We start from the raw sequence: 56946 nt of genomic DNA on the forward strand, positions 1-56946 counted from the left end.
GGTCGCGCGCGGGGCCACGGCCGCGGTCGCCCACGGCGAGGTCCTCGTGCTGGGCGAGTTCCGGCTGATCGCGACGGCGTTCTGACCGGCGACGCGCGGCCCGCCCGCATTCGAACCGGGCATCTCCGACGGTGTACCCTTGTTCCGTGCGCGCGCCTCGACTTCTCCTTCGGTGCCGCGGCGGGGCCTCGATCTAGGCCATCCCCGCCGCGGAGTCTGTCGACGGCTGCCCCCCACAGAACCGAGGAAGACATCGCATGAACGACGCCACCGAGCGCACCGAGAGCGCCGGCCACGAGCAGACCGGCCCCCGCACCCTGGCCGAGAAGGTCTGGGACGCCCATCTCGTCAAGAAGGGCGAAGACGGCACTCCCGACCTCATCTACATCGACCTGCACCTCGTGCACGAGGTGACCAGCCCGCAGGCGTTCGACGGTCTGCGCATGGCAGGCCGGCCGGTGCGCCGCCCCGACCTCACCATCGCGACCGAGGACCACAACACGCCCACGTGGGACATCGACAAGCCGATCGCCGACCTCACGAGCCGCACCCAGATCGAGACGCTGCGCCGTAACTGCGCCGAGTTCGGCATCAGGCTGCACTCGCTGGGCGACAAGGAGCAGGGCATCGTGCACGTCGTCGGGCCTCAGCTCGGGCTCACGATGCCGGGCATCACCGTCGTCTGCGGCGACTCGCACACCTCGACGCATGGCGCGTTCGGGGCGATGGCGTTCGGCATCGGCACCAGCGAGGTCGAGCACGTCATGGCGACGCAGACTCTGCCGCTGAAGCCGTTCAAGACCATGGCCATCAACGTCGAGGGCACGCTGCGGCCCGGTGTCACGGCGAAGGACATCATCCTCGCGGTGATCGCGAAGATCGGCACCGGCGGGGGCCAAGGGTACGTGCTCGAGTACCGCGGCAGCGCCATCCGTGCGCTGTCGATGGACGGACGCATGACGATCTGCAACATGTCGATCGAAGCCGGCGCCCGCGCCGGCATGGTGGCGCCCGACCAGACGACCTACGACTACCTCCGCGGTCGCCCGCACGCGCCTGAGGGTGACGACTGGGAGGCCGCGGTCGCGTACTGGGACACGCTCGCGACCGATGAGGACGCGACGTTCGATGCCGAGGTGTTCATCGACGCCGACGAGCTCGAGCCCTTCGTGACCTGGGGGACGAACCCCGGCCAGGGCGTGTCCCTCAGCGAGCGCGTCCCCGACCCGGCGTCGATCGTCGACCAGCATGAGCGCGCCGCCGCCGAGCGCGCGCTCGAGTACATGGACCTCGAGGCGGGCACGCCGCTGAAGGACATCCGTGTCGACGCCGTCTTCATGGGGTCGTGCACGAACAGCCGCATCGAAGACCTCCGCGCGTTCGCCTCCATCATCGAGGGCCGCACGAAGGCCGAGGGCGTTCGCGTCATGGTCGTCCCCGGCTCCGCGCGGGTCCGGCTCGAAGCCGAAGCCGAGGGCCTCGACAAGGTGTTCACCGACTTCGGTGCCGAGTGGCGGTTCGCCGGGTGCTCGATGTGCCTCGGCATGAACCCCGATCAGCTCGCCCCGGGCGAACGGTGTGCGTCTACCTCGAACCGGAACTTCGAGGGCCGGCAGGGCAAGGGCGGGCGCACGCATCTCGTGTCACCGCTCGTCGCAGCCGCGACCGCGATCCGCGGCACGCTGTCCAGCCCGTGGGACCTCGAGCATCGCCCCCGGCACGTGCAGGAGCCGACGCTCGAAGCGGCCGGCGCGACCGCGGAAGGGAACTGACCTCATGGAGAAGCTCACGACCGTGACCGGCGTCGCCGTGCCGCTGCGGCGTTCGAACGTCGACACCGACCAGATCATCCCGGCGGTGTTCCTGAAGCGTGTGACGAAGACCGGATTCGAGGACGCGCTCTTCCACGGCTGGCGTCAGGATCCCGAGTTCATCCTCAACCAGCCGGAGTTCGAGGGCGCGAACGTCCTCATCGCCGGTCCCGACTTCGGCACCGGCTCCAGTCGCGAGCATGCCGTGTGGGCGCTCCGCGACTACGGCTTCCAGGTCGTCGTGAGCTCGCGTTTCGGCGACATCTTCCGCGGGAACGCGGGCAAGCAGGGCCTGCTGGCCGCGCTCGTCGCGTACGAGGACATCGAGCGGCTCTGGGAGGTCGTCGAAGCCGAGCCGGGAATAGCCGTGACGGTCGACCTGGTTGAGCGTACGGTGAGCGCAGGCTCCCTGAAGGTTTCGTTCGACATCGACGATTACACTCGGTGGCGCCTGCTCGAAGGGCTGGACGACATCGCCCTCACCCTTCGAGACGAAGACGCCATAGCCGAGTTCGAGACACATCGAGAGGCGTGGCGGCCCAAGACCCTCCCGATCCGGGAGCTTGCAGAAACTGGGAACTGAGTGAACACCCTCGTGAACGACGCGAAGCAGCACGGAACGGCAGTCGGACTGTCGGTCGACCGCATCACCATCAACGGCGGAAAGCCGCTTCGCGGAAGGATCGAGCTGAAGGGCGCCAAGAACCTCGTCACCAAGGCGATGGTCGCGGCGATCCTCGGCGACACCCCCAGCGTCCTGAAGGACGTGCCGAACATCAGCGACGTGCGCATCGTCCGCGGGCTGCTCGAGGTGCACGGCGTGACCGTGACCGAGGGCGGCACCGGCGAGCTCGTGCTCGATCCCTCCGGCGTGGCCACGGCGCACATGGCCGACATCGACGCGCACGCGGGCTCGAGCCGCATCCCGATCCTCTTCTGCGGGCCGCTGCTGCACCGGCTCGGCGAAGCATTCATCCCCGACCTCGGCGGCTGCCGCATCGGCGACCGGCCGATCGACTACCACCTCGAGGTGCTCCGCAACTTCGGCGCGATCGTCGAGAAGCTGCCGAGCGGCATCCGCATGTCGGCCCCGAGCGGACTGCACGGCGCGAAGGTGTCGCTCCCGTACCCGAGCGTCGGCGCGACCGAGCAGGTGCTGCTGACCGCGGTGCTCGCCGACGGCATCACCGAGCTCTCCGGCGCGGCGATCGAGCCCGAGATCATGGATCTCATCAACATCCTCCAGAAGATGGGCGCCATCATCACGGTCGACACCGACCGGGTCATCCGCATCGAGGGCGTGACGCAGCTGAGCGGGTACACGCACCGCGCACTCTTCGACCGCAACGAGGCCGCCAGCTGGGCGGCCGCCGCGCTCGCGACCGAGGGCGACATCTTCGTCGGCGGCGCCCGTCAGGCCGAGATGCTCACGTTCCTCAATGTGTTCCGCAAGGTCGGCGGCGCGTTCGAGATCGAAGACGACGGCATCCGGTTCTTCCACCCCGGAGGCGAACTCAAGCCGGTCATCATCGAGACCGACGTGCACCCCGGCTTCATGACCGACTGGCAGCAGCCGCTCGTGATCGCGCTCACCAAGGCGAAGGGCGTGTCGATCGTCCACGAGACGGTGTACGAGCAGCGCTTCGGGTTCGTGGACGCGCTCGTCGAGATGGGTGCGTCGATCGACGTGCACAAGGAATGCCTGGGCGGCCGGCCCTGCCGGTTCGGGCAGCGCAACTTCCAGCACTCCGCGGTGATCTCCGGGCCGTCGAAGCTGACCGGTGCCGACATCGAGGTCCCCGACCTGCGCGGCGGGTTCAGCCACCTCATCGCGGCGTTGACCGCCGAGGGCCGGTCCACGGTCTCCAACGTCGGCATCATCGCGCGCGGCTACGAGAACTTCATCACGAAGCTCGAGCTGCTCGGTGCGGACTTCGAGCTCGAAGGCCGGTGAGCTCGCGCGATACTGGGGGAGTGCCACGCTCACCCCAGCAGCCGCCGCCGCAGCATCCTCCGCGGAGGGCCCGGCGTGAAACGCGACGTCCGTCGTTCTTCTGGGTGCTCGCCGCACTCATCCTGCCGCTCTTCAACCTCGCGGTGAAGTTCAGGTTCCACGGCCGCGAGCTCCCGCAGACCGGCGCGTTCGTGCTGTCGCCGAACCACTTCAGCGAGATCGACCCGGTCGTCATGGGCGCCGCGGCGTGGAAGCTCGGCCGGGCGCCGCGATTCCTCGCGAAGGAGTCGCTCTTCAAGATCCCGGTGGTGCGCTGGTTCCTCCGCACGTCAGGACAGATCCCGGTCGCTCGTGCGGGCAGCCGCAGCCACGCGGCGCTCCGTGCGGCCGAGGAACTGGTCGAGAAGGGCCGCATGGTCATCGTGTACCCCGAGGGTTCGCTCACGCGCGACCCCGACCTGTGGCCGATGCGCGGGAAGACCGGTGCCGTGCGCATCGCGCTCGAGCAGGACATCCCGCTCGTGCCGGCGGCGCACTGGGGCACCCAGGCGCTCATGCCTCGCTACGGCAAGAAGATCCACCCGTTCCCGCGCAAGACGATCGACGTCATCGTCGGCGAGCCGATCGACCTCTCCGCGTATCGGGGCAAGGCGCTCGAGCCCGCGCTGCTGGCTGCGGCGACGAACGACCTCATGCAGGCCATCACGAAGCTCGTCGGCGAGCTTCGCGACGAGACGCCGCCCGCCACGAGGTGGGACCCGGCTGCGCACGGGCAGAAGGAGACCGGCCGCCTGGACGACCCCGGGCACCGTGGCGCCACCGGCCGCGTCGACGACGCGGAGGCGTCGTGAAGACGAAGGCCCAGCCCCGGCGCGGGGCCGGCAAACGGGTCGCGGTCCTCGGCGCGGGAAGCTGGGGCACGACGTTCGCGAAGATCCTCGCCGACGGCGGCGCCGATGTCGTCGTGTGGGCGAGGCGCCCCGAGCTCGCGCGTGAGATCCAAGAGGCCAAGCGCAACAGCGACTACCTGCCGGGCGTGAACCTCCCGATCGGCCTCCGCGCGACGAGCCGGCTCGACCTCGCGCTCGCCGGCGCCGAGCAGGTGTACGTCTCGGTGCCGAGCCAGTCGCTCCGTGAGAATCTCGCCGGCATCGCGCCGTACCTCTCGTCCGAGGCATCCGTCGTCTCACTCATGAAGGGCGTCGAGAAGTCGACGGGGCTGCGCATGAGCGAGGTCATCGCCGATGTGCTGCCCATCGACCCGCTGCAGATCGCGGTGATCTCGGGGCCGAACCTCGCGCTCGAGATCGCCAAGGAGCAGCCGACCGCCGCGGTCGTCTCGTCGGCGAGCCTCGAGACCGCCCAGGCCGTCGCCTTCATCGCCCGCAACCGGTACTTCCACTCGTTCGTGAACACCGACGTGATCGGCACCGAGTTCGGCGGGGTGCTGAAGAACCTGATCGCGGTCGCGATCGGCATCGTCGACGGCGCCGGGTACGGCGAGAACACGAAGGCCTCGATCATCACCCGCGGGCTCGTCGAGATGACCGATTTCGCGGTCGCCTACGGCGCGCACCCCGAGACGCTGTCGGGCCTCGCCGGGCTCGGCGACCTCATCGCCACGAGCCAGTCGCCGCTGTCGCGGAACAACACGGCCGGGCGCCTGCTCGGCCAGGGGTACCGGCTCAACGACGTCGTCAACCAGATGCAGCAGACGACCGAGGGGCTCGCCTCGGTCGGCCCGGTGCTCGAGCTCGCGCGGGCGAAGGGCGTCTCGATGCCGATCGTCGAGCAGGTGCGCCAGGTCCTCGCCGGCACGCTCGCTCCGCGGGACGTCGCGCCGCACCTCACGACCGACGACGAGCCCCAGGGCGAAAGGACGAGACATGGACAAGCTCAGGGTGGCTCTGCTCTTCGGCGGGCGTTCGAGCGAGCACGCGATCAGCTGCGCGACGGCCGGCGGGGTGCTGGGCGCGATCGACCGTGATCGGTTCGAGGTGATCCCGGTCGGGATCACCCGAGATGGCGCGTTCGTGCTCGAGAGCGACGATCCGGCGCGCTTCGCCCTCGACCCGGCACACCTGCCGGAGGTCGTCGACAACGGCACGCGCGTGCGCTGGCCCGAGTCCGCCGGGACGCGCGAGCTGACCGTGACGACGACAGCCATCGGGGCGGATGGTCCGGGCACGCGCTCGCTCGGTGACGTCGACGTGGTCTTCCCGATCCTGCACGGCCGATTCGGCGAGGACGGCACCGTGCAGGGACTTCTCGAGCTCGTGGGCCTGCCGTACGTCGGCAACGGGGTGCTGGCCTCCGCGGCCGGCATGGACAAGCACTTCACCAAGACCGTGCTCGAGGCGGCCGGGATCGCGGTCGCGCCGTGGGTGACGGTCACCCGTGCGGCGTGGGGGCGTGACCGCGAGCTCTCGGAGCGTCGCGTGCGCGCGCTCGGCCTGCCGGCGTTCGTGAAGCCGGCTCGGGCCGGCTCGTCGGTCGGGGTGAGCAAGGTGTCGGACTGGAGCGAGCTCGACGCGGCCCTCGACGTCGCGTTCGCCGAGGACCGCACGGTGCTGATCGAGGCCGCCATGTCGGGTCGCGAGATCGAGTGCGGCGTGCTCGAGGACCGCGACGGAGGTGCGCCGCGCGTGAGCGTGGCGGGCGAGATCGTCGTGACCGGGCGGGAGTTCTACGACTTCGAGGCGAAGTACCTCGACGCGCCCGGCATCGACCTCGTGTGCCCGGCTGAGCTCGGCGACGGCGAGCGCTTCGAGCTCGAACGTGTGGCCGCCCGGGCGTTCGAGGCGCTCGGCTGCGAGGGGCTGGCGCGCGTCGACGTGTTCCTCACCGACGAGGGGTTCGTCGTCAACGAGGTGAACACCATGCCCGGCTTCACGCCGATCTCGATGTTCCCCACGTGCTGGCTGAACTCGGGCCTGAGCTATCCGGAGCTGATCACCGAGCTGATCGAGACGGGGTTCGCGCGCGGCGCTCGCTAGCCGTGCGCGGTCGGCTCGCCGCGCGGCCTGCGCGCGAACCCGCGCTCACGAAGACCGGCTCGTTTCCTTGCTCAGGAAGGTCGGGTGCTCTGCCGGCGTGTCGCGGCGCGGCGCGCCGCGGGACGCGTCGTTTTTCCTGAGCAAGGAATGGGGCGCTGCGCTGACGGTATCCGTCGCCGCGCTGCTCGCGTGCCGCAGCTCGCATCGGCTCCGTTTCCTTGCTCAGGAAGGTCGGGCGGTCTGCCGGCGTGTCGCGGTGCGGCGCGCCGCGGGACGCGTCGTTGTTCCTGAGCAAGGAATGGGGCGCTGGCGGGCGGATGCTTCGGGTGGGCGGATGCTTCGGGCGGGCGGATGCTCCGGGCGGGCGGATGCTTCGGGCGAGGGGATGCTCCGGGCGGGCGGATGCTTCGGGCGGGCGGATGCTTCGGGCGAGGGGATGCTCCGGGCGCCGGCGTCGGACTACTGCGCGTCCTCGATCGTGGTGCACGCGCGCTCGGCCGGGATCGCGCTCACTGCGCGTGACAGGTCGGTGATTGCCGTGGTGCCCGACACGACGTCGTTGTCGACGACGACCTCGACGGCGGGCGTGCGCCCATAGGTGGTGAACCGGTAGCGCGGCGGGTCGGACTCGTCGATGACCCAGTCGACGCCGTCGACCGACACGCAGCGGTCTTCGGTCGGCCCGGGCGGCGTGACGCCGCACCGCAGCAGCACGGTGGCGGGAGTGCCCCACGCGCCCGTGCCCTGGGCATTGGTCTCGCGCTGCTCCTGCTCGGCGACCACGTCGGGGAGCCGCACGACCACATCGGCGCAGCCCACGTCGCTCGCGTCCTCGGCCGCGTCGAACGGCACGGCCTGGGTGCAGCCGCCGAGCACCGCGGCCAGCAGGGCGCCCGCGGCGAATACCCCGATGGTTCGCGCGCGTCGCGCGTGCGCGCGGGGCGCAGGGGAGGAGGGGGAAGGCATCGCGTTCAGGCTACCGTGAAGGGCATGGAGCAGGCTGAGCGGGGCGCGCACACGACCGACGGTGCGGAGGACGACACGCTCGCCACCCGGGGCGAGAGCGCGGCGCTTTCCCGCATCATCCCGCGGCTGACGCCCTCCGGCGTCGCGCTCGTCGGACCCGGCGACGACGCCGCCGTGCTCGCCGCCGCCGACGGCCGGTACGTCGTCACGACCGACCTCATGGTGCACGGGCCGGACTTCCGGCTCGCATGGTCGACCCCCTACGAGCTCGGCTGGAAGGCCGCCGCGACCAATCTCACCGACGTCGCTGCGATGGGCGCCCGCCCGACCGCGCTCGTCGTGGCCATCGCGGCGCCGCCCCACACCGGCGTCGGTGTGCTCGAGGGCATCGCCGACGGACTGCGTGAGGCGCTCGCCGAGCTCGCCCCGGGCGCGGGTGTCGTCGGCGGCGACCTCTCGGTCTCGTCGGTGCTCACGATCGCCGTGACCGCCTTCGGCGATCTCGAGGGTCGGCCGCCCGTGCTCCGGTCAGGTGCCCGGCCGGGCGACGTCATCGCGCACGCGGGCGCGCGCGGCGATGCGGCCCGCGGGCTCGCGGTGCTGTTCGAGCACGCGACGGATGCGTCGGGCGAGCCCGACGCGACCGCGACCGCGCGGGTTCGTGCGGAGCATCCGGATCTCGTCGCGGCCCAGCTCGCCCCCGTCCCGCCGGTGTCTGCGGGTGTGGTCGCGGCGATCGCGGGCGCGACCGCCATGCTCGACGTCTCCGACGGACTCGCACGCGACGCGCTGCGGATCGCTCGCGCGAGCGGGGTCGACCTCGACTTCGCATCCGAGCGTCTCGGACCCGATCCGCGGATCGCGCTCGCGGGAGCGGAGGATCACGGGCTCCTCGCGACGTTCCCGGACGGTGCCGCGATCCCTGCGCCGTTCGAGCCCGTGGGCCGCGTGCTCGCCGGCGACGGGGTCGTGCGCATCGACGGCGAGGTGGCCGGCGCGGGCGGCTGGGACCCCTATGCGGGCTGGGACGGCCGCGCGGGCTGATGCCCGGCGCGGGTCACCGCTCGGTCGTGCGCGCCCACCAGAGCGCGGTCTCGCCGTAGTCGCGGCGACGGTCGCGTTCGACAGCGTCGGGCCAGCTCGGCTCGGGCGATCGCGAGCTGCGCTCGACGAGCACGGTCGCGCCCGGTTCGAGGCGGGGGACGACCAGTTCGAGCACGCGCGTGAGCTCGCCCTCGGTGAGGTCGTAGGGCGGGTCGATGAACACGACGTCGGCCGTGAACACGGCCGTCTCGAGGTACGCGGCCACGGCCTGCGCGGCCACCCGGATGCGCGGTGTGACGCCCGTCGCGGCGCTCTTCGCCGCGCGCTCGATCGCCTGCGCGTTGCGCCGGCACACCTCGGCGGCGGGCTTCGCACGTTCGACCAGCACGACCTCGCTCGCACCGCGGCTGGCCGCCTCGAGCCCGAGTGCGCCGGAGCCTGCGTACAGGTCGAGCACAGCCGCACCGGTGAGCTCGTCGCGCGCCTCGAGCGCGGAGAAGATGGCCTCGCGCACGCGGTCGCTCGTCGGGCGGGTCCCACTGCGCGGCACGTGCAGGGTGAGCGAGCCGGCGAATCCGGCGATGATACGCGTCATGTCGTCGGCAGCCTACCGTCTGGCGCGCAGCTGTCATGATGGAAGGGTGGATGACTCGACCGACGCCGCGCCCGCCGAACCGGCCCGCCACCGGGTGCGCGAGGAGCAGTACGCCATCGACCGGCTCTGGGACTTCTCGGATCCGGCCCTGAGCGAGGCGCGGTTCCGCGAGGCCGCCGACGACGTCGAGCGCACGGCGCACATCCGAGCCGCTATGGCGACCCAGCTGGCGCGCGCGATCGGCATCCAGGGTCGCGTCGACGACGCGTTCGCCGTGCTGGACGCCGTCGAGGACGGCGCCCGCCGCGCGGCGGACGGCGAGCTCGCCGACGTCGAGCTCGAGGACGCCGAGCTCGCCGAGGTCCGCGCGCGCGTCGCGCTCGAACGTGGACGCATCCTCGTCTCCGCCGAACGCGGGCGCGAGGCCGTGGCCAGCCTCACGCGCGCGGTGCGCGAGGCCGCGCACGCCAAGAGCGCGTTCCTCGCGCTCGACGCCCTGCACATGCTCGCGCTCACCGACGTCGGTCACGAGCGGGAATGGGCCGAGCAGGGTCTCGAACTGCTCGCCGCCGACCGCGATCCACGAGAGCTCCGCTGGGGCGTCGCGCTGCACAACAACCTCGGCTGGACCCTGCTCGACCTCGGTGACGCCGGCGCCGCGCTCACCCAGTTCGAGCTCGCCGTGGAGGCCGCCGACCAGTACGGCACCGCCGAGCAGCAGCACGTGACGCGCTGGTCGGTCGGCCGCGCGCTGCGCGCAGTCGGCCGCACCGATGAGGCGCTCAGCCTCCAGCGCGAGCTGGCTCGCGCCCGCCCGGATGACCCGTACGTCGCCGCCGAGATCGAGGCGTTGACGGAGGGCGAGCCTACGATCGAGGCATGACGAGCGAGGCGACCGACCCGGGCACGTTCACGCTCGACACCCGGCTGTCGGGCGCGCTCGGCGGCCGGACCGCGCAGGCGTTCCAGCGAGCCTTCGGCTACACGACCGTCGGCGACCTGCTCGCGCACTACCCGCGCAGATACGCCGAGCGCGGTGAGCTCACGGTGCTCGAGACACTCCCGCTCGGTGAGAACGTCACGATCGTCGCCGACGTGCTCGAGGCCCGAACGCGCGAGATGCGCCAGCGACGCGGCTCCATCTTCGAGGCGATCATCTCCGACGGCACCGGCAAGCTGACCCTCACGTTCTTCAACCAGCGGTGGCGCGAGGCCGAGCTGCGCCCGGGCCGCCGGGGTGTGTTCGCCGGCAAGGTCAGCGACTACCGTGGCGGCCGGCAGCTCGCGCACCCGGCCTACGAGCTGTTCGACGACGAGGGGCCCGAGATCGACGCGGCGACCAAACGCTGGATCGAGGCGCCGCTGCCGATCTACCCGGCCACCTCGACGCTCACCAGCTGGCAGATCGCGAAGTCGATCGTGCTGCTGCTCGACGGCCTCGGCCCGCTCGACGACCCGGTACCGGCGGAGCTTCGGCGCGAGCGCTCACTCCTGACCTACCGTGACGCGCTGCAGCGGGTGCACCGGCCCGAGCACCACCGCGACGTCAAAGCGGCGGAGCGCACGCTGCGCTTCATGGAGGCGTTCGTGCTGCAGGCCGCGCTGCTCGCCAGGCGGGCCGAACTGCTCACCCGCCGAGCGACGCCGCGGCACCCCGCGCCGGGCGGGCTCCTGTCGCGGTTCGACGCGACGCTGCCGTTCAGGCTCACGGGCGATCAGGTGATCGTCGGCGACGAGGTCGCCGGCGACCTCGCCAAGCCCTGGCCCATGCACCGGCTGGTCCAGGGCGAGGTCGGCTCGGGCAAGACGCTGGTCGCCCTGCGGGCGATGCTCGCCGTCGCCGACTCCGGCGGTCAATCGGCGCTGCTCGCACCGACCGAGGTGCTCGCCGCGCAGCATCTCCGCTCGATCTCGAAGATGCTCGGGCCCGATCTGTCGGCGCAGGTGATGCCGACGCTCGTGACCGGTCAGCTGCCGGCGGCCGAGCGGCGAAAGGCGCTGCTGCGGGCCGCAGCGGGCCAGGCCCGCATCGTGGTCGGTACGCACGCGTTGCTCGGCGAGAAGGTGTCGTTCGCCGATCTCGGGCTCGTCGTGGTCGACGAGCAGCATCGGTTCGGCGTCGAACAGCGTGAGGCACTTCGGCTGAAGGGTGAGCAGCCGCACGTGCTCGTCCTCACGGCGACGCCGATCCCGCGGACCGTGGCCATGACGGTGTTCGGCGACCTCGACGTGTCGACCATCCACGAGCTGCCGGCCGGCCGTGCCGGCATCGAGAGCCACGTGGTCCCGCTCGCGGTCCGTCCCGGCTGGCGGCCGCGCGTCTGGAGCCGCCTGGTCGAAGAGCTCGAGCTCGGGCGGCAGGCCTTCGTCGTGTGCCCGGCGATCGACCCGCGCGTCCTCGAAGACGACGGCGACGCGCCCGAGAGCGACGACGACGCGGCTCCGCCGCGGCCCGGTGCCTCCGTCGTCGAGGTGCTCGCCGAGCTGCGTGCCCACCCCGGACTGGCCGGCCACCGCGTCGAGCCGTTGCACGGCCGGATGACGGCCGACGAGAAGGACGCGACCATGCGGGCGTTCGCCGCGGGTGAGATCGACGTGCTCGTCGCGACGACCGTCATCGAGGTCGGCGTCGACGTGCCGAACGCGAGCGCCATGGTCGTCATCGACGCCGACCGGTTCGGCGTCTCGCAGCTGCACCAGCTCCGCGGCCGGGTCGGCCGGGGCAGCGTCCCGGGGCTCTGCCTGCTGGTGACGCACGCCGACGTCGGATCGGTCGCGCTCGAACGTCTCGAGGCGGTGGCCGCCACGCTCGACGGGTTCGAGCTCGCCCAGGTCGATCTCGAGCTGCGGCGCGAGGGCGACGTGCTCGGTGCCACGCAATCGGGCGGGCGGTCTTCGCTGAAGCTCCTGCGCGTGGCACGCGACGGCGACATCATCGCCGAGGCGCGGGCGTCGGCCTCCGCGCTCATCGACGACGGTGTCGGGCTGCGCGGTCACCCCGCGCTCGCGGCCGCCGTCCGCCGGCGGCTCGACGACGACGCGAGCGAGTTCCTGAGCAAAGGGTGATCCTGAGCAACGGCTGAAACTTCTCCCGTCCGGTTGGACGACGGAACACGGGCACTACGCTGGGATTCATGCAGCGGATCGCCGTCGTCCCCGGCTCGTTCGACCCCGTCACCCGGGGGCACCTCGATGTGATCGAGCGGGCCGCCGCGCTGTACGACGAGCTGCACGTCGTGGTCGTGCACAATCCCGGCAAGCAGGCCCTGTTGCCCATCGCGCAGCGCGTGGCGCTCATCGAGCAGGCGATCGCCGACGCAGACATCGCCGGTGAGATCGTCGTCGCCTCGTGGAGCATGGGGCTGCTCGTGGACTACTGCACCGACGTCGGCGCATCGGTGCTGATCAAGGGCATCCGCTCGCAGGTCGACGTGGCGTACGAGACGCCGATGGCGATCGTGAACCGGCACCTCGCGGGTGTCGAGACGGTGTTCCTGCTGCCCGATCCGGCGAACGCGCACGTGTCGAGCTCCCTGGTGCGTCAGGTCGCGGCGCTCGGCGGCGACGTGGCACCGTACGTTCCGCGTGCCGTGGCGGACTACCTCGCGGGGGCGATGACCCCGTGAGCGAGGTCGCCGCAGCCGTCTCCACCGACGCCGATGCACCGGTCATGAGCATCGACGGCGTGGGCGCCGGCGCGGCGCGCATCGTGCAGAACGTCGAGACCGTGATCAGCGGCAAGCGCGAGGCGATCACCGCGGCGCTCACCGTCGTGCTCGCCGAGGGGCACCTCCTCATCGAGGACGTGCCGGGCGTCGGCAAGACCATGCTCGCGAAGGCGCTGGCTCGCTCGGTCGACTGCTCGGTCAGTCGCATCCAGTTCACTCCCGATCTGCTGCCGAGCGACGTCACCGGCGTCTCGGTCTTCGATCAGGCGTCGCGGCGGTTCGAGTTCAAGCCGGGGCCCGTCTTCGCCAATGTGGTCATCGGCGATGAGATCAACCGCGCCAGCCCGAAGACGCAATCTGCCCTCCTCGAATGCATGGAGGAGCGACAGGTGACGGCCGACGGGCGCACCTACGCCCTCGAGCATCCCTTCACCGTGGTCGCCACGCAGAACCCGATCGAGATGGAGGGCACGTACCCGTTGCCCGAGGCGCAGCGCGACCGCTTCATGGCACGCATCTCGATGGGGTACCCGGCCGCCGCCGACGAGCTGTCGATGCTCTCGACGCGCGAGACGTCGAGCCCGCTCGACCGGGTGCAGGCCGTCGTGGATCTCGCCGAGTTCCGCGACATGATCCGTGCCGTGCATCACGTCTACACGTCGCCGCCCGTGAAGGAGTACGCCGTCGACCTGGCCCGCGCCAGCCGCGCCGATCGGCAGCTGCGGCTCGGGGCGAGCCCACGTGCGACGCTGCAGCTGGTGCGTGCCGCGAAAGCGCACGCGGCGATGCACGGCCGGGACTTCGTGCTCCCCGACGACATCGACGCGCTCGCGGTGCCCGTCTTCGGCCACCGGCTCGTGCCGACCAGCCGCGCGCTCGGCGCGCACGACCGCGACAGTGGCCCGCTCGTCGACGCGATCGTGCGGCGCATCGTCAGCGACACCCCGGTGCCGGTCGGCGCCATCAGACGGGAGTGAACGGATGCCTCGGGCCCGCGCGTCGCGAGCCGCGGCACTGCCGCGGCTGACCCGGCGCGGCGGGACCCTGCTGATCGGCGGGTTCGTGCTCTTCGGCATCACGCTCTGGTTCGATCTGCGCGACGTCATGCTGCTCGCGTTCGTGGGCATCGTGCTGCCGCTCGTGGCGCTCGTCTACGTGACGTTCGTCGTCCCGCGACTCGCGGTGCGACGCAGCTTCGTCCCCGCCGTGGTCGAGGCCGGAAACTCGGCACGCGTGGTGCTCGCCGTGCAGAACCGGGCCCGGCGCGCCTTCGACGGCGCCAGATGGTACGACACCGCACCGCCGGGCCTCCTCGGGCCACCCGAGTCCGTGCTCCCGGCGCTCGGGGCCTGGGAACGTACGCTGCCGAGCGGCGACGACACGGCGCGGCTCGAGTACCGCATGCGGACGAGCGAGCGCGGCGTGTACGACATCGGGCCGTTGCGGGTGACCACAACCGATCCGTTCGGGCTCGCTCGGGTGAGCCGCGATGCCGGCACCGCGCACGAGCTCGTCGTGACGCCGCCCGTGACCGCGCTCGACCCGGCGATCGGTACCGCGGCCGCGGTGGACGGCGTGTTGCACGGCCTGCAGCGGCGCACGCACCCGAACGCGGACGAGTTCATCGCCCGTGAGTACCGGCACGGCGACCCGCTCCGGCGTGTGCACTGGCCCGCGACGGCCCGCCGGGGCGAGCTCATGGTGCGCGAGGAGGAGCAGCGCGGTGATCCCGAGGCCCGGCTGATCCTCGACACGACGCTTGCGGCACGGGCCGACCGTGGCGTGGTCCGCAGCGGAGACGATCACCGGCATTTCGGGTTCGAGCTCGCCGTCGAGATCGCGGCCTCCGTCGGGGTGCACCTCATCGAGCGCGGATTCCGGCTCCGGGCCGACCGGCTCGACGACCCCGTGCACGGCGCACTCTCCGAGGCGTCGGCCGAGGGCTACCGGCTGCCCGCCGGCGACCGGCAGCTGCTCGAGGACCTTGCTCGCCTCCCGAATCCGGCGGCGGGCCGACGGCATGCGCGCGACGAGGGAGCGCCGTCGACGGTCGTCGTCTCCGAGGCGCGCATGCCGGGCTATGCGGTGCTCGTGGACCCCGATGCGACCGACGCACAGCACCTGGTGGCACTTCGACCGGCACTCTCCCCGGCGATCGCGTTCGTGGTGCCGGGCGTCGATCCGCGCGTCGTCGAGGCGCTCGAGGAGGCCGACTGGCAGGTCGTCTCGGTCCGGCGTGTCGCCGACCTGCCCGATGTCTGGGTCGACACGGGCACGAGGCGACGCGCCACGGCGCACCGGTCCGGAAGGCGGGCCGGCGATGCATCCTGAGCTCGCGCCCCTCACCCGAGGTCAGCGCACGGCGCTGGCCGGAGCGACCGCCCTGCTCATGATCGCCGCGGTCGCGGCGCTCGGCCCACTCATCGACGGTTCGGCCTGGGGCTGGATGTGCGCGTTCATGATCGTGGGGGTGATCGGGGCGAGCCTCGGGCTCAGGGTGCTGCGGACGCCGGGATTCCTCGTCCCGATCCTGGGCATCGGCGTGCTGATCGGCCTGCTCACGCTGCTGTTCGGCGGCGGCACGAGCTTCGCGCTCATCGTGCCGACGGGCGCCACGTTCGAGTACTTCGGCGCGCTCGCGGCGGGGGCCGAGCAGACGATCCAGCAGCAATCGGTTCCGGCGATCCCCGTGCCCGCGCTGCAGTTCGCGCTCGCGATCGGGGCCGGCGTGCTCGCGCTGCTCGCCGACTTCTCCGTGCAGTCGGCGCGCCTGCCGGCGCTCGCGGCGGTGCCGGCGTTCGTCCCGGTCCTGATTCCGGGGTTCATCATCGCGGACGGGGCCGAACCCATCGTGCTCATCTGCACGGCCGCGGCCTTCCTGCTGCTGCTCCGTCTCGACGTGCGCTTCCGGCGCCGCGGCGAGCTCGCCCGGCTCGCGTCGGGCGGTGAGGACTCGGTCGTGACCGACGGGCCGCGCCGCGTGCCGCTCGCCTCGACGATCGGCGCGACGCTCGGCGTCGCCACCGTCGGGTTGCTCGTGGCCGGCGTGCTGACCGCGGCGACGCCGAGTGTGTCGTCCAGCCTGCTCGTGGGCTCGCAGAACACGGGAGCGCTGTTCTCGCGCGGGGTGAGCCCGTTCATCGACCTCGGCCGGGATCTCCGGCGTCCCGGCGCGGTCCCGGCCTTCTCGTACGTCGCGCGCGACGGCGACCGCCCGTACTTCACGCTGCTGACCCTCGACCTGTTCGAGGGCGAGGTGTGGGGCGTGACCGACCGCAGCCTCGACGCGGAGAACACGGTCGACCGAATGCCCCGACCGGTGGGCCTCGACCCGGACATCGTGACCACGGAGCATCCGATCGACGTCACGATCGACGAGCTGCGGACCACCTGGCTGCCGGTGCCGTACCCGGCCGCGTCGGTCGAGCGCCTCAACGGGTCGTGGTTCTGGGATCGTGAGTCGCTCACCGTTCGCAGCGCCGACGCCAACACCGCCGGCCAGCGATACCGGGTCAATCGGCTGGTCGCCTCGCCGACCCCCGAGCAGCTGCGTGCGGCCGAGCGGCCCGATCGCGACGCCTTCGCCTCCTATCTCGCGTTGCCCGACGAGCGCCCGCAGATCATCACGGACACCGCGGCGGCGGTCGCCGGCTCAGCGGCGTCGCCCTACGACGCGGCCGTGGCCATCCAGGAGTACCTGCGCGGACCGCGGTTCCAGTACTCGGTCGACGCCCCGGTCGAAGAGGGGTACGACGGCGGCGGCTACGACGTCATCGCGAGCTTCCTCGACCTGCGTGAGGGCTACTGCGTGCACTTCGCCTCGACGATGGCGGTGCTCGCGCGGGAATCGGGCATTCCGTCGCGGATCTCGATCGGGTACATCGCCGGTTCGGCGACCGATCGCCGGGTCGACAATGTGGCCGTGGTCGAGGTCGACAGCCACGACCTGCACGCCTGGCCGGAGCTGTACTTCGAGGGCGTCGGCTGGGTGCCGTTCGAGCCGACGCCGGGTCGCGGCACCGTGCCCTCCTACACGCGTCCGCAGGCGGGCCAGGTCCCGACGACGCCGGTGACTCCCGGCCGGCTTCCGGTCGAGAGTGCTCGTCCCGACGTCGACCCGGACCGCGGAGTGACCGAAGCCGGGTCGCAGACCGCGGAACCCGCCGGTCAGGTGTGGGTGCGCGTCGGCGGGCTCGCGCTCGTCGCGGGCGCGATCGTGCTGCTCCCCGCCGGCCTGCGACTCGCGCAAGGGCTCACCCGCAGACGCCGGATGCGGCACGGGGCGGCGCCGGCGCAGGCGGCCTGGGACGAGGTACGGGCGAGTGCGCGCGATCTCGGCGCCGGTGGCGCGGAGACCGAGACGGCGCGCGCGTTCACGGCGCGGATCGCGAGTCGCCCGGCGTTCGACGGCGATGCGGGTGCCGCGCTGGCCGAGCTGCGGAACGCGATCGAGCGTGAACGGTACGGCCCGCCGGGCGACCCCCGGCCGGGTACCGTGCGGCTGCCGGCCGAGGAGTTGGTCACGGCGGTGGCCACGGTGCGCTCGGCGCTCCGCGCCGATGCGGGCGCTGCGACGCGGGTGCGCGCGGTGCTGCTGCCGGCCTCGCTGCTCCCGGGTGTGCGGCTGCCGGGCCGCAACACGCCGGCCGGCGCGTAGAATCGACGATCGTGGTCAATAAGGAACAGCCTTTCCGCGTGCACGTGCGCGACCTCGTGAACCGTCCGGGAGAGATGCGCGAGCAGCGGCTCACCATCGCCGTACCCGACGCGATGGGTGAGGGGCTCGTGTCGGTGCGTGCCGGCAGCGAGCTCGATCTCGACGTGCGCCTCGAGTCTGTGCATGAGGGCGTCCTCGTGACCGCGGAGGTCGATGCGACGGCCGAGGGCGAGTGCGGTCGGTGCCTCATCGACATCGCTCTCCCGGTCGAAGTCGAGTTCCAGGAGCTTTTCGCGTATCATTCTGGGGAAGCTTTCGAGTATGAGGTTCAAGACGACCACGTGGATCTTGAATCGCTCATCCGAGATGCGGTGGTGCTGGCACTACCCTTCCAGCCGGTGTGCCGGCCTGATTGCCCCGGTCTCGACCCTGTGACCGGTCAACGTCTGGCCGATCATCCGGAACTCGTCGCTCGCGATGAGCGCGACCCGCGATGGGCCGCGCTCGCCGGGTTCCAGGCTTCCGAAGACGAGGGCTCGGGTGCAGCATCCGACGCCGACTTGAACAGAGATTGAGAGAGCATCATGGCGGTTCCCAAGCGGAAGAAGTCCCGAGCCAACACCCACGCGCGTCGTTCGCAGTGGAAGGCCGAGGTCCCCACGCTGGTCAAGACCGTGGAGAACGGCAAGACCACGTACAGCCTTCCGCACCGCGCGAAGGTCGTCGAGGACTCGGCCGGCACGGCCCTGTTCCTCGAGTACAAGGGCCGCAAGGTCGCCGACGTCTAGTCGGCCAGAGCCTGTCGACCGACCGGTGGTGACGCGTACGGGGCGCACTGGGGCCGGGCATCGAACGCTCGACGAACTGCTGCAGACGCTGCAGGTCGAGCTCGATCCCGAACTCCTGCTCCTCGCGCTGACCCACCGGTCGTTCGCGTACGAGAACGGCGGCATCCCGACCAACGAGCGGCTCGAGTTCCTGGGGGACTCCATCCTCGGGCAGGCCGTCACGGTGCGGCTGTACCGCGACCATCCCGACCTCGACGAGGGCGAGCTCGCCAAGCGGCGCGCGAGCCTCGTGTCGAGTGTCGCGCTCGCCGAGGTCGCGCGCGCCATCGGGCTGGGCCCGTTCATCAGGCTGGGCCGGGGTGAGATGCTCACCGGCGGTGCCGACAAGCCGTCGATCCTCGCGGACACCGTCGAGGCGATCATCGGTGCCGTGTACCTCGATCAGGGCGGCGACGTGGCGACCGCGCTGGTGATGCGGCTCGTCGGCCCGCTCATGCGCGACCCCGACCGGTTCGGTGCTGCGATGGACCCGAAGACGAGCCTGCAAGAGATCGCCGCGCGCATCGGTGCACCCGCTCCCGTGTACACGGTGACCGAGAGCGGCCCCGATCACAACAAGCACTTCATGGCGACGGTCGCCGTGGGCGACCTGGTCGTCGCCAGCGGCGACGGTTCGAGCAAGAAACAGGCCGAGATGTCCGCGGCGCTCGAGGCCTGGACCGTGCTGAGCGCGGCACGCTGACGTGCCTGAGCTCCCCGAGGTCGAGGTCGTCCGCGCGGGCCTCGCGCCGGCGGTCACCGGCGCCCGCGTCGCGGGCGTCGAGGTGCTGGATGCCCGGTCGCTCAAGCGCCACGACGCGGCGTCGGGCGCGTTCGAGGCGCTCGTCACCGGCGCGCGCATCGAGGCTGCGGTTCGGCGCGGCAAGTTCCTGTGGCTGCCGTTCCAGCCTGCGACGGGACGAGCGGCGGATGCCACTGACGGCACCCGCGTCGCGAACACCGCCGACCCGGGGCATCCGCTCGCGCTCGTCGGCCATCTGGGCATGAGCGGTCAGATGCTGCTGCGCACGCCCGACCACCCCGGCGACGACCGCCATGCCCGGATCCGCCTGCACCTCGAGCACCCGGGTCATGGCGAGCTCCGCGTCGACTTCGTGGACCAGCGCATCTTCGGGTCGCTCGCGGTGGACCGGATGGTGCCGACCCGCGACGGCGAGGTCGCCGGATTCTCCGCAGCGGTCACCGGTGCGTGGGCGCGGTCGATCCCGACCCAGGTGGCGCACATCGCGCGTGACCCGCTCGACCCCGCGTTCGACGAGGCGGCGTTCTTCGCGGCCCTTGCGCGGCGGGCCACGGGCATCAAGCGTGTGATGCTCGACCAGGGCGTCGTGAGCGGCATCGGCAACATCTACGCCGACGAGGCGCTCTGGGCCGCCAGGCTGCACCCCGAGCAGCCGGCCGCGTCGCTCTCGCGTGCGAAGGCGCGAACGCTGCTCGAAGCCGTGTGCGACGTGCTGCTGAAGGCGCTCGCCGAGGGTGGCACGAGCTTCGACGCCCAGTACGTGAACGTGAACGGCGCATCCGGCTACTTCGCGCACTCGCTGAACGCCTACGGCCAGACGGGCACGCCCTGCCCGCGCTGCGGCACCCCGATCGTGCGCGAGCCGTTCATGAACCGCTCATCGCACCGCTGCCCGCGCTGCCAGCGCCTGCGCGCGTCGCGCCCGGCCTGACCCGCTGCGGCGTCGGACACGTGATCCGCGGTACGGTCTCGTCGGGTCGCTACCGGCAGAGCGGCGATCGAACGCATCGCCGACGATCCTGGCCGCGGGCGAGCCTGCAATGAGATCCGTGATGGCTACCGCCGGTACGGGATCGGCAGCCACATTCTTTTCTCCGTCGAGAACGTGGACAGCGTGGACGTGATCCGCATTCTGCATCAGCGTATGGACCCGACGCGGCATCTCTGAGTGCGATCGGCAGAGCTCTACATCTCGCGCGACGGGCGCTGCCACGCCGACTCGATCGCGACCGGGGTGAAGCCGAGGGCGATGTTGATGGCGAGCATGTGGGCGTTCTCGTCCGCGTTCCAGGTGTAGACACGCGTCCGCGCCGGGTCGGTGTCGGCCAGGGCGACGAGGTTCGCGAGCTTCATGCGCAGGCCGAGTCCGTGGCCGCGATGCGGGCCGAGCACGAGCGTGTCGTCCTGATAGACGGCCGTCTTCTCGGGCGGCAGGGTGAGTGCCGTGTAGCCGGCGACCTCGCCGGATGCCGCCACGGCCGCCGCGGTGAGGGTCACTCGCCCGGCGTCCCGCGCCTGCGCCTCTTCGGCGCGGACGCGCGCGGCATCCCACAGCTCCTCCTCGTAGGAGATCGCGCCCGCGGGCGCGTCGACCGACATGCGCTGATGCGCGGCGGCCAGCGAGTCCACGAGCGCGTCTGGCGCGCGGTCGCGCCAGGTGACGAGCCGATAGCCGTCTTCGCGGTGCGCCTCGGACGACCATCGGCGGAACTCGTCACCGCGCCCGGCCACGTCGAGCGCGCTCATTCGATCGAGCTGCCCGAGCTCGTAGCCGTGGCGGCTCGCGAAGCGCACGGCGGGCAGGGAGACGGGCAGGCTCGCATCGCCCTGCGGGGGTGCGACCCGCTCGCCCGAGCCGTCGTCGAAGGCGTGCGAGGCCATCACGACCACCGTGGGCCGGCCGACCTCGCCGGCCCGCGCTTCGATCGCCCCGAGCAGCGACGTGCCGATGCCTTCGCGCCGGCGTTCGGGGACCACCCCGAAGGCCACGGAGTAGGCGGTCGTCGCGTCGGCGTCCTGCTCCCACTGGAGGTCTGCGACGCCGACCAAGCGGCCGTCGTCCCACGCGCCGATCGCCTCGCGCACGGTGTACCGCCGGTCGCGCGCGAACACCAGCAGCTCCTGGGCTGTGTAGCTGACGTCGGCGGTGCCGAGGAGCTCGACCTCGAGCTGCTCGGCGAGCTGCGCGTACGCCTCGAACGCTCGCGCCTCCGGCGTGCCCAGCCGTTCGGGCAGCGGGATGGGCGCGATCTCGATCGCCACGGCCGACCGTCCTCTCGCCGCCGGGAAGCGGGCAGCCCACGAGCCTACCCAACGGTGGGATTCGGTCACAACCGCGGACGTGCCGCGCAGCCGTCGAATCGGGTGACACCGCCCCTCGGCGTCGCGCGCGGACGGACGATCGGCCTCGTCCCGGCGTGCGCGACCGGGCGCGGGGCATCCGCTCGGGTACGCTTTGCGAGGCATCCGCAGCATTCCGACCGGGGAGATATGTACCTCAAGAGCCTGACGCTCAAGGGCTTCAAGTCCTTCGCTCAGCCGACGACGTTCGCGTTCGAGCCGGGTGTGACGTGCATCGTGGGGCCGAACGGCTCGGGCAAGTCGAACGTCGTCGACGGGCTGGCGTGGGTGATGGGGGAGCAGGGCGCGAAATCGCTCCGCGGCGGCAAGATGGAGGACGTCATCTTCGCCGGCACCTCGACGCGCGGCCCGCTCGGCCGCGCCGAGGTCAGCCTCACGATCGACAATGCCGACGGTGCGCTGCCCATCGAGTACAGCGAGGTCACCATCTCGCGCACGCTGTTCCGCAATGGATCGAGCGAGTACGCCATCAACGGCGAGGGCTGCCGGCTGCTCGACGTGCAAGAACTGCTGAGCGACTCGGGCCTCGGCCGTGAGATGCACGTGATCGTGGGGCAGGGGCAGCTCGATCAGGTGCTGCACGCGACGCCCGTCGATCGCCGGGGCTTCATCGAGGAGGCCGCCGGCATCCTCAAGCACCGTCGCCGCAAAGAGAAGACCCTGCGCAAGCTCGAGGCCATGCAGGCCAACCTCACGCGCCTCTCCGACCTCGCCGGCGAGCTGCGCCGCCAGCTGAAGCCGCTCGGACGGCAGGCCGAGGTCGCTCGCGAGGCCGCGACGATCCAGGCCGAGGTGCGCGACGCGCGAGCTCGCCTGCTCGCCGACGAGGTCGTGTCGCTCAGACGCGCACTCGACGAGCACGGCCGGAGCGAGCACGAACGGCACGCCGAACGGCTCGTGCTGGAACAGGAGCTCGAACAGCATCAGGCACGGGTCGCGCGGCTCGAGCAGTCTCAGCTCGGCGACGGCGTCGACGACGCTCGGGGCACGGCGTTCGCGCTGGAGGCCGCGCAAGAGAAGCTCAGGGCGCTCGACGCGCTCGCCCGGCAACGCATCGCGCTGCTCGGCGCCGATTCCGGGGACTCCGAGGTGCAGCCGACGGTCACGCGGCAGGGCATCGAGCAGGCGACCGCCGACCTGGACACGCTCGCCGAGGGCATCACCGAGGCGCAGCACGCGCTCGAATCGGCCATCACGGCGACCGGCGCGGCGCGCCTCGAGCTCGACCGCGTCGACCAGGTCATCCAGACCCAGGCGGCGCAGGTCTCCGAGTACGACCTGCGGATCTCCAAGCTCACTGGCCAGGCGGATGCTGCGGCGAGCCGCCTCGCAGCCGTGCGCGGCGAGGTGCTCAGGCACCGGAACGCCCTCGACGGGTCGGCCGAGCGCCGTGCGACGGCGGTCAGCGCGCTCGCCCGGCTCGAAGCGGAGGCCGAGCAGGCTGAACACGTCGACACCGACCTCGACGAGGCGTACGAGCTCGCCCAGGCCCGCGTCGTCGAGGCCGAAGGCGAGATCGAGCGGATCCGTGAGGGCCTGCACGAGCGTGAGCGCGAACGCGACGCGCTGGCTGCGCGGATCGGCGCACTCTCACTCGCGCTCGATCAGCGAGACGGTTCGGCGGCGGTCGCCGCATCGGGCGTCGCGGGCGTGCTCGGGCTGCTCGCGGAGCAGCTGCTCGTCGAGCCCGGGTACGAGGCGGCGATCGCCGCCGCGCTCGGATCGCTCGCCGATGCGGTGCTCGTCGCGAACCCCGACGCCGCCTTCCGCGCGCTCGAGCACGCTGAGCGCGACGATCTCGGCCGCGTCGCCCTCGCGATCGCCACCCCGTCCGCGCGCGTCCCCGACCCGCTCACGGTCGACGGCCTCGTGGCCGCGGCGAGCATCGTGCGAGCGCCTCAGGGCGTGCTCGCGCTGCTCGCAGAGGTGCTCATCGCCGACGATCTCGACGCCGCCCGTGCCGCGGCCCCCGCGGTCGCAGCGCTCGATCGGCCCGCCACCGTCATCACGCGCGACGGCACCGTCGTCGGGCGCTTCGTGCTCCGCGGCGGCAGCGGGCGGACGCAGAGCCGGATCGAGCTGATCGCTGAGCGCGACCGGGCCTCCGCGCGCGCCGAGGAGGTGCAGCAGCAGCTCGACCGCGACCGGTTCGAGCTCGGCGAGCAGCGCGAGTCGCACGCCCATGCCAAAGAGCAGGCCAAGCTCGCGCTCACCGCGCTCCGCGAGTACGACGCGCAGCTCGCGCAGCGCACCGAGCAGCTGAACCGTGCGCGGGTGCAGGCCGAGTCCGCCGAGTCCGAGGCCGAGCGCCTCGGACAGGCGCTCGCGCACGCCGAAGAGCGGGTGGCCGAGACCGAGCGCGTCGCCGAGACCGCGAAGGACGAGCTCGCCGCCGCGCGCGAGGCGCCCCGCCCGGTGCTGGACGCCTCCATCCGCGACGACGCGCTCGCCGCGCTCGAGCGCGCCCGCGAGGCCGAGGTCGAGCATCGGCTGCGTGTCGAGACCGCGCGTGAGCGCGTGCGCTCCGAGCAGCAGCGCATCGCGGCCATGGAACGCACCTTCCAGGCGGAGCAGCAGGCCGCGCTCGATGCCGCCCGCCGCGCGGTGGTGCGACGGGCGCAGCTCGAGGCGGCGTCGGGCGTCGCCCGCGAACTGCCCGAGCTGCTCGCCTCGGTCGACCGTTCGGTCGCCGAGGCGCGGGTCGCGCTCGGTCGCGCAGAGGCCGAGCGTGCGAGCCGCAACGAGGAGCTCGTGCGGCACCGCCGCGAAGAGGCCGCCGTGCGTGAGCGCCTGCACGCGGTCACCGAAGACGTGCACGGGCTCGAGCTCCGGATCTACGAGAAGAAACTCCACCTGTCCGGCCTCGTCGAGCGCGCCGAGTCCGAGCTCGGCCTGAGCGAGGAGGTCCTCGTCGCCGAGTACGGGCCCGATCGCGTGGTTCCCGACACCGACGGGGAGAGCGATCCGGATGCCTCGGATGAGGCCGTGGGCGAGGCATCCGGTTCCACCGAGGCATCCGGTTCCACCGAGACATCCGATTCGCCCGACGCATCCGATTTGACCGAGGCATCCGATTTGACCGAGGAATCCGGCCGTCCCTTCGACCGTGAGGAGCAGCGGCGGCGACTCGCCGCCGCGGAGCGGAAGCTCGCGCAGCTCGGGCGAGTGAACCCGCTCGCACTCGAGGAGTTCGCGGCGCTCGAGCAGCGCCACGCCTTCCTCACCGAGCAGCTCACCGACCTCGCGAACACCCGCAAAGACCTGCTCACGATCATCGACGAGATCGACGGCAAGATGGAGGCCATCTTCCGCTCGGCGTTCGAGGACACACGTGAGGCGTTCGCCGAGGTGTTCCCGGTGCTCTTCCCGGGCGGCACCGGCAGCATCTCGCTCACCGACCCCGACGACCTGCTCGCCACGGGCATCGAGGTGAGCGTGCGCCCGGCCGGCAAGAAGATCGAGCGGCTCTCGTTGCTCTCGGGCGGCGAGCGCTCACTCGCCGCGGTCGCGCTGCTGATGGCGATCTTCAAGGCCCGCCCGAGCCCGTTCTACATCATGGACGAGGTCGAGGCCGCGCTCGACGACGCCAACCTCGGCCGGCTGCTCACGACCTTCGAGGGTCTCCGCGAGTCGAGCCAGCTCATCGTCATCACGCACCAGAAGCGCACCATGGAGATCGCCGACGCGCTCTACGGCGTGTCCATGCGCCAAGACGGCGTGTCGGCGGTCGTGGGCCAGCGCGTCCGCGAGGAACGCGAGGAGCGCGCCGGCTGACGCGCCCAGCGCCTGACGACCGAGTCGTCAGGTGAGCCGGCGGTCGGTGGGATCCGCGACGCGGAACCAGCGGTAGCCGTAGGCGGCGAGCTCGACCTCTGCGCGGCCCCGATCGTCGATGTCGACGACCTGCTCGCCGAATAGGTCCGACAGTCGGGCGTCGTCGGGCAGGTGGTCCAGCTTCAGCTGGACATGCACCGGACTCGGGGCGAAGTTGTGCACGGCGACGAAGCTGCCGAAGTCGGCCGACAGTCGATGCGCGAGCACCGACGACTCACCGTGCTCGAGCAGCTCGAACTCGCCCCACCCGATCTCGGGCGAGCTGCGGTACCGGTGCGCGAACCCGCGGATCTTGGCGAGCAGCGAGTCCGGGTCGTGCATCTGCGACTCGACGTTGACGTGCTCGGGCGCATAGCCGTCGGTCGGTGGTTTCGCCACGAGCCGCCGCTTCGGGGCGCGAGAGAACCCGCCGTTGGTCTCCGCCGACCACTGCATGGGGGAGCGCACGGTCATCCGGCCGCCGAGATCCGGGTTCTCGCCCATGCCGATCTCCTCGCCGTAGAAGAGCACTGGTGTGCCGGGAAGCGAGAACATCAAGCTGTACATGAGCGCGATGCGGCGCGGATCGCCCGCGACCATGGGCGGCAGCCGGCGAGCGATCCCGCGACCGTACACGCGCATCCAGTCCTCGGGCGCGAGGGCGTCGAAGACCTCCTGGCGCTCGTCGTCGCTCAGCTGATCGAGCGTGAGCTCGTCGTGGTTGCGCACGAAGTTCGCCCACTGCGCCTCGATCCGGATCTCGGGCCGCGACGCGAGCATCTCGGCGAGCGGCGTCGCATCTTCCCGCACGAGCGAGAGATACATGCGCTGCATGGCCGGGAAGTCGAACTGCATCGTCAGCTCGGCCGGCGCATCCACGTGCCCGAAGAAGTCGAGCTGGCCGTCATACGGCAGGTTCACCTCGCCCAGCAGGATCGCCTCGCTCGAGCGACGCTGCAGGAATCGGCGGATGTCCCGGAGGAACTCGTGCGGATCGCCGATGTCGACGCCGTGCGGCGGCTCGATGAGGAACGGCACCGCGTCGACGCGGAAGCCCGAGATGCCGAGCTCGAGCCAGAACCCGAGCGTCTTCGCGATCTCGTCGCGCACCTGGGGATTGGCGATGTTCAGGTCCGGCTGGTGCCGGTAGAAGCTGTGCAGGTAGTACTGGTCGGTGCGTTCCTCGTACTCCCAGATGCCGGACTCCTCGCCGGGGAAGACCGTCTCCTGCGAGGTCTCGGGCGGTTCGTCCCGCCAGACGTAGAAGTCGCGCCACTTGGAGTCGCGGCTGCGCTTCGCGTCGAGGAACCAGGGATGCCGGTCCGACGTGTGGTTCATGACGAAGTCGATGATCACGCGCATGCCGCGGTCACGCGCGAGGCGCACGAACTCGACGAAGTCGGCGAGCGAGCCGTAGCGCGGGTCGACGGCCTGGAAGTCGGTGATGTCGTACCCGTCGTCGCGCCGGGGCGACGGCTGGAACGGCATCAGCCAGATGCAGCTCACGCCGAGCTCGGCCAGGTGGTCGAGCCGATGGGAGAGCCCCTCGAAGTCGCCCACACCGTCGTCGTTCCAATCGAGGTACTTCTCCACGTCGAGGCAGTAGACGACCGCGGTCTTCCACCAGAGGTCGCCGCGTGCGGTGATCTTCATGTGTCCTCCGTGAGATGGGGCACCACGCGCTCGCCGAACACGTCGATGAACGCGTCCTGCTCGGCGCCGACATGGTGCAGGAAGACCCGGTCGAACCCGAGCGAGACCAGGTCGGCGAGCCGATCGACGTGTTCGGCGGGATCGGCCGAGACCAGCACGGTCTCGGCGACCTCCTCAGGCGCGGCATGGGCGACGCGGGCATCGAACTCCTCAGGGAGCGCGATGTCCCAGCAGTCCGGCGGACCCACGAGCCCGTTCCGCCATTGCTCGTGCGCGATGGCGAGCGCCTCGTCGTACGTGGGAGCATAGCTGAGGTGGACCTGCAGGGTGATCGGTCCGCGACCGCCCGCATCGCGGTAGGCGCCGATGACGCGCCGCAGCGCCTCGGGGTCCTGCTTGACGGTGATGAGCCCGTCGGCCCAGGCCGCGGCCGATCTGGCCTTCTCGGCGCTGACCGCTGCGGCGAGGAACGGCGGCGGGGTCTCGGGGAGGCTCCAGACGCGGGCGCGGTGCACACGGACGAGGCCGTCGTGCGAGACCTCGTCGCCGGCGAGCAGCCGACGCATGACGCCGATGCTCTCGACCATGCGGGCGTCGCGCTCCGGCTTCGGCGGCCACGGGTCGCCCGTCACGTGCTCGTTCATCGCCTCGCCACTGCCGATCGCGGGCCAGAACCGGCCGGGGAACATCGACTCGAGCGTCGCGAAGGCCTGCGCGAGCACCACCGGGTGGTAGCGCTGGCCGGGCGCGGTGACGACGCCGAAGGGCAGGCTCGTCGCCTGCATGGCGGCGCCGAGCCAGGTCCAGGCGTGCCCGGACTCCGCTTGACGGAGCCCCCAAGGTGCGAGGTGGTCGCTGCACATCGCCGCCTGGAAGCCGGCCTGCTCGGCGCGCTGCACCGCGCGCAGCAGCCCGGCGGGCGGAATCTGTTCGTGCGAGGCGTGGAATCCCACGAGGGTCATGCGTCTCCTTCCGTCCACCTCGACCCTCGCGGGCGGGCGCACCGCCCGGCAACCCCTTGCGTCCGTCCGGGGTGTGCGGCATGGCGGGCTCAACCCATGGCAGGGTAGGAGACATGGTGGAACGTGCTTCCTGGTCGCTCGGGTCGGCCCTTCGCGGCATCTTCGGCGCGAAGACGATCGATGAGGACACCTGGGACGACCTCGAGGCGGCGCTGATCACGGCGGACTTCGGTCCGGCCGTCACCGAGGAGATCGTCGACGAGATCCGCAAGCAGGTCGAGCGGTACAAGACCACCGACCCGCGCGACGTGCAGCGGATGCTCCGGGAGATCGTCGAGGAGCGGCTCGCGAAGTACGACCCGACGCTGCGGCTGACCGAGCGCCCCGCGGTCGTGCTCGTCGTCGGCGTGAACGGGGTGGGCAAGACCACGACGATCGGCAAGTTCGCGCGATTCCTGCGCACCTACGACCGATCGGTGGTCGTGGGCGCCGCGGACACGTTCCGCGCGGCGGCCGTCGACCAGCTCGCGACGTGGGCGGAGCGCGCGGGCGTCGGCGTGGTGCGACCGGAGCGCGAGGGTCAGGACCCGGCGTCGGTCGCGTTCCAGACCGTCGAGCGCGCCCAGCGCGACGGCACCGAGATCGTCATCATCGACACGGCGGGACGGCTGCACACCAAGGGCGGGCTCATGGACGAGCTCGGCAAGATCAAGCGGGTGGTCGAGAAGCTCGCCCCGATCAGCGAGGTGCTGCTCGTGCTCGATGCCACGACCGGTCAGAACGGCCTCGCACAGGCCGAGGCGTTCATCGAGCACGGCGGGGTCACCGGTCTCGTGCTCACCAAGCTCGACGGCAGCGCGAAGGGCGGGTTCGTCCTCGCGGTGCAGGAGAAGACCGGCGTGCCCATCAAGCTCATCGGCCAGGGCGAGGCCATCGGCGATCTCACGGGCTTCACGCCGCACGTGTTCGCCCAGAAGCTCGTGGGATAGTCCGACGTTCGCTGAGTAGGGACGTTCGCTGATTTCGCTGAATGCTGATTTCGCTGAATAGGGGAGACATGGCAACCGAGCACGACTACTTCGGCATCGTCGGCGACTACTGGTCGGAGACGGTCGAGTACGCCGACCAGCGCGTGGAGGTGGTGCTCGACGCCGAGGGCGAGGCGGTGGCGTCGTCCTCGCTCGACGTCGCGGCGACCCTCGTCGGCGAGCTCGAGCTCGTCGACGACGACCTGCGATCGGCGTTCGTGAGCCAGCTCGACCAGGGTTCGTCTCCCGTCGTGAAGTTCCTCGACACACTGCTCGACCCCGATCTCGAGCAGGCAGACGAGATCGAGGCGGCGATCGGACGCGACTCCGGGGACCGTCAGGTCGACGCCCTGCGCTCGCTGACCCTCGAGCGCGTCGACCTCAGGCCCGAGCACGACGAGCCCGGAGACGCGTTCGCCGAGTTCGAGTACGCGCTCGCGCCGGAGGACACCGATGAGCGCCTCGTCGCCGCGATCGACCTCGAGCGCGAGATCGTCGATGTCCGCTTCGAAGGCTGACCGCCCCGCCGAGACGGTCGCTCTTCGCGAGACGGTCGCTTTCAGCGAGACGAGCGCCGCCCTCCCGTAGAATCGACGGATCATGGCTACTTTCGGCACGCTCTCCGACCGTCTTGCGGAGACCTTCAAGAACCTCCGCACCAAGGGCAAGCTGTCGGCGGCCGACGTCGACGGCACCGTGCGTGAGATCCGGCGAGCCCTGCTCGACGCCGACGTCGCGCTCCCGGTGGTCAAGGAGTTCACCGCGACCGTGCGCGAGCGCGCGCTCGGCGACGAGGTCAATCGCGCGCTGAACCCCGCACAGCAGGTGGTGCAGATCGTCAACGAGGAGCTCGTCGGCATCCTCGGCGGCCAGCAGCGACGGCTGCAGTTCGCGAAGAACCCGCCGACGGTCATCATGCTGGCCGGTCTGCAGGGTGCGGGCAAGACGACGCTCGCGGGCAAGCTCGCGAAGCACCTCGTCAAAGAGGGCCACACGCCGCTGCTCGTCGCCGCGGACCTGCAGCGCCCCAACGCCGTGAACCAGCTGCAGGTCGTGGGCGGCCAGGCCGGGGTCACCGTGTTCGCGCCGGAGCCCGGCAACGGGGTCGGCGACCCGGTGAAGGTCGCGAAAGAGGCGGTCAAGCACGCCGAGCGCGCGCAGCACGACGTCGTCATCATCGACACCGCCGGCCGGCTCGGCGTCGACGCCGAGCTCATGAAGCAGGCGTCGAACATCCGCAAGGCGACCGACCCCGACGAGGTGCTCTTCGTCATCGACGCCATGATCGGTCAGGACGCGGTCGCGACGGCCAAGGCCTTCCAAGACGGCGTCGACTTCACGGGCGTCGTGCTCTCCAAGCTCGACGGCGACGCGAAGGGCGGCGCCGCGCTGTCGGTCGCCTCCGTGACCGGGCGCCCGATCATCTTCGCGTCGACCGGTGAGGGGCTCGACGACTTCGAGCCGTTCCACCCCGACCGCATGGCGAGCCGCATCCTCGACCTCGGCGACATCCTCACGCTCATCGAGCAGGCCCAGCAGGCCTTCGATGAGGAAGAGGCGATGAAGGTCGCCGAGAAGCTCGCGAACGAGCAGTTCACGCTCGAAGACTTCCTGGCCCAGATGCAGCAGCTCCGCGGTGCCGGCTCGATCAAGAAGATGCTGGGCATGCTTCCCGGCGCGGGCGGGCTGCGCCAGCAGCTCGACCAGTTCGACGAGAAAGAGATCGTGCGCACCGAGGCGATCATCCAGTCGATGACGCCCGCCGAGCGACGCAATCCCAAGCTCCTCAACGGCTCACGACGGCTGCGCATCGCCAAGGGCTCGGGCATGACGGTGACCGATGTGAACCAGCTCGTACAGCGGTTCGAGCAGGCCGCGAAGATGATGAAGACCGTCGCGCGCGGCGGGGTACCGCAGATCCCGGGCATGGGCCCGGTGCCCGGCGCCGGCTTCGGCGGCGGTGCCCGCAAGGCGAAGGGCAAGAAGAAGTCCGGCGGTGCGTCCCGGTCGGGCAACCCGGCCAAGCGTGCGGCCGAGAACGCGGCGATCGCGGCCGGCGGGCCGGTGCCCGGGCAGGCGCCGGCGACGACCGGTGCCGGCTTCGGCCTGGGCGGCGGCAACGCCCCGAAGGGCGCCCCGTCAGAAGAGGAGCTCGCCGCCCTCCAGAAGATGCTGGGCCGCTGACCCCCGCCCCGTCACCCACCCCGCCCCGCCCGCCCGCCCGACCCGACCGGCCCAACCCGCCCGACCCGACCGGCCCAACCCGCCCACCCACCCGACCCACCCGACCCGCCCGACCCGCCCCGCCCAGTGATGACGATCTGCGTCGAGTGATGACGATTCGCGGGCTCACCCGGTGCGAATCGTCATCACTCGACGGGCAGGCGCGCGGCGATGCCGCGCAGGCGGTCGATCTCGATCGACTGACCTGCGGCGACGGTGCGCGCCCAGCGCGACACCGCGGGATCCCCGGCCCCCGCGAGCCGGTCTTCGCTCATCTGCACGGCACCCTCGTGGTGGCGGATCATCGCGTCGAGGAAGATGCGATCGAACGCGGCTCCGGTCGCCGCCTCGGCCCGGCTGAAGGTCGTCGCGCTGATCTCGCCGGGCATGCCTCCGGCATCATGGTCCGTGTCGTGACCACCGAGGCCGCGCCGGTCGAGCCACGTACGCAGTGCAGCGGCCTCGGCCGCCTGCGCGGTCGCGATGCGCTCGGCTGAGGCGAGCACCTCCGGGTCTTCGGCGCGGCCCTCGGCGAGTCGCGCGAGCGCGACCGCCTGGTCGTGATGCTCGGCCATGCCGGCCATCCACTCCGCGTCGGCCTCGGTCACCGCTTCGGCCGCGATGGGCGGGGCGGATGCCTCGGGCGGACCGGATGCTTCGCCGGCGCCGCCACCCGCGGTGCATCCGCCGAGTGCCAGGACGAGCGCGACCACCGCCGTCCGCCATCTCGCTGGTCGAGTCGCGAACGACGGAGCACGCGTGTCGAGACCGGGCGGTGGCGTCCGGGCGTCGGCTCGCGCGGTCTCGGTGCGCTCGCCGGCGTTCGTGATCCCGATACGCTCCGCGACCCGATGCGAGCCTCGACCCACGACGGTCATGGGGACTGATCGCTCCTGGACCGGCGCTTCGCGAGCACCTTCGAGCGCCGACGCGCGACCCACCCCGCGGCGGCGCCGAGCAGCAGGGCCCCCGCGGCGATGCCGATCAGCCAGACGTTCGGCGCGGCGTCGTCCGACGCGGCCGGCGCCGCGGTCGGCGTGGGTTCGGGCTCGGCGACCTCGAGTACGCCGAGCGCGAGGCGGTCGCTGGTGCGGTCCCCACGCGCGACGAGGTCGTAGCGGCCCGCCGCGAGCGGTCCGGGCACGGTGACGGGCGTCGGCGGGAGTGCGCCCTCCGCGCTGGCGGTGACGGTCGCGAGCGTGGTCGCGCCGGGCATCCACCACACGTCGACGGTCTCGCCCGGCTCGAGCGACCCGGCGGGCAGCGCGACCTCGACCGCCGGACTCCCGCCTGGCAGCACGCTCGCGGGCGTCACGTCGAGCGGCGGGAGCGCGTCGCGTTCGGCGGATCCGGGCGGCAGCACCGGCGCCTCGCGCCAGACCCACGCGTATGCCGGCTGGGTCTGCGGGTTGAGGTCGACGGCCGTGTACCGGGCCGCGTCGGCGAACATCGGATCGGTGAGGCGCAGCACCTCGAGCCCGTCGTACATGTCGCTCGCGAACAGGTACCCGTTGTAGAAGTAGACCGACCAGATGCCCGCCGTGAAGTCCATCGAGTACCCGTAGCTCGGGCGGTCGAAGTAGGTGAGCTCGGTAGGTGCGGCGTGGTCGGTGAAATCGATCACCGAGACCCCGCCCTCGAGCCAGGCCTGCGCGACGATGAAGCGGCCCGGCACGGGGATCAGGCCGCCCGAGTGCGCGACGCACTTCTCGAGGTCCGACTGCGGGCGGGGGATCTTGAAGTACGAGCGGTGCTCGAGCACGCCGTCGGTGAGCGACCAGACGGCATCGGCGCCACGCTCTGCGCCGAAAGCGGGCGAACACGTGTTGATGAAGCCGTCGCCGAGCTCGTCCTGGAAGACGACCGCGGTCGCGTCATTGTCGAAGATGCCCGAGTGCCAGAACGCGACGTTCGCGTCGCGCACACGCTGCAGCACGACCGGGTTCAGCGGGTCCGCGATCGAGAGCAGAAGCCCGTCGCCTCGGCACGCCGCCACGGCCAGCGCCTTCGCCGGATACGCCGTGATGTCGTGGCATCCGGTCGTGCTGCGCGTCTCGGCGCCGCCCGGCACGCGGTCGCCGGGGCCGAACGCGGTCGCGTCGTCGAAGAGGTCGAGCTCGCCCGCGATGCTCGCCTGCTCGGGGGCCGCGAGCGGCACCGAGACGATCTGCAGCGGGTTCCTCCCGGTGCAGTGCAACGAGGCGCCGCGGCTGTAGGCGCTCACGTACACGAACACCCTCGAGCCGTCGGCGGGGTCGGGCACGACGGTGTGCGTGTGCGAGCCGCACCGCGTGCGGACCGACGCGACGTGCCGCGGGGCGGCGGGGTCGCTCACGTCGAAGAGCCGCAGCCCTTCCCAGTTGTCGGCGGTCTCCGGGACGCGCACGGCGTCGCATGCGTCGCTCGACATCGTCTCGTCGATGGAGACGATCACGAGGTTGCCGACCGCGCTGACGTCGCCCTGGCCGCCTGTGCACGGCATCGTGCTGCGCAGTTGAGGGTTCGCTGGGTCGGCGATGTCCCACACGCTGAAGCCGGCGAAATTGCCCTGGATCAGGTGGTCGCCGGTGAACGCCAGATCGGAGTTGATGAAGTCGGGGTCGTCGCCCTGGCGGAACGGGTTGTCCCGATGGGCCACCCACTCGAGGCCGGGACCGATCGCGGGCGCGCGCGGGTCGGGCTCGCTCGCGGCGGCAGGCCCCGCCGCCGGTGCCGCGACGGCCAGAGCGAGCAGCGCGCCGAGCGCCGCCACCGATCCGGCCGTGCGGCGCATGCTCAGCTCGCGGCCTCGTCGTACCTCGGCTGGGCGCCCTCGGCGAACGCGGCGAGGTCGTCGCCGGTGAGCACCTCGACCTGGCGCGGCTCGCCGGCGAGCGCGGCGACAGTCGCCTCGAGAGGGAGCGGACCGTCGGATGCCACGAGCACGAGGTTGCCCGGAGCGCCGCCGACCAGCACCGGGCGGGAGACGATCACGGCGAGCTCGCCCTCCTCGACGGCGAGGGTCGCGGCCATGCGGCGCGCGAGCTCGAGGTCGCCACCGCCGAGCGTGTTCACGATGAGCAGCGCGCCTGGTGCGAGCAGTCCGCGAAGCGTCGTGAAGAACTCGACGGTGCCGACGGTCGCGGGTGCCACGCTGCCCGAGAAGACGTCCACGATCGCGACGTCGTAGCCGCCCTGCTGGCGGGCGGCGCGCTCGACCGCGGTGCGGGCGTCGTCGAACTCGACGGTCAGCTCGACGTCGTCGCGCAGCGGGAGCGCGTCGAGCACGAACTCGAAGAGCTCGCGGTGCAGCTCGACGATGTGCTGACGGGCCGAGGGCCACCGCGCGGCGACGTAACGGGGGATGGTCAGTCCGCCGGCGCCGAGGTGCAGCACGGAGAGGGGCTCGTCGGCCGGCTTCCAGGAGCTGAGCACGGTGGCGATGTCGCGCACGTACGGCAGCTGCAGGTCGAGCGGGTCGTCGGGATTGACGTGCGATTGGGTCGTGCCGTCGATGATGAGCGAGTAGCCGCCATTGGTGCCGCGCCCCGGCAGGAGTCGGGCATGGACACGTTCACCGTCGAGTTCGAGCCGGGGTTCCGTCATGCGACAACCCTAAGGCGGACGGGGGGTCGAGCCATATGGTGACGCGCCACGTACGCCCGCTGAGCCTGAGCCTGAGCCGGGGCCGGGCGGGGCGATATCCCCAGGCGCCGCGTCGGTCGCGTCATCAGGCTGGACCCGACGGTATCGTGGGCGGTGCATGCTGCTCACGCACCGGAGAGGAGACGCCGGTGATGCTGGACACCGCGGTCACGCGTCACGTCGCCCCCGAATGGGATGAGCGCGTGTTCGCGACCCATTCCGCGCCGCACTTCATGCAGAGCCGGACCTGGGCACACATCCGCGACGGCGGGCCCTGGGCGGTCGGCACGGTCGAGCTCGGCACCGCGACCGACCTCCCGGCGCTCGTCTTCGAACGTGAGGCGCCGGGCGCAGGGCGCCTCCGGCACATCCCGCGACTCACCGGCGTCACCGCGGAGGGGGTGCCCGGCCTCACCGAACGCGTGAGAGCGACCCGGGGCGACGCGTTCGCGACCAAGATCGAGATCTACCAGCTTCGCGACCCCCGGCTCGAGGCGGCGTTCGCCGACGCCGGCTGGCTGCCGACCCGCGCCTCGCAGTACCGGTTCGCGGTCGTCGCCGACCTTTCGGAGGGTGCCGATGCGGCGCTCGCCCGCATGAAGAAGCGCGCCCGGGCCGAGATCCGGGTGGGCGAACGCAACGGCGTCGAGATCGAACGGCTCGACGTCGGCGGGCCGGGCACCGAGGAGATGCTCGCGCTCGTGCGGGCGACGGAGGAGCGGTCGGGCGCGTTCTTCCGTCGCGACGACTACCTCAGGTCGGTCTGGTCCGGCTTCGCGGCCGACGACCGCGGCCACTTGTACCTCGCTCGCTATGACGGCCGGGTCGTCGCGGGCGCCTTCGTCGTCCGGTACGGCCGGCGCGCCTGGTACAAGGACGGCGGGTCGTCGCGCGAGTTCCCCAACCTGATGGCCTCGCGACTCGTCCAGTGGCGCATCATCCAGGATCTGGCGGACGAGGGCGTGCTCGAGTACGACCTCGGGCACGTGCCGCCGCCCGCCGCCGAGCAGAGCAGCGACCGCGGCATCCTGACCTTCAAGATCGCGTTCGCGCCCGTGATCGAGTATCAGCCCGCGTATCTGCTGCCGCATGCCGGGTCGGCGGAAGCCTGGCGCACGGGCGAAGCCGCGTTCCTCGCGGACTATCGGGCGAAGACCGGCGACTACTGGTACTGAGCGGGGTTACAGTGAGTCGCGTCCGCATGCCGCGGGCGACCCTGTGAGACTGGAGCCTCGAGCGATGACGAGCGGCACCCCCGACTACCGTGACGCCGGCCTCGCGTTCGGCGACGACTTCCTGTTCGGGTCGGCGACGGCCGCGTATCAGATCGAGGGCGCGGTCGACGAAGACGGCCGCGGGCCCTCGATCTGGGACACCTTCAGTCACACACCGGGCAAGGTGTGGAACGGCGACACCGGCGACATCGCCGACGACCACTACCACCGGCTCGACGCAGACCTCGACCTCATGCGCGAGCTCGGCCTGGAGGCATACCGGTTCTCGATCGCGTGGCCCCGCATCCAGCCGACGGGCCGCGGAGAGGTCAACGAGCCAGGGCTGGCGTTCTACGAGCGTCTCGTGGACGGACTGATCGCCCGAGGCATCCGGCCCATCGCGACGCTCTACCACTGGGACCTGCCGCAAGCGCTCGAAGACGAGGGCGGGTGGACGTCGCGTGCCACGGCCGAGGCGTTCGCCGACTACGCGCGCATCGTCGCGGAGCGGCTCGGCGATCGCGTGACCGTGTGGACGACCCTCAACGAGCCGTGGTGCAGCGCCTACCTCGGCTACGGCTCCGGCGCGCACGCCCCCGGGCTCATGGACGGCGCCAAGGCGCTCGCCGCCGTGCACCACCTGAACCTCGCGCACGGGCTCGCGGTCCGGGCGATCCGCGAGGTCCTCCCGGCCGCCGAGTGCTCGATCACACTCAACCTGCACGTGATCCGCCCGTCGGGTGCCACGGGAGAAGAGGCGGCGCGACGCATCGACGGGCTCGCGAACCGGCTGTTCCTCGGCCCGCTGCTGGATGGCGAGTACCCGGCCGACGTCATCGAAGACACCAAGGCGATCACGGACTGGGCGTTCGTCCGGCCGGGCGACACCGAGCTGATCCGCCAGCCGCTCGACCTGCTCGGCGTGAACTACTACTCGACGGTGACGGTGCGGATGTGGGACGGCCACTCGCCGCGCGTCAATGCCGACGGCCACAAGGACATGGGCGGTTCGCCCTGGCCGGGCTCCGAGGAGGTCGAGTTCCTGGAGCAGCCGGGGCCGTACACCGCCATGGGCTGGAACATCGACCCGTCGGGCCTCGAGGACCTGCTCGTCGCGCTGCACGAGTCGTACCCCGAGCTGCCGCTCATGGTCACCGAGAACGGTGCAGCGTTCGACGACGTCGTGACCGAGGAGGCCGACGGCCCCGCCGTGCACGACACCGACCGCATCGACTACCTGCGCCGGCACTTCACGGCCGCGCACCGCGCGCTCGCGCGCGGGGTCGACCTCCGCGGGTACCAGGTGTGGTCGCTCCTGGACAACTTCGAGTGGGGATTCGGCTACTCGAAGCGATTCGGCATCGTCCGTGTCGACTACGACACGCTCGAACGCCTGCCGAAAGACTCGGCGCGCTGGTACGCCGAGCTCATCCGGACCCGGCGGATCCCGGCCTGAACCCGCTTCACCCCAGGGCGCGATCGGGCACGCCCTGCCTCAGCTCGCGTGCGAGATGGGTGACCACGGCCCGCAGATCGCCGCCGGCCTCGTGCGCGACGCGCAGCTGGCGCTGGTAGCTTGCGCCGCCCTCGAGCGTGTCGCGAAGCCGCTGCAGTGCGGGACCGCAGCCGAGACGATCCGCGACCGGGGCCAGGGTCGTGATGAGCTCGCGGACGTCGTCACTCACGAGGCGTTCCGTCCCCGCGATGTCCGTGATGATCTCGGCGTCCATGCCGTACCGCGCCGCGCGCCACTTGTTCTCGCGCACGTACCAGGGCTGGAGCACCGGCAGCGACTCACCCGCGTCGAGCCGCTCGCTCATCCACTCGACGAGGCACTGGATGAGCGCGGCGACGCCGGCGATCTCGGTCGCCGTGGAGACGCCGTCGCAGACCCGCACCTCGATCGTGCCCCACTTCGGCGAGGGGCGGATGTCCCAGCGCACCTCGGTGTGATCCTCGATGACTCCCGTGCGCACGAGGTCGTCCACGTAGCGTTCGTACGCCGCCCAATCGGCGAGCGGGTACGGCAGGCCGGCGGTCGGGAGCTGCTGGAACATGAGCGCGCGGTTCGAGGCGTACCCGGTCTCGACGCCGGCCCAGAACGGGCTCGAGGCCGACAGCGCCTGCAGATGCGGGACGTACGCCAGCAGACCGTCGAGGATCGGCAGGGCCTTGTCCCGGTCCTCGAGTCCCACATGCACGTGGATGCCCCAGATCATCATGTTGCGACCCCACCACCGGGTGCGGTCGATGAGCTTGTGGTAGCGCTCCTTGTCGGTCAGCGACTGGTCGTACCACTGGCTGAACGGGTGGGAGCCGCTGCAGATGAGCTCGTACGCCCCGATCGAGTCCAGTGCCCCACGGACGGCGTCGATCTGCCCCGCGAGGTCGGCCACCGCGTCGTCGACGCGCGTGTGCACGCCGCTCACGAGCTCGACGGTGTTCGTCAGCAGCTCGTGCGTGATCTGCGGGTGCGGGGACCCGTCGGCCTGACGGAGGCGCTCGAGCACCCGGTCGCCGACCGAGGCGAGTTCGCCGGTCTCGCGATCGACGATCGCGACCTCCCATTCGATGCCGATCGTGGACCGGGCGGACTCGGCGAACTCGATGTGCATGCGTGCTGACCCCAATCCGACGGCGGCGCGTGCCGCCAATCTTGGCACGCGGCCGCGCGGGGAACCGGGCCGAGTCGAACGATTACGCGCGGGGCGGGAAATCTGCAAGAATGGTCAGTCGAGTTCTGCTTCGCCCGACCCTCTATCCGGCGTGCAGAACACCATTGAGCTTCCGCCGAGTGTGCACCCCACGCTCACGGCTGTCAGTTCGCCCACTCACCAGACCCATTCAGGAGAATCGTGGCTGTCAAGATCCGTCTCAAGCGGCTCGGCAAGATCCGTGCCCCGTACTACCGCATCGTCGTCGCCGACTCGCGCACCAAGCGCGACGGTCGTGTGATCGAGGAGATCGGCAAGTACCACCCGACCGAGGAGCCCTCGTTCATCCAGGTCGACTCCGACCGTGCGCAGTACTGGCTCAGCGTCGGCGCGCAGCCGTCCGACCAGGTCCGCGCCATCCTCAAGCTCACGGGCGACTGGGGCAAGTTCAAGGGCGACAAGGATGCCGTGAGCACCGTGCGCACCGCGGAGCCCAAGGCCGAGTTCCAGGCCGACACGGCCAAGAAGTCGGTCGTGAAGCCCAAGGCAGAGAAGCCGGCGAAGACCGAGGAGCCCGCTGAGGCTTCCGCCGACGCCGACGCTTCCGCCGAGGCCGAGACCACGGACGAGGCGTAACCCTTGCTCCAGTCCGCGCTCGAACACCTCGTCAAGGGGATCGTCGACCACCCGGACGACGTGCGGGTCGTCACCGCCTCGGGCGCGCGCGGCGAGGTCCTCGAGGTTCATGTGAACCCCGAGGACCTCGGCCGCGTCATCGGCCGCGCCGGCCGCACGGCGAAGGCGCTGCGCACGCTCGTCACGGCGCTGGCCGATGGCCGCCGGGTCCGGGTCGACGTCGTCGACGACTGACGTGGCCGACGACTCCCGACCCCAGCAGCTCCGCGTCGGCCGGCTCACGAAGGCCCACGGGCTGAAGGGCGCCCTGAAGCTCGAGCTCTACACCGACGACCCCGAACGGCGGTTCGTCCCCGGTGCGACCTTCTCGCTCCAGGTGCCCGACGAGTCGCCGTGGCACGGCAAGCACCTCACGTTCCGTGAGCTGCGCTGGTACAACGGTCAGCCCGTCGGGTTCTTCGACGGCGTCGACGACCGCACGGCGGCCGAGAGCCTCGCGAAGGCGATCCTCTGGGTCGATCAGCCGACGGACGAGACACCGGAGCCCGACGCCTGGTACGACCACCAGCTCATCGGGCTGACCGTTCTCCGCGACGGCGAACGCGTCGGCGAGATCGTCCACGTCGACCACCTGCCCGCGCAGGACCTGCTCGTCGTGAAGACGATCGGCCCGAAGCGGCGCGAGATCATGGTGCCGTTCGTGCAGGCGTTCGTGCCCGAGGTCGACATCGACGCGGGCACGCTCACGGTCACGCCGCCTCCCGGCCTCTTCGAGGAACTGCCCGAAGCCGAAGCCACCGAGGCGGCTGGGCCCGAAGCCGAAGCCACCGAGGCGGCTGGGCCCGAGGCCGCAGTGCCCGAGGCGGGCGGGCACGATCCCCGTCGCAGCGACGACGCGGAGTGATCGCGTGCGCATCGACATCGTCACGATCTTCCCGGAGTTCTTCCGGGTCCTCGACCTGTCGTTGCTCGGCAAGGCCCGGCAGACGGGACTCATCGAGGTCGTGGCGCACGACCTCCGCGATCACACGCACGACCGGCATCGCACGGTCGACGACACCCCGTACGGCGGCGGCGCCGGCATGGTCATGAAGCCCGAGCCGTGGGGCGAGGCGCTCGACGCCATCGTCGGCGACGGGGCATCCGATGCGTTGCTCGTGGTGCCGTCGCCCGCGGGCGAACCGTTCACCCAGCAGCTCGCCCGCGAGCTCGCGGCCGAGCCGCACCTCGTGTTCGCCTGCGGGCGATATGAAGGCATCGACCAGCGTGTGGTCGACCACTACGCGACGCGGATGCGTGTACGTCTGATCTCGCTCGGCGACTACGTGCTGAACGGCGGCGAGGTCGCCGTGATGGCGATGATCGAGGCCGCTGGGCGCCTCGTGCCCGGCGTCGTCGGCAACCCCGAGAGCCTCGTCGAGGAGTCGCACGAAGACGGGCTGCTGGAGTATCCGAGTTACACGAAGCCCGCGCAGTGGCGCGGGCTCGACGTGCCGCCGGTGCTGCTCAGCGGCCATCACGGAGCCATCGCCGAGTGGCGGCGCGAGCAGCAGGTCGAGCGTACGCGCCGGGTGCGACCCGAGCTGCTGCCCTGAACCCGTCCGCATCGGCCGGGTCCGCGGCAGTCTTCACGTCCCGGTAACACCCGGGAGCCACGACCGAAACACGCCGTTCGTACCGTCGAAACGGCGCACCGGGCGGTCGCCGTGGCGGGAGGCTGAGGCGTGGCGATCGGGGCGGCGAGTACCGAGCGGACCGGCGAGGCGCAGGCCGCTCGGCCGCTGCGTCTCATGGCGCTGACCCACGGCGAGCCCTCGGCGGCCAACCGTGCCGCGATCCTGCGACTCGTCGACGGCGTTGCGATGGCGCGGCCGGGCGCCGACGTGTCGATCGCGTTCGTCGACGCGAGGCATCGCGACGTGGCGACGGCGCTCGCGCAGAGTGTCGGCGACCCTGAGGCGATCATCGTGCCGCTCGTGCTGTCCGCTGGATTCCACGTGCGCACCGGGTTGTCGCGAGGCATCGACCGGCTCGCAGGGAAGGGCGCGACGCTCGCTGCGCCGCTCGGCCCCGACGACCGGCTCGCCGCGGTCCTCGCCGAGCGGATCGGGTCCCTCGACGGCGCCGACGTCTCGGTGGTGCTCGCGGCCGCCGGCTCCAACGACCCGCGCGCGGTGCGCGAATGCTTCGAGACCGCGCGACGACTGGGCGTGCGGCTCGGCCGTCCGGTCACGGTCGGCTTCATCGCGGCGGCGATCCCTCGGCTCCCGGACGCGATCGAGATGCTGCGGGCGGTGCACCCGCACACGCGGGTGCTCGTCGCCGCGTACCTGCTCGCGCCCGGCGCGTTCTACGACGCGGCGTTGCTGGCGGGCGGCGACCACGTCACCGACCCGCTCCTGATGCCGGATGCCCCGGCGCCGGCGCAGCTCGTCGATCTCGTGCTCGACCGGGTGGAGCAGACGCGCGCCGAGCGCTGACCGCGGTCAGTCGCGTGCGGTGAGCACGATCGGGTCCCCGTCGGTGATCGCGATGGTGTGCTCGGAGTGCGCACCGCGCGAGCCGTCTGCGCTCCTGAGCGTCCAGCCGTCGGGGTCGGTGAAGATGCGGTCGGTCGTCTGCAGGAACCACGGCTCGATCGCGACCACGAGGCCGGGACGGAGCGGGAGCCCTCGACCCGGTCGGCCGCTGTTCGGGATGTGCGGATCGCCGTGCATCGTGCGGCCGACGCCGTGCCCGCCGAAATCCGTGTTGATCGTGTAGCCCTGCTCGCGTGCGACGTCGGCGATGGCCCGCGAGATGTCGCCGATGCGGTTGCCGGCGCGCGCGGCGGCGATGCCGGCATCGAGCGCGCGCCGGGTGGTGTCGATCAGACGCAGGTCCTCGTCGCGGGGCGTGCCGACGACCACGGAGATCGCCGAGTCCGCGACCCAGCCGTTCACCGATGCGGCGAAGTCGAGGCTCACCAGGTCGCCGTCCTTGATCGTGTAGTCGTGGGGGAGCCCGTGCAGGACGGCGTCGTTCACCGAGGTGCACAGCACCTTGCCGAACGGGGACGCGCCGAACGACGGGTGGTAGTCGATGTAGCAGCTCTCGGCTCCGGCCTTGCGGATCATGTCGTGCGCGAGCGCATCGAGCTCGAGCAGGTTGACGCCGACGCGTGCCGCCTTCGCGGTCGCCTCCAGCACACTCGCGACGAAACGGCCGGCGGGGCGCATCTCCTCGATCTCGGCTGGGGTCCTCAGTTCGATCACGGCAATCCTTTCGTACCCGTCTATTCTGACGGGTCCGCTGCGAGTGAACACGCGGCGTGCTCGCAGGTGCGCCCCGGTAGCCTTGAGGCATGACCGTGCGGCGCCTCTTCCTCAGGTGGCAGTTCCTCGCCGCCGTCGTGCTGCCCGGCTGGCTGGCCGTCGGCTGGGCCCTGTTCGGCTCGGGCGGGTGGAACACGCTCGGGCTCATCATCTCGCTGCCCGCGACCTTCCTCGCGCTGCTCGTCATCGCGTTCCTGGTCAACGCCCGCCCCACCGTCCGCGAGCAACGGGCCGTGGCCTGGGGCGATGCCGGCGTGCTCGGTGCGTGGCATCTCGCCATCGTCGGCGCCGGGTTCTACGGGGCCACTGCGGTGCCGTTCACGGTGCTCGCGATCGGGCTCGCGGTCGTGGCGTTCTGGTGGTCGATCTGGCAACTCGTGCGCGACGGCGCGCAGCGGATGCAGGCCAGCATGGCTGAGTTCGAGCGCCTCGCGGCCGAGCAACGAGGCGGCTCCGCCGAGCCCAAGCGCATGCCTCCGCACGATCTCGGTGAGGTCATCGTGGTGCGCGAGTCGCGCGACCCCGAGTAGCCCGACTGACGCGAGACCGACGAGGAGCGTTCCGGCCGAGGCATCCGTCTGTGCGCCGCTTTGCCGAAACGCAACGCGATCTGGCAGAATGGTCGATTGTGCCGCCGCAGGTCTCTGCCTCCGGGGAGTACGCGCAGCGCGAATCGCTTCGTGCAGGCGGCACCGAACACTTTCCCAACTGATCCGCGTTCGACCGGTGGCGGGCGCAGAGAGCGAACATCATGCACATTCTCGATCACGTCGACGCGTCGAGCCTGCGGTCGGACATCCCCGACTTCCGCGCCGGCGACACCGTCAAGGTGCACGTCAACATCGTCGAAGGCAACCGCTCGCGCGTGCAGGTCTTCCAGGGCGTCGTCATCGGCCGCTCGGGCGAGGGCGTCCGCGAGACCTTCACGGTCCGGAAGATCAGCTTCCAGGTCGGTGTCGAGCGCAAGTTCCCCGTGCACTCGCCGGTCATCGACCACATCGAGGTCGTCACCCGCGGTGACGTCCGTCGCGCGAAGCTGTACTACCTGCGCGAGCTGCGCGGCAAGAAGGCCAAGATCAAGGAGAAGCGCGACAACTGAGCGCGCGATCCGAAGCTGTGAAGACTGGATCTTCGCACCGAATCCACGAGCTCCCCGCCAGTACACTGGTGGGGAGCTCGGGCGGTTAAATGACAGAAGAAGACACGCGCACCTCGCACGACGACGGTGCGGAGGCGACGACGACGGCGTCGACGAAGCGCAAGCGCGGCATCCTGCTGTTCCTGCGCGACCTGCTCATCATCTTCGTGGTGGCGGTGCTGGTCTCGTTCCTGATCAAGACATTCCTCATCAGGTCGTTCTTCATCCCATCGCAGTCGATGGAGGAGACGCTGCAGGTCGACGACCGGATCATCGTCAACGAGCTGGTCCCCGACGTGGTGCCGCTCGAGCACGGCGATGTGGTGGTCTTCCAGGACCCGGGCGGGTGGCTGCCCGCGACCCCCGAGGTCGAGCAGCCCCCGCTCGTCGCGGCCGTCGACTGGTTCCTCGCGCTCGTGGGGCTTTCGGCGCCCGACTCGAACGACCACCTCGTGAAGCGGCTCATCGGCCTGCCGGGCGATCAGGTCGTGTGCTGCAACGCCCTCGGGCAGATGAGCGTGAACGGGGTGCCGCTCGACGAGCCGTACGTGGTGCTGCCACCCGGCGAGCAGAAGGTCTCGCGCGACGACTTCGATGTCACGGTCCCCGAAGGGTCGCTCTGGGTCATGGGCGACAACCGCTACAACTCCAAGGACTCCCGGTACAACCGCGAGACGCCGCGCGAAGGATTCGTCCCGATCGAGAACATCGTGGGCAAGGCGTTCGTCGTGAGCTGGCCGGTCTCGAATTGGGAGTGGCTCGGCAATTATCCCGAGGTCTTCGCGGGAGTCGACGAGGCGAGCGACTGAGATGGTCGCAGGTGGTCGCCCGCCGTCGTTGAAGACGGAGCGTGCGCTGTTCGACGACGGCGCGCCCATCGTGCTCGCGTGCGACGAGGTCGGCCGGGGCGCCCTCGCCGGTCCGGTGACGATCGGTCTCGTGCTGATCGATGCATCCGTCAAGCGCATCCCCGCGGGACTGCGCGATTCCAAGCTCCTGCCCGAGCCGAAGCGCGAGCAGCTCGCACCCCGCGCCGCGGGCTGGGTGCGAGCCTGGGCGGTCGGCGAGGCCTCCTCGAGCGAGATCGACCAGCTCGGCATCATGGCCTGCCTCGGTCTTGCCGGCGCGCGGGCCTATCGGGCGCTTGCCGAGACCTGCGACGTCGCGGCGGGGGCGCCGCTGCTGCTCGACGGCAACTACGACTACCTGAGCGCCTCGATCGAGCGGCGGGCACACGTGATCACCCGGATCAAGGGCGACCGGGACTGCGCCTCGATCTCGGCCGCGTCGGTGATCGCCAAGGTGCATCGCGACCGCGGCATGCGCAGCTCGCACGACGACCTTCCGGTCTACGGCTGGGCTGAGAACAAGGGCTATTCGACGCGCGCGCACTTCGCGGCCATCGAGGAGCACGGTCCGAGCGCACTGCATCGCCACACGTGGCTGCACGACCGCTCACGGCTCGAAGAGGCGGCACCGGCGCTGTTCGACCTCGGCGTAGGATGAGTGGCGATGGATGAGGACGAGTTCGACGACTACGACCGCGAAGTCGAGTTGGCCCTGTACCGCGAGTACCGCGACATCGTGTCGCAGTTCCAGTACGTGGTCGAGACCGAGCGACGCTTCTATCTCGCGAACGAGGTCGAGCTGGTCCGCCGCGACACCGAGCACGACTTCTATTTCGAGCTCGCGATGAAAGACGTGTGGGTGTGGGATGTCTACCGCGCCGACCGGTTCGTGAAGTCGGTGCGCGTGCTCACGTTCAAAGACGTGAACATCGAAGAGCTCGCGACGCGTGAGTTCGAACTCCCCAAGGAGCTCGCGCTCGACGAGTGAGCCGCTGACGGCTCCTCCACAGGTGGCCGGCTCGGTGCACAGTCGACGGATGCGTCCAGCGCACCGTGTGCGGGCACGCCGGTCCGCGACCCTGGTCGCGGAGGTGGTGCCCGATGGCACACAACACAGAGCTCGGCCGGCTCGGGGAGGACCTCGCCGCGGCGTTCCTCGAAGGTCGGGGCATGCAGATCGTGGCGCGCAACTGGCGCTGCCAGCACGGTGAGATCGACCTCGTCGCGAGAGACGGCCGCGACACCGTCGTCGTTGAGGTGAAGACCCGGCGGAGCGATGCGTTCGGGCACCCGTTCGAGGCGATCACGCCGCAGAAACTGGGACGGCTGCGTCGCCTGGCCGCCGCATGGTGCCGGCGCGACGACGGGCCGTCGACGCCGATCGGCGGGGTCCGCATCGACGCGGTCGCGGTGCTCGTGCCCGACGAACTGCCCGCGGTGATCGATCACCTCGAGGGGGTGCAGTGATGCCGGTCGGTCGCACGAGGTCGGTCGCGCTCCTCGGGCTGGCGGGCTCGATCGTCGAGGTCGAGGCCGACATCTCGAGTCAGCTGCCGGCGTTTGTCATCGTCGGCCTGCCCGACGCCGCGCTCTCCCAAGCGCGCGACCGCGTGCGGTCGGCGGCGACCAACGCCGGGTGCCCGTTGCCGCAGCGGCGGGTGACGGTCAACCTCTCGCCGGCCTCGCTGCCCAAGCAGGGTTCCGCGTTCGACCTCTCGAAACCAAGGAGTTTACATATTTCAGCTCTTGGGCGACAACGGGGGCAGCTCGCCTCCGTGGTTACAGAGAGGGATGGCGCGAACTCCGAACGATATGCCTTCGTCGCCCCGCCTCCTTCCGTTCACTTGTGTCGGCCAAGATGACCGCGTGACGCGCGTGGCTCTATATTTGCGGCAGTCCTCCGACCCTCAGGGCACCGAACTCGCGGTGGATCGGCAGCGCGTGAACTGTTTAGCACGCGCTGCCGCCAAAGGATGGTCAGTCGACCCGACGCGTATCTACATCGACAACAACGTGTCGGCTACCAGTGCGCGAGAACGGCCCGCATACCAGCGCCTCATTGCAGACGTGATGAAGCGGGATGTCGACGTGGTAATCGCTTGGAACCTGGACCGCCTGACGAGAAAGCCGCGGGAGGTCGAGGACTGGATCGACTTGAACGAGAAGTTCGGCGTCAATCTCATGACCAGCGAGGGGACAGACCCCGTAGATATGTCTACAGAAGTCGGACGGTTAGTCTTGCGCATTACTGCTGCGGTCGCCCGCCAAGAAGTCGAGCGGAAGGGGCGGCGTCAGCGTGAGAGTAATGCGCAGGCCCGAGAACTCGGATATCCGCCGCATGGTACGCGCGCCTTCGGCTATACGGCCCGCAAACGAGACGCCAGATCAATCACTGCCCTACGGACCGGCGCTGACGGAAAGGAGTACTTGGACTACGGGTACAGCCCGATCCCGGACGAAGCCGAGGTGATTCGAGCCGGCTATGAGCTAGTGATCAAAGGCGAAACGCTGGGAGCAGTGGCGCGTGCCTGGAACGCAGCTGGTGTCTTGAACACGAGGGGGAATCGATGGGTGCCCACGACCGTCCTAGCTATCCTCACAAACCCCCGGTATGCCGGATACTCAGTTCCACCACGCGGGCAGCACGCGTGGCGTAAGTCGCTGTACCATCCGGAGGATCTCACCAAGCATCGGCGTGGAACATGGGAGCCGATTGTGGACGCCGCGACCTGGACCGCTACTCAATCTCTCATCCGAGACCTCTCCGCCAGGGACCTTCTCGGTACACCAAAACGTTGGCTGCTTTCCGGCATCGCGACGTGCGCAGCGGATGTCGAGGGCCTGGCATGTGGCGCGCCTATCATCGGCGGCGCGACCTATTCGAAAGTGCCGACCTACCGCTGTTCGGTAGCTGGCCATCTCATGCGCCGTGCCGACCTTGCCGAAGAACTGGTCGTTGCTGAGATCATGCAACTCGCCCTCGGTGCTGATGGCTTGTCCCTAGCGCAATTCGCGCCGGACCTCGCCCTGACGGCCCGAGAACGATCTCTGATGAAGTCTCTGCACGAAGTCAACGACGAATACGACGTGCTGGTGCGAACTGGAGTCCTGACTGAGACCGAGGGAGTGAAGAAAGCGCGCACACGCCGCGGACGACTACGTGCCGAATTGCTTGAGCTCCGTCGGGAGCTCCGCGGCCTGAGAGTCGACGCCCTCAACCTCCTCCTGCGGGCAGGTAAGCCCCGGCCCAGCGATGGGAAACCCTGGACCTCCGAGCTCCGAGTGAAAAAAGTATGGGCCGAACTGCCCCTCAGCGCGAAGCGACATGTTGTTCAGACGACCATGAAGGTTTCATTGTCCCCACCGGGCCGGGGGAACGGTCACCCTGGCCCGCGGCCCGAGGATCGTCTCGCCCTCGCCGCGAAGTCGGTGCACATCACGCTCAGGCAGATGCAACGCAGATCTGCCGTCGCCCCTGCGGGTTCACCTGATGAGGGACACACGCCCGGTGATTCGCTATATTGAGCGCATGAATACTACTGCGGCCTCGTTGGCGAAGGACATCTCCATCAGCACCAGTCGACAGACGGTAGGCGAGAACCTGTTCACCGAGCTACTCACTGCCATCCTCAATGGTCGGTTCGAACCAGGCGAGCGCATCAATGATGTCGCACTAGCTCGTGAGCTAGGGATCTCGCGCACTCCCGTCAGGGAAGCGCTGCAGAGACTGAGGACACTCGGCCTGGTTGAGGCCGAACCCAACCGCTTCACGCGTGTGGCAGTCGTCTCTGGGGATCAGGTCGCGGACAACTGGGTCGTTGTTCTCGCACTTGGTCGAGCGGTGATCGTTGAAGTGGGAGGTGCCGCGTCATCGAGAGCGCTTAAGGCGATGAAGCAAGAGGCCGCGACCTTCGAGAAAGCGCTCAAGAGCGGTAACGCCGAGGCGGCGGCGAGAGCGAATGTCAGCTTCTATGCTGCCTTGACCGAGCTGTCAGTGAATCGCGCGCTTCGCGAGGCGAGCGAGGCCGCTCAACACCTCGTGCGGCTCGGCTCGAAAGAGCTTCCCCCAGGTGTCGACTCGGATGCGCTCTTGCAAGCGCACTCCACGTTGCTCACTGCGCTTTCTGAGGGCGATGCAGGTAGCGCCGACGAGGCTCTCCAGCGAGCCCGAACGATCCTCACGCGGTAGTCGGGAACGAGCGCGGCCCTCCCTCGGACCGATTCACCCGGCCATTCGATCGCCTCATCTTGCGGCGGTCGCAACCAACGTTCCATCTCGGTGGTGACGGGACGCATTCGCAGTTGCGCCCATTCGAAAAGCGACCACATCGGACTTAGAGGAAGAAAATGAGCGACACACTGCTGAGATCACTGAGGAGCCGATTGCTGGATGAATCTGAGCCGTTGGCCGGTCTGCTCCGAAAATGCCTCCTCCTTGGAGCGGAGACTGGCTCCAGTGCTTTGCGGGAGTGGGCCCGCAACGAACTGAACGGCTACGGCGACTACGCTCAGGTTCCCGCTTTCAGGCGTGTGCCAGTTCCTGTGATCAAGATGAACTCAATCAGCGGTTACAACGTCGTGACTGGTCAGGCGCTCACCCGGTTCGAGCTCCCCACGCAGGCAGAGAAGCTCCTACCAGAGGAGATCGAACTTCGTCAGCCGGTCGAGGAACTAGAGACCATCGCATCCTCACCGACCTATAGCTTTACCAGTGGCAGCCTCGCGCACGCCCAAGCGCTCTGGAACCAGGAGTTGTCCGAGTTCCAGCAGGTCACAGCGCTTTATTTCGAGATGTCCGGTGCCGTGCTTTCGGGCGTGCTGGGAAAGATCCGGACTCAGCTATTGGATGTCGTCGCTGACCTCACCGCAGATACGCCTCTAGCCGAGGTGCCAGGAAAAGAGCAGGTCGACGCGGCGGTGGGACAGCATATCGGCACGCAATACGTCACGACGATTCATGCAGTGCATGGACCGACCGCGATCGGCTCGAATGCGCGGTCAAGTAGCGACGGATTCAGCATCGACGATGTAGTCCGGCTTCTCGACGCCGTTCGCGAAGGGGCAGGAGAAGTCGGTGACGAGCAAATCCGCTCAGAGCTGCTCGAGGCGCTTGAGGACCTTCGTGCGGAGGTGCGAAGTGCGGCACCGGACACGGGTGCAATCGTCAAGAAAGCCGGGCGACTACGAGCCGCGGCCGCGAACATCGGATTGCCTGCGATCAGCGCGGCGGTTGGCGGGGCTGTAGAAGCACTTACTTCGCTCGCGGTGGGCGGTGCGTTCGGGTAGTGACTGCGGTCAGCGTGAGGGCTGATCCGAGACCGACAAACGATGTCGCCGATCTAGATCTGCGCCAGGGAGGGCTGCAATATGGCACATGGCTCGCGGCCACCGCACTTGGTGGATGCAACAGACTTGGAGAGATGGGCGGACCAGCGCTCGGCGCAGTCAGACCTTCCGCGGCTTATACGACGGCTGATACGCCACGAGAACGATCAAGTCCAGCGAGTCGAAATGCGAGGCGGGGAAGGCGTCGGTCTTCCCGGATATGACGGGATCGTCGAGGCGACGCGATCGACCGCGTTTGTGCCGGAAGGCGTGAGCGTATGGGAGATGGGGACCAGTGATGACCCTGCGGGCAAGGCGACGGAGGACTACAAGACGCGAAGTGCCAACTCCCTCGGTATCGACATGGCGACAACTACGTTTGTGTTCGTCACGCCGCGGCGCTGGCGTGGCAAGAAAAACTGGGAGCAAAAGCGCCGCGATGAGGGCAAATGGCGGGATGTCCGAGCCCTGGATGCCGACGACATCGAGCAAGCTCTCGAAGAGTCCGCGGCAGTACGGATCTGGATGTCGGAGCTTCTCGACATGCCCGCACTGGGTGTCGCAACGATCGAGGACTGGTGGCGGCGTTTTGCCAGCGGGTTCGATCCAAGGCTGACATCGCGGGTGGTTCTCGCGGGGCGCGAGGACAGTGCGGCGGAGCTTCTGAGGCGGTTGGCTGTGGACATCGGGCAGACGTTCATAGGAGCGGCCAGCGTCGACGACGGCCTAGCGTTCGCGGCGTGCGCAATGATGGCACAAGACGCAGACGCGTCTGAGCCCATGTTGTCTCGCTCTTTGCTGGTGCACGACGGCGCCACTCTCCGGCGGCTCGACGGTACATCAAGCTTGCTCATCCTTCTTCCGTATGAGGAGCATCTGCAACGCGAAGCCAATCTCATAGAGAACCATCATGTTGTTTTCGTGGTGACGGACGGCGACGCGGACATCGAGCTTCCTCCACTCGACCATCTCACTCTCCGTGTTGCTCTCAAGGACGTCGGAGTTCTCGAGGAGAATCTGGATAGGTTCGTTCGCGCCGGCACAAAGAGCTTGCTCGCGCTCCAGAGAGTGGCGAGAAGATTCGGGCAAATCGACCCAGAGCAATGGGCTCAGGACCTCGCGAACCCTGCCATACGACGCGCGTGGCTGGCAGGGGCGTGGAATCACCATAGAAGCGGCGATGTCGACGTGCTCGAGACCCTGACCGGCGCAAGTCAGCAGTCTCTCGTGGAGCAGCTGGAAACGGTAATCCGCCAGCCGGACCCGATGTTCACGCGAGTAGGGGCGACCTGGGCAGTCGCAGCCCCAGAGGATTCCTGGCGAACCGCGCGACTCAGCATCCGGGACGCCGATCTTAGAGAGCTCGAGCGAGGGGTGCAGACAGTCCTCGGTGCAGTGGACCCACGCCTCGAGCTGCCGCCGGAGGACCGCTGGAGCGCAGCGATCTACGGAAAAACGCGAGTGCATTCGACAGACCTCCGTGGCGGGCTCGCTCGATCCCTAGCACTCCTCGGCAGTTGGGGAGATGAGGTCCGAGTCGCGGGTGGTCGGTCCGCTCGACAATGGGCGGAAGGCGTCGTCTGGAAGCTAGTGTCCCGAGCTAACGAGGACGCTTCTGCACAGCTTTGGGAGTCAATGAGCGACATCTTGCCGCTGCTCGCCGAGGCCGCGCCCGATGTCTTCCTTCGCGCTGTGGCCGATGCGACCTCCGGCGTTGAACCGCTCGCTCGGAACTTCTTTCACGATTACACGGACGCGTGGCAGGTGAGTAGTCCGCACACAGGGCTTCTCTGGGCCCTCGAATCTGTTGCTTGGTCGAGCCGACATCTAGGCTTCGCCGCAGAAGTGCTTGCGGCCCTGGCAGAGATCGACCCGGGCGGCAAGCTGAGCAACCGTCCTGTGGGGAGCCTGAGAGGCATCTTCCGGCCATGGCTACCTCAGACTGCTGCGCCACTGGATAGCCGACTGTTGGTGATCGATGCACTCCTGCATCGACATGAAGAGGTGGCGTGGGAGCTGCTACTTGACCTGCTGCCGGGGCCTTCCGAGGTGGCGATGCCGTCGCAGAAGCCAAGGTTCCGCGATTGGGCAGACGGAGCAGATCAAGAAACTACGTATGGCGAGATCCGAAGGTTCGTCGACGCCATTTCCGAACGCATCATTGATCGAGCGGCTGAAGATCCCCACCGCTGGTCGCAGGTCGTTGGCGTCTTCAATCGCTTGCCCGACGATGGACGGCGATCGGTGCTCGCAGGAGTCGCGGAACTGAAGCGGGGCGAACTGGAACCGGCTGGTGTCAGGCAGCTCTGGGACGCGATAGATGGATTCATCCGGAGGAATCGTCGGTTCCCTGACTCGGGATGGTCGCTCTCCGAGGACTGGCTGGCGCTCCTGGAAGCTGCTGCTGCTGAACTTGCGCCTTCAACGCCCACCGAGCGGTTTCGATGGCTCTTCGACGATTGGATGCCCGATCTCGGTATGTCGACGGGGGATGATTACGCCGCATATCACCGGGAGATTGAACGGGCACGCGAGGACGGGATCAAGCGCATCATTGATGCTCAAGGTTTCGCGGCGGCCCGTCAGTTCGCCAGCGAAGTGGCGCTACCATCGGCGGTCGGCTTTGCGGCCGCGCGTGTTGACCAAGAGCACGATGCCGACGCACTGAATGATCTCGACAGCGCGGACGCGAATCGTGCCGCATTCGCGGATGCGTTCGCACGCGCGCGGTTCGGAGGTCGAATGGAAGAGCTTGCGCCGTGGATCGACGCTCTCGAAGGGCGCCCGCTAGCCCAGGCACGTTTGTTGCAGACAAGTGAAAACGTCAAACTTGCCTGGGAGACGGTGTCTGAACGCGGCGGTGCTCTTGACGCCGCCTATTGGCAGGAGTTCGTGCCCTACGGGCGCGGCGCCGATTTTCCGCACGCGAACGAGGCCGCGCGCCAACTTCTGCTCCACGATCGAGCGGCGATGGCGGTCCACACTCTTAGCTTGTTCGCGGAGCGCCTCGAGAGCGATCTCGAAGTCCAGCTTGTACTCGACGCGCTCACCCAGTTCGGGGCTGGTGACCAAGACGCCGCCCGCGTCTCTGAGCACGATCTGACGCGGCTTCTAGCGGGTTTGCGTTCCCGCGGGGTCGATGAAACAGAGATCGCTCGCCTGGAGTGGAAGTTCCTTCCTGCCCTGAATTATGAGGACGATGCGCCATCGCTTCAACAGCTCCTCGCCAAAGATCCGCAGGTGTTCGTGCAGCTAGTCGGGCTCGTATTCAGATCCACCGGATCTGACTCTGATGAGGAACGGGAAGTTGACTCCACGATCGCATCAAACGCGTTCCGTCTGCTGAAGGCCTGGCGCGTGGTTCCGGGCACCACGTCCGATGGTGCAATCGATTCCGATGTGCTGCAGGAGTGGATTAAGACTGCTCGTGCTGGTTTGGAGGAGCAGGAGCGCCTCGAGGTGGGCGAGTTGCAGATTGGAGAGGTGCTTGCACACGCTCCCACGGATCCGGATGGAACTTTTCCGGCTCGTGCAGTTAGAGATTTGCTGGAAGGCGCCCCAAATGATCGTCTGGAGCGAGGCTTCGTGATCGGACTCCATAACATGCGCGGCGTTACATCCCGAGGTATGACTGAGGGTGGCCAGCAGGAGTTTGATCTAGCCAAGGACTACGACGCGCGGGCGGAGCGGATTGAAGCGACGCATCCACGAACGGCGGGTGCGCTGCGGCAGGTGGCGGAGAGCTACCGGCAGGAAGGCCGTCGAAACGATGAAGAGGCGCGCCGTTTCCTCGAGGGGCTCGAGTACTGAACGGTGGTTATGTGGAGGCGCGAACTTCGCTTCCTGGACGGTTGCGCCTCACCTTTAGACCCGCAGCTCGATTCATACCGGGAGCCTCCGTGCGCACCGGAAGGACATTACGGGTGGAACGTTGCGGGCAACGCTGGGAATCTCAGGCCTGATGATGTGTCCGCCGTAATGGCGACCGCCCCCTATGCGGTCAGCGTACTACAGCGAACAGCTGTTCGAATGTAGCGTAACTACAAGATCACTCGACCTTGAGGAGACCAAGATGGGCCAGATCACCGAGACTCCCGCGCGTCGCCCGGGGCAGCTGAGCCGTACCGCGCTAGCGACCCGATCGCTGCGCGCTGCCGAGCGGCTGACTGGCGATGCGCGTCGCGAAGCCCTGCGGCAGCACTTCGCCGAGTTCGTTACGCGCCGTCGGACCTGCGAGATTCGTCAGGCGTGACGGGTGTTTGGATGTCAGATCGGACGTCAACATTCGTTCTGACGGGTGTCGGGTGTCGGGTGTCTATAGGGGTGGGGTGTCCAAGACACCCCAACACCCCGTATAGACACCCGACATTTGCCTGGCATCAGTCGATCGGAGCGACCTCTGCGAGCCACCAGCGGATGCCGCGAGCGCGGCCCTTGAGCTGGACCGCTTTGGCGATGACCTCGCCCGACTCCTTCATGGCGCTGAGCACCTTCCGATTCGCGACGCCCTCGGGTCCGTCACCGGTGAGGGTAGTGGTGAGCACTCCCTCGCGTCCTGCCTCGCGGAGCATCGCTCGCATCGGCTCCGCGCGGCCGTGCTGTTCCTCCTCGCGACCCTCCTCCCTCGTTACTTGCTCGCGCTGTGCTGCCGCCTGCCGATCGAGCCTCGGCAAACCGTCCTCACCCATCCGAACGCGGGTCTTCGGGAACGCCACGCCGCCGAACCTCGACACCACCGAGAAGAACCGCGCGGCTGCGCCGCTGTCGGGATTCGCGGAGTCGTAAGACCAGAGCCCGTCCGGGCCTGCAGCCGACTCGGTGCCCCCCATCGGATGCCCGCCGGTGATCGGACTGTGTGCGACGATCAGCGACGAGGGAATCTCCGTGGCCTTCATCAGCCGCTTCCACGCCGCGAACCAGAGCCCGTAGTGATCCGTGCTCTTACCGACTGCCGCCAGGACTGCCGTGAGTCCGTCCACGATGACGACGGACGGCGACCAGTAGTCGCCTTCGTTGCATCCGTCGTCGCACTCCATGAGCCAGCTCAGCCAGAGGTCGAACTTGTCGGGATCCGTTACATCGAGCACGCCCGGCCCGCCCGCGTGTTCGTCGAGGTGGATGACTTCGAGCCACGGCGATTTGAGGTCGATTCCCATCGCCGAGAGCCCGGCCTCGTAGGCGCTCGGCTCGATCTCCGCGTTGAGCACCACGACATAAAGATCGTTCCCATGCCTGGGGTCGACCTGTCGATCGACCGGCGCGAAGTGCCCGAGGAACTGCCGCCGGGGCGTCGTCAGCGCGCCGATGAGGTCGGCAACGGCAGTGGACTTTCCGGCCTTCGCGTTGCCGCTCAGCATGGGATGCGTGCCGTGCTGCCAGAGTCCGGGGATGAGCCAGCGCGGCGCCGTCCGAGGCCTTGCGCGCGGGAGCCCTCCGGTCGCGCCCGTCAGCAGCCGCAGCCGCACCATGCTCGCGACGCCCGGCGGCGCCTCGCGTCCGTTCGCGAGCTTGATGCGCCCCTCACGGCTGGCGCGGTCGCGGAACTCGAGCACGTCGTCATCGACTCCGACCCGCTCGGTCCAGTTGCTGTCCGGATGGAACGGGTCGTAGGTTCGACCCTCGTGCTCGATCACCACGCGCTCGCTCATCGGGCATTCCCCTTCCGGTCGTCCCAGCGCTTCGGTGCGCGCTTACTGAGCTTCGCCAGCTCGGCGGCGATCGCACGAGGCGGCATCGCCCTGGACGCGGCAGCTTCGATCAGCTCGCGGACGCGCCGTTCGCGGTGGCGACGCCAGTCGCTGCGGCAGCGGGTGCTGCAGTACACCCCGACCGGCTGGGGGCCGCTCACGGGGTGATAATGCCCACCGCACCACTGGCACTCGTACAGGGTCACCAGTCGATGCATCGGGGTCGGGCGCGGGCTCATTCCTGCGCTCCGCTCGCGATGCTCAGAAGCGCTGCCACACGGGCGGCCTGCGCATCGGTCAGCGGTGGCAGAGCGCTCACCATCTCGGCCGGCGTCGGCGCGGCGCTCACTGGTCGGCCTCCGTGGCGACTTCAGCCACGATGGGCAGTGCGACGACGCGACCCTTGCCGCGCAGGCGACCGTCACGCATCTTCGAGCGCGGCATGGTGCTCAGCTTTTCTTCGATCTCGTCGAGATCGAACAGCAGCTCACCGGCGCCACGACGGTACGCGACGATGTAGCCGCGACTGTGCCAGTTGTCGACGGTGCTCTCGGAGACCTCGAAGAAGCGGGCGGTTCTCGCACGCTCACGAAGGCGGCGGGCGGCGCCGCGAGGAGGAGTGGACTCGCTGGTAGACATGACAGATGTGTTCCTTTGATGGAATCGACATCCGTTCTGCTCACTGGTCGGCCAGGAGGGTGCCAGCAAGGTCCACGTCCCCGAGCAACTGAACGGTCCGTCCTCGGGGGAGGAGCGAATAGCGCCCATGTGGGCGAGGTATTCAGCGCTCCCGGTGCTTGGATTCTCCAAGACCTCCGGCTGAGCTAAGCCCGGTGGGAAGCGCCTACATTCGCTATCTCGACTTTAGCGGAGTGAGGTTCTGGAATCTACGCATCTGGGAAGCGCTCAGGCTCGATCTGCGAGGTTTCGGACTCATGGGAACCCCAGGGTTCAAGACTTGAATTCTGGGCGCTCTCCGGTCGGTTGGGAACGCGAACGCCCCGCCCTCGGACGAGGAGCGGGGCGCACGCCGCGAAGGGCTAACCCTCGTAGTCGGGGTTCGGCTTGCGGAAGGTCACCGTCGTTGCGCGAGAGAGCGCGGTCTTCGTCTCGCTCACGACTTCGTAGCCGTCGTTGAGCATCTTCTCCATGTACTTTCGGCCACCTCGGTCGGCCACGACGAAG

54 protein-coding genes and 1 pseudogene (2 of these 55 only partly in view) are annotated in these 56946 nt (G+C 69.7%); 42 read left to right on the forward strand and 13 right to left on the reverse strand.

The features are described 5' to 3' along the window. From QU602_RS06795 to QU602_RS06825, 7 genes are all read left to right on the forward strand, one after another. Nucleotides 1–85: the final stretch of an FHA domain-containing protein gene (locus QU602_RS06795; RefSeq protein WP_308799491.1), read on the forward strand. The gene continues 500 nt to the left of window position 1, outside the view; 85 of the gene's 585 nt are visible here — the last part of the coding sequence; its start codon lies beyond the left edge, outside the window; its stop codon occupies nucleotides 83–85. 172 nt (nucleotides 86–257) lie between these two features. Continuing rightward, complete coding sequence (gene leuC / locus QU602_RS06800; protein ID WP_308799492.1) at nucleotides 258–1772, forward strand: 3-isopropylmalate dehydratase large subunit; 1515 nt, start codon at nucleotides 258–260, stop codon at nucleotides 1770–1772. A gap of 4 nt (nucleotides 1773–1776) precedes the next feature. Then, entirely contained in the window at nucleotides 1777–2394 is a 618-nt protein-coding gene (leuD, locus tag QU602_RS06805; protein ID WP_308799493.1) for a 3-isopropylmalate dehydratase small subunit, read from the forward strand. Continuing rightward, complete coding sequence (gene murA / locus QU602_RS06810) at nucleotides 2395–3765, forward strand: UDP-N-acetylglucosamine 1-carboxyvinyltransferase (RefSeq protein ID WP_308799494.1); 1371 nt, start codon at nucleotides 2395–2397, stop codon at nucleotides 3763–3765. Between the two features lie 20 nt (nucleotides 3766–3785). Beyond that, nucleotides 3786–4616 carry a lysophospholipid acyltransferase family protein gene (locus QU602_RS06815; protein ID WP_308799495.1) on the forward strand — a complete coding sequence of 277 codons (831 nt, stop codon included), beginning with the start codon at nucleotides 3786–3788 and terminating at the stop codon, nucleotides 4614–4616. Continuing rightward, a complete protein-coding gene (locus QU602_RS06820) occupies nucleotides 4613–5752 on the forward strand; it encodes an NAD(P)H-dependent glycerol-3-phosphate dehydrogenase (protein WP_308799496.1) in 1140 nt (379 codons plus the stop codon). The genes QU602_RS06815 and QU602_RS06820 overlap by 4 nt, the downstream gene beginning before the upstream one ends. After that, nucleotides 5652–6761 (forward strand): D-alanine--D-alanine ligase family protein, encoded by a 1110-nt coding sequence (locus QU602_RS06825; protein WP_308799497.1) that lies wholly within the window; start codon nucleotides 5652–5654, stop codon nucleotides 6759–6761. Before QU602_RS06820 ends, QU602_RS06825 begins: the two co-directional genes overlap by 101 nt. 459 nt (nucleotides 6762–7220) lie before the next feature. Here QU602_RS06825 and QU602_RS06830 read toward each other — a convergent pair whose 3' ends face one another. Beyond that, nucleotides 7221–7727: a DUF3515 family protein gene (locus tag QU602_RS06830; protein WP_308799498.1), complete on the reverse strand. Its 507-nt coding sequence runs from the start codon at nucleotides 7725–7727 to the stop codon at nucleotides 7221–7223. A gap of 24 nt (nucleotides 7728–7751) precedes the next feature. Here QU602_RS06830 and thiL point away from each other — a divergent pair, with 24 nt between their 5' ends. Then, nucleotides 7752–8771, forward strand: a complete 1020-nt coding sequence (thiL, locus tag QU602_RS06835; RefSeq protein WP_308799499.1) for a thiamine-phosphate kinase — start codon at nucleotides 7752–7754, stop codon at nucleotides 8769–8771. Nucleotides 8772–8784: 13 nt separating this feature from the next. Here the strand turns inward: thiL and rsmD are convergent, their stop codons facing one another. Further along, on the reverse strand, nucleotides 8785–9366 hold the full coding sequence (gene rsmD, locus QU602_RS06840) for a 16S rRNA (guanine(966)-N(2))-methyltransferase RsmD (RefSeq protein WP_308799500.1): 582 nt from the start codon (nucleotides 9364–9366) through the stop codon (nucleotides 8785–8787). 46 nt (nucleotides 9367–9412) lie between these two features. Here rsmD and QU602_RS06845 point away from each other — a divergent pair, with 46 nt between their 5' ends. The 11 genes from QU602_RS06845 to QU602_RS06895 all read left to right on the forward strand — a co-directional run bounded on the left by QU602_RS06845 (nucleotide 9413) and on the right by QU602_RS06895 (nucleotide 20449). Continuing rightward, nucleotides 9413–10249, forward strand: a complete 837-nt coding sequence (locus QU602_RS06845) for a tetratricopeptide repeat protein (protein ID WP_308799501.1) — start codon at nucleotides 9413–9415, stop codon at nucleotides 10247–10249. Further along, nucleotides 10246–12432: an ATP-dependent DNA helicase RecG gene (locus QU602_RS06850; protein ID WP_308799502.1), complete on the forward strand. Its 2187-nt coding sequence runs from the start codon at nucleotides 10246–10248 to the stop codon at nucleotides 12430–12432. Before QU602_RS06845 ends, QU602_RS06850 begins: the two co-directional genes overlap by 4 nt. A 68-nt stretch (nucleotides 12433–12500) precedes the next feature. Next, entirely contained in the window at nucleotides 12501–12992 is a 492-nt protein-coding gene (coaD, locus tag QU602_RS06855) for a pantetheine-phosphate adenylyltransferase (protein ID WP_308799503.1), read from the forward strand. 44 nt (nucleotides 12993–13036) lie between these two features. Next, nucleotides 13037–14011, forward strand: a complete 975-nt coding sequence (locus QU602_RS06860; protein WP_308800106.1) for an AAA family ATPase — start codon at nucleotides 13037–13039, stop codon at nucleotides 14009–14011. Between the two features lie 4 nt (nucleotides 14012–14015). Continuing rightward, nucleotides 14016–15365, forward strand: a complete 1350-nt coding sequence (locus QU602_RS06865) for a DUF58 domain-containing protein (protein WP_308799504.1) — start codon at nucleotides 14016–14018, stop codon at nucleotides 15363–15365. Next, nucleotides 15355–17691 (forward strand): transglutaminaseTgpA domain-containing protein, encoded by a 2337-nt coding sequence (locus QU602_RS06870; RefSeq protein WP_308799505.1) that lies wholly within the window; start codon nucleotides 15355–15357, stop codon nucleotides 17689–17691. Before QU602_RS06865 ends, QU602_RS06870 begins: the two co-directional genes overlap by 11 nt. Before the next feature lie 11 nt (nucleotides 17692–17702). Next, nucleotides 17703–18266 carry a YceD family protein gene (locus tag QU602_RS06875; RefSeq protein ID WP_373692896.1) on the forward strand — a complete coding sequence of 188 codons (564 nt, stop codon included), beginning with the start codon at nucleotides 17703–17705 and terminating at the stop codon, nucleotides 18264–18266. Between the two features lie 9 nt (nucleotides 18267–18275). Beyond that, complete coding sequence (rpmF, locus tag QU602_RS06880) at nucleotides 18276–18479, forward strand: 50S ribosomal protein L32 (RefSeq protein WP_308799506.1); 204 nt, start codon at nucleotides 18276–18278, stop codon at nucleotides 18477–18479. A gap of 76 nt (nucleotides 18480–18555) precedes the next feature. After that, entirely contained in the window at nucleotides 18556–19221 is a 666-nt protein-coding gene (gene rnc / locus QU602_RS06885; protein WP_308800110.1) for a ribonuclease III, read from the forward strand. 1 nt (nucleotide 19222) lies between these two features. Beyond that, nucleotides 19223–20212, forward strand: a complete 990-nt coding sequence (mutM, locus tag QU602_RS06890; protein WP_308799507.1) for a bifunctional DNA-formamidopyrimidine glycosylase/DNA-(apurinic or apyrimidinic site) lyase — start codon at nucleotides 19223–19225, stop codon at nucleotides 20210–20212. Nucleotides 20213–20326: 114 nt separating this feature from the next. After that, a complete protein-coding gene (locus QU602_RS06895; RefSeq protein ID WP_373692918.1) occupies nucleotides 20327–20449 on the forward strand; it encodes a type II toxin-antitoxin system RelE/ParE family toxin in 123 nt (40 codons plus the stop codon). Nucleotides 20450–20466: 17 nt separating this feature from the next. On the opposite strand, the gene QU602_RS06900 is transcribed toward QU602_RS06895, so the two are convergent. Further along, nucleotides 20467–21543 carry a GNAT family N-acetyltransferase gene (locus QU602_RS06900; protein ID WP_308799508.1) on the reverse strand — a complete coding sequence of 359 codons (1077 nt, stop codon included), beginning with the start codon at nucleotides 21541–21543 and terminating at the stop codon, nucleotides 20467–20469. Nucleotides 21544–21771: 228 nt separating this feature from the next. On the opposite strand from QU602_RS06900, the gene smc reads away from it, so the two are divergent. Further along, on the forward strand, nucleotides 21772–25416 hold the full coding sequence (smc, locus tag QU602_RS06905) for a chromosome segregation protein SMC (protein ID WP_308799509.1): 3645 nt from the start codon (nucleotides 21772–21774) through the stop codon (nucleotides 25414–25416). 27 nt (nucleotides 25417–25443) lie between these two features. Here smc and QU602_RS06910 read toward each other — a convergent pair whose 3' ends face one another. After that, on the reverse strand, nucleotides 25444–27108 hold the full coding sequence (locus QU602_RS06910) for an alpha-amylase family protein (RefSeq protein ID WP_308799510.1): 1665 nt from the start codon (nucleotides 27106–27108) through the stop codon (nucleotides 25444–25446). Next, nucleotides 27105–28070: a TIGR03885 family FMN-dependent LLM class oxidoreductase gene (locus QU602_RS06915; protein ID WP_308799511.1), complete on the reverse strand. Its 966-nt coding sequence runs from the start codon at nucleotides 28068–28070 to the stop codon at nucleotides 27105–27107. The genes QU602_RS06910 and QU602_RS06915 overlap by 4 nt, the downstream gene beginning before the upstream one ends. Before the next feature lie 113 nt (nucleotides 28071–28183). On the opposite strand from QU602_RS06915, the gene ftsY reads away from it, so the two are divergent. From ftsY to ffh, 3 genes are all read left to right on the forward strand, one after another. After that, complete coding sequence (ftsY, locus tag QU602_RS06920) at nucleotides 28184–29059, forward strand: signal recognition particle-docking protein FtsY (protein WP_308799513.1); 876 nt, start codon at nucleotides 28184–28186, stop codon at nucleotides 29057–29059. A gap of 68 nt (nucleotides 29060–29127) precedes the next feature. Further along, nucleotides 29128–29616 carry a DUF2004 domain-containing protein gene (locus QU602_RS06925; protein WP_308799514.1) on the forward strand — a complete coding sequence of 163 codons (489 nt, stop codon included), beginning with the start codon at nucleotides 29128–29130 and terminating at the stop codon, nucleotides 29614–29616. A gap of 82 nt (nucleotides 29617–29698) precedes the next feature. Further along, nucleotides 29699–31282, forward strand: a complete 1584-nt coding sequence (ffh, locus tag QU602_RS06930; protein WP_308799515.1) for a signal recognition particle protein — start codon at nucleotides 29699–29701, stop codon at nucleotides 31280–31282. A gap of 185 nt (nucleotides 31283–31467) precedes the next feature. On the opposite strand, the gene QU602_RS06935 is transcribed toward ffh, so the two are convergent. The 3 genes from QU602_RS06935 to QU602_RS06945 are packed head-to-tail and all read right to left on the reverse strand — an operon-like array spanning nucleotide 31468 to nucleotide 34906. Then, nucleotides 31468–32199, reverse strand: a complete 732-nt coding sequence (locus QU602_RS06935) for a DUF305 domain-containing protein (RefSeq protein WP_308799516.1) — start codon at nucleotides 32197–32199, stop codon at nucleotides 31468–31470. After that, the gene (locus tag QU602_RS06940; RefSeq protein ID WP_308799517.1) at nucleotides 32196–34094 is read right to left on the reverse strand and encodes an LVIVD repeat-containing protein; all 1899 of its coding nucleotides are present in this window, start codon (nucleotides 34092–34094) and stop codon (nucleotides 32196–32198) included. The genes QU602_RS06935 and QU602_RS06940 overlap by 4 nt, the downstream gene beginning before the upstream one ends. Before the next feature lie 2 nt (nucleotides 34095–34096). Continuing rightward, nucleotides 34097–34906, reverse strand: a complete 810-nt coding sequence (locus tag QU602_RS06945; protein ID WP_308799518.1) for a spermidine synthase — start codon at nucleotides 34904–34906, stop codon at nucleotides 34097–34099. A gap of 191 nt (nucleotides 34907–35097) precedes the next feature. Here QU602_RS06945 and QU602_RS06950 point away from each other — a divergent pair, with 191 nt between their 5' ends. Further along, entirely contained in the window at nucleotides 35098–36120 is a 1023-nt protein-coding gene (locus QU602_RS06950; RefSeq protein ID WP_308800112.1) for a lipid II:glycine glycyltransferase FemX, read from the forward strand. A gap of 64 nt (nucleotides 36121–36184) precedes the next feature. Continuing rightward, nucleotides 36185–37615, forward strand: a complete 1431-nt coding sequence (locus QU602_RS06955; RefSeq protein ID WP_308799519.1) for a GH1 family beta-glucosidase — start codon at nucleotides 36185–36187, stop codon at nucleotides 37613–37615. Between the two features lie 7 nt (nucleotides 37616–37622). On the opposite strand, the gene QU602_RS06960 is transcribed toward QU602_RS06955, so the two are convergent. Continuing rightward, nucleotides 37623–38774: a glutamate--cysteine ligase gene (locus QU602_RS06960; RefSeq protein ID WP_308799521.1), complete on the reverse strand. Its 1152-nt coding sequence runs from the start codon at nucleotides 38772–38774 to the stop codon at nucleotides 37623–37625. Nucleotides 38775–39014: 240 nt separating this feature from the next. On the opposite strand from QU602_RS06960, the gene rpsP reads away from it, so the two are divergent. The 5 genes from rpsP to QU602_RS06985 all read left to right on the forward strand — a co-directional run bounded on the left by rpsP (nucleotide 39015) and on the right by QU602_RS06985 (nucleotide 41929). Then, nucleotides 39015–39449, forward strand: coding sequence for a 30S ribosomal protein S16 (gene rpsP, locus QU602_RS06965; protein ID WP_308799522.1), 435 nt, complete (start codon nucleotides 39015–39017; stop codon nucleotides 39447–39449). Nucleotides 39450–39452: 3 nt separating this feature from the next. Continuing rightward, entirely contained in the window at nucleotides 39453–39683 is a 231-nt protein-coding gene (locus tag QU602_RS06970) for an RNA-binding protein (RefSeq protein ID WP_308799523.1), read from the forward strand. Then, complete coding sequence (gene rimM, locus QU602_RS06975; protein ID WP_308799524.1) at nucleotides 39646–40353, forward strand: ribosome maturation factor RimM; 708 nt, start codon at nucleotides 39646–39648, stop codon at nucleotides 40351–40353. The genes QU602_RS06970 and rimM overlap by 38 nt, the downstream gene beginning before the upstream one ends. A gap of 4 nt (nucleotides 40354–40357) precedes the next feature. Further along, complete coding sequence (gene trmD, locus QU602_RS06980; RefSeq protein ID WP_308799525.1) at nucleotides 40358–41044, forward strand: tRNA (guanosine(37)-N1)-methyltransferase TrmD; 687 nt, start codon at nucleotides 40358–40360, stop codon at nucleotides 41042–41044. A 129-nt stretch (nucleotides 41045–41173) separates the two neighbouring features. Continuing rightward, the gene (locus QU602_RS06985) at nucleotides 41174–41929 is read left to right on the forward strand and encodes a sirohydrochlorin chelatase (RefSeq protein WP_308799526.1); all 756 of its coding nucleotides are present in this window, start codon (nucleotides 41174–41176) and stop codon (nucleotides 41927–41929) included. Nucleotides 41930–41935: 6 nt separating this feature from the next. Here the strand turns inward: QU602_RS06985 and map are convergent, their stop codons facing one another. Then, nucleotides 41936–42703, reverse strand: coding sequence for a type I methionyl aminopeptidase (map, locus tag QU602_RS06990; protein ID WP_308799527.1), 768 nt, complete (start codon nucleotides 42701–42703; stop codon nucleotides 41936–41938). 89 nt (nucleotides 42704–42792) lie between these two features. On the opposite strand from map, the gene QU602_RS06995 reads away from it, so the two are divergent. The 12 genes and pseudogenes from QU602_RS06995 to QU602_RS07050 all read left to right on the forward strand — a co-directional run bounded on the left by QU602_RS06995 (nucleotide 42793) and on the right by QU602_RS07050 (nucleotide 54326). Further along, a complete protein-coding gene (locus QU602_RS06995; RefSeq protein WP_308799528.1) occupies nucleotides 42793–43293 on the forward strand; it encodes a hypothetical protein in 501 nt (166 codons plus the stop codon). Nucleotides 43294–43514: 221 nt separating this feature from the next. Continuing rightward, nucleotides 43515–43862, forward strand: a complete 348-nt coding sequence (gene rplS, locus QU602_RS07000; RefSeq protein WP_308799529.1) for a 50S ribosomal protein L19 — start codon at nucleotides 43515–43517, stop codon at nucleotides 43860–43862. 89 nt (nucleotides 43863–43951) lie between these two features. Next, on the forward strand, nucleotides 43952–44710 hold the full coding sequence (lepB, locus tag QU602_RS07005) for a signal peptidase I (RefSeq protein ID WP_308799530.1): 759 nt from the start codon (nucleotides 43952–43954) through the stop codon (nucleotides 44708–44710). A 1-nt stretch (nucleotide 44711) separates the two neighbouring features. After that, nucleotides 44712–45407, forward strand: a complete 696-nt coding sequence (locus QU602_RS07010; RefSeq protein ID WP_308799531.1) for a ribonuclease HII — start codon at nucleotides 44712–44714, stop codon at nucleotides 45405–45407. Between the two features lie 6 nt (nucleotides 45408–45413). Continuing rightward, the gene (locus QU602_RS07015) at nucleotides 45414–45737 is read left to right on the forward strand and encodes a DUF2469 family protein (protein WP_308799532.1); all 324 of its coding nucleotides are present in this window, start codon (nucleotides 45414–45416) and stop codon (nucleotides 45735–45737) included. A 113-nt stretch (nucleotides 45738–45850) separates the two neighbouring features. Next, on the forward strand, nucleotides 45851–46216 hold the full coding sequence (locus QU602_RS07020) for a YraN family protein (RefSeq protein ID WP_308799533.1): 366 nt from the start codon (nucleotides 45851–45853) through the stop codon (nucleotides 46214–46216). Continuing rightward, a pseudogene (locus QU602_RS07025) lies at nucleotides 46216–46467 on the forward strand (magnesium chelatase domain-containing protein); the annotation flags it as partial. The gene QU602_RS07020 and the pseudogene QU602_RS07025, both read left to right, overlap by 1 nt. A 148-nt stretch (nucleotides 46468–46615) precedes the next feature. Beyond that, nucleotides 46616–48274: a recombinase family protein gene (locus QU602_RS07030; RefSeq protein WP_308799534.1), complete on the forward strand. Its 1659-nt coding sequence runs from the start codon at nucleotides 46616–46618 to the stop codon at nucleotides 48272–48274. 4 nt (nucleotides 48275–48278) lie between these two features. After that, a complete protein-coding gene (locus QU602_RS07035; RefSeq protein WP_308799535.1) occupies nucleotides 48279–48938 on the forward strand; it encodes a GntR family transcriptional regulator in 660 nt (219 codons plus the stop codon). A gap of 158 nt (nucleotides 48939–49096) precedes the next feature. After that, nucleotides 49097–50035: an AbiTii domain-containing protein gene (locus tag QU602_RS07040; RefSeq protein WP_308799536.1), complete on the forward strand. Its 939-nt coding sequence runs from the start codon at nucleotides 49097–49099 to the stop codon at nucleotides 50033–50035. A gap of 225 nt (nucleotides 50036–50260) precedes the next feature. Further along, nucleotides 50261–53884: a hypothetical protein gene (locus QU602_RS07045; protein ID WP_308799537.1), complete on the forward strand. Its 3624-nt coding sequence runs from the start codon at nucleotides 50261–50263 to the stop codon at nucleotides 53882–53884. Between the two features lie 262 nt (nucleotides 53885–54146). Beyond that, nucleotides 54147–54326 (forward strand): hypothetical protein, encoded by a 180-nt coding sequence (locus QU602_RS07050; RefSeq protein ID WP_308799538.1) that lies wholly within the window; start codon nucleotides 54147–54149, stop codon nucleotides 54324–54326. A 127-nt stretch (nucleotides 54327–54453) separates the two neighbouring features. Here QU602_RS07050 and QU602_RS07055 read toward each other — a convergent pair whose 3' ends face one another. From QU602_RS07055 to QU602_RS07065, 3 genes are all read right to left on the reverse strand, one after another. Next, nucleotides 54454–55722: an AAA family ATPase gene (locus QU602_RS07055; protein WP_308799540.1), complete on the reverse strand. Its 1269-nt coding sequence runs from the start codon at nucleotides 55720–55722 to the stop codon at nucleotides 54454–54456. Nucleotides 55723–56106: 384 nt separating this feature from the next. Beyond that, nucleotides 56107–56400: a hypothetical protein gene (locus tag QU602_RS07060; protein ID WP_308799541.1), complete on the reverse strand. Its 294-nt coding sequence runs from the start codon at nucleotides 56398–56400 to the stop codon at nucleotides 56107–56109. Between the two features lie 401 nt (nucleotides 56401–56801). Further along, nucleotides 56802–56946, reverse strand: partial view of a hypothetical protein gene (locus QU602_RS07065; RefSeq protein WP_308799543.1) — the 3' portion only. 47 nt of this gene lie beyond the right edge of the window; the window shows 145 of its 192 coding nt (coding positions 48–192); its start codon lies off the right edge, out of view; its stop codon occupies nucleotides 56802–56804.

The sequence above is a fragment of the Agromyces protaetiae genome (assembly GCF_030866785.1).
Classification (GTDB): domain Bacteria; phylum Actinomycetota; class Actinomycetes; order Actinomycetales; family Microbacteriaceae; genus Agromyces; species Agromyces silvae.

Bases quoted from the DNA above. Each gene is read 5' to 3' on its own strand.
- leuC (WP_308799492.1), top strand. From the start codon at position 258: ATGAACGACGCCACCGAGCGCACCGAGAGCGCCGGCCACGAGCAGACC.
- leuD (WP_308799493.1), top strand. From the start codon at position 1,777: ATGGAGAAGCTCACGACCGTGACCGGCGTCGCCGTGCCGCTGCGGCGT.
- QU602_RS06825 (WP_308799497.1), top strand. From the start codon at position 5,652: ATGGACAAGCTCAGGGTGGCTCTGCTCTTCGGCGGGCGTTCGAGCGAG.
- QU602_RS06830 (WP_308799498.1), bottom strand. From the start codon at position 7,727: ATGCCTTCCCCCTCCTCCCCTGCGCCCCGCGCGCACGCGCGACGCGCG.
- thiL (WP_308799499.1), top strand. From the start codon at position 7,752: ATGGAGCAGGCTGAGCGGGGCGCGCACACGACCGACGGTGCGGAGGAC.
- rsmD (WP_308799500.1), bottom strand. From the start codon at position 9,366: ATGACGCGTATCATCGCCGGATTCGCCGGCTCGCTCACCCTGCACGTG.
- QU602_RS06850 (WP_308799502.1), top strand. From the start codon at position 10,246: ATGACGAGCGAGGCGACCGACCCGGGCACGTTCACGCTCGACACCCGG.
- coaD (WP_308799503.1), top strand. From the start codon at position 12,501: ATGCAGCGGATCGCCGTCGTCCCCGGCTCGTTCGACCCCGTCACCCGG.
- QU602_RS06860 (WP_308800106.1), top strand. From the start codon at position 13,037: ATGAGCATCGACGGCGTGGGCGCCGGCGCGGCGCGCATCGTGCAGAAC.
- QU602_RS06865 (WP_308799504.1), top strand. From the start codon at position 14,016: ATGCCTCGGGCCCGCGCGTCGCGAGCCGCGGCACTGCCGCGGCTGACC.
- QU602_RS06870 (WP_308799505.1), top strand. From the start codon at position 15,355: ATGCATCCTGAGCTCGCGCCCCTCACCCGAGGTCAGCGCACGGCGCTG.
- rpmF (WP_308799506.1), top strand. From the start codon at position 18,276: ATGGCGGTTCCCAAGCGGAAGAAGTCCCGAGCCAACACCCACGCGCGT.
- smc (WP_308799509.1), top strand. From the start codon at position 21,772: ATGTACCTCAAGAGCCTGACGCTCAAGGGCTTCAAGTCCTTCGCTCAG.
- QU602_RS06910 (WP_308799510.1), bottom strand. From the start codon at position 27,108: ATGAAGATCACCGCACGCGGCGACCTCTGGTGGAAGACCGCGGTCGTC.
- QU602_RS06915 (WP_308799511.1), bottom strand. From the start codon at position 28,070: ATGACCCTCGTGGGATTCCACGCCTCGCACGAACAGATTCCGCCCGCC.
- ftsY (WP_308799513.1), top strand. From the start codon at position 28,184: ATGGTGGAACGTGCTTCCTGGTCGCTCGGGTCGGCCCTTCGCGGCATC.
- QU602_RS06925 (WP_308799514.1), top strand. From the start codon at position 29,128: ATGGCAACCGAGCACGACTACTTCGGCATCGTCGGCGACTACTGGTCG.
- ffh (WP_308799515.1), top strand. From the start codon at position 29,699: ATGGCTACTTTCGGCACGCTCTCCGACCGTCTTGCGGAGACCTTCAAG.
- QU602_RS06935 (WP_308799516.1), bottom strand. From the start codon at position 32,199: ATGACCGTCGTGGGTCGAGGCTCGCATCGGGTCGCGGAGCGTATCGGG.
- QU602_RS06940 (WP_308799517.1), bottom strand. From the start codon at position 34,094: ATGCGCCGCACGGCCGGATCGGTGGCGGCGCTCGGCGCGCTGCTCGCT.
- QU602_RS06945 (WP_308799518.1), bottom strand. From the start codon at position 34,906: ATGACGGAACCCCGGCTCGAACTCGACGGTGAACGTGTCCATGCCCGA.
- QU602_RS06950 (WP_308800112.1), top strand. From the start codon at position 35,098: ATGCTGGACACCGCGGTCACGCGTCACGTCGCCCCCGAATGGGATGAG.
- QU602_RS06955 (WP_308799519.1), top strand. From the start codon at position 36,185: ATGACGAGCGGCACCCCCGACTACCGTGACGCCGGCCTCGCGTTCGGC.
- QU602_RS06960 (WP_308799521.1), bottom strand. From the start codon at position 38,774: ATGCACATCGAGTTCGCCGAGTCCGCCCGGTCCACGATCGGCATCGAA.
- rimM (WP_308799524.1), top strand. From the start codon at position 39,646: ATGGCCGCCGGGTCCGGGTCGACGTCGTCGACGACTGACGTGGCCGAC.
- QU602_RS06995 (WP_308799528.1), top strand. From the start codon at position 42,793: ATGACCGTGCGGCGCCTCTTCCTCAGGTGGCAGTTCCTCGCCGCCGTC.
- rplS (WP_308799529.1), top strand. From the start codon at position 43,515: ATGCACATTCTCGATCACGTCGACGCGTCGAGCCTGCGGTCGGACATC.
- lepB (WP_308799530.1), top strand. From the start codon at position 43,952: ATGACAGAAGAAGACACGCGCACCTCGCACGACGACGGTGCGGAGGCG.
- QU602_RS07010 (WP_308799531.1), top strand. From the start codon at position 44,712: ATGGTCGCAGGTGGTCGCCCGCCGTCGTTGAAGACGGAGCGTGCGCTG.
- QU602_RS07015 (WP_308799532.1), top strand. From the start codon at position 45,414: ATGGATGAGGACGAGTTCGACGACTACGACCGCGAAGTCGAGTTGGCC.
- QU602_RS07020 (WP_308799533.1), top strand. From the start codon at position 45,851: ATGGCACACAACACAGAGCTCGGCCGGCTCGGGGAGGACCTCGCCGCG.
- QU602_RS07035 (WP_308799535.1), top strand. From the start codon at position 48,279: ATGAATACTACTGCGGCCTCGTTGGCGAAGGACATCTCCATCAGCACC.
- QU602_RS07040 (WP_308799536.1), top strand. From the start codon at position 49,097: ATGAGCGACACACTGCTGAGATCACTGAGGAGCCGATTGCTGGATGAA.
- QU602_RS07045 (WP_308799537.1), top strand. From the start codon at position 50,261: ATGCGAGGCGGGGAAGGCGTCGGTCTTCCCGGATATGACGGGATCGTC.
- QU602_RS07050 (WP_308799538.1), top strand. From the start codon at position 54,147: ATGGGCCAGATCACCGAGACTCCCGCGCGTCGCCCGGGGCAGCTGAGC.
- QU602_RS07055 (WP_308799540.1), bottom strand. From the start codon at position 55,722: ATGAGCGAGCGCGTGGTGATCGAGCACGAGGGTCGAACCTACGACCCG.
- QU602_RS07060 (WP_308799541.1), bottom strand. From the start codon at position 56,400: ATGTCTACCAGCGAGTCCACTCCTCCTCGCGGCGCCGCCCGCCGCCTT.